The 55,374-nt window shown below is 61.9% G+C and carries 68 protein-coding genes and 1 tRNA gene (1 of these 69 only partly in view); 42 read left to right on the forward strand and 27 right to left on the reverse strand.

Annotation, left to right across the window (positions count from 1 at the left end):
• The 3 genes from WA070_RS06845 to mdoH all read left to right on the forward strand — a co-directional run.
• The coding region (locus WA070_RS06845; RefSeq protein ID WP_422633422.1) for a flagellin at positions 1-88 on the forward strand (88 nt) is incomplete at its 5' end.
• Positions 89-299: 211 nt separating this feature from the next.
• Complete coding sequence (locus WA070_RS06850; protein WP_422633350.1) at positions 300-1,787, forward strand: glucan biosynthesis protein; 1,488 nt, start codon at positions 300-302, stop codon at positions 1,785-1,787.
• Positions 1,788-1,875: 88 nt separating this feature from the next.
• Positions 1,876-3,738 carry a glucans biosynthesis glucosyltransferase MdoH gene (gene mdoH, locus WA070_RS06855; protein ID WP_422633351.1) on the forward strand — a complete coding sequence of 621 codons (1,863 nt, stop codon included), beginning with the start codon at positions 1,876-1,878 and terminating at the stop codon, positions 3,736-3,738.
• A gap of 12 nt (positions 3,739-3,750) precedes the next feature.
• On the opposite strand, the gene WA070_RS06860 is transcribed toward mdoH, so the two are convergent.
• The 8 genes from WA070_RS06860 to WA070_RS06895 all read right to left on the reverse strand — a co-directional run bounded on the left by WA070_RS06860 (position 3,751) and on the right by WA070_RS06895 (position 10,057).
• Positions 3,751-4,479, reverse strand: a complete 729-nt coding sequence (locus WA070_RS06860) for a FliA/WhiG family RNA polymerase sigma factor (protein WP_422633352.1) — start codon at positions 4,477-4,479, stop codon at positions 3,751-3,753.
• A gap of 15 nt (positions 4,480-4,494) precedes the next feature.
• Positions 4,495-6,621, reverse strand: a complete 2,127-nt coding sequence (gene flhA / locus WA070_RS06865; RefSeq protein WP_422633353.1) for a flagellar biosynthesis protein FlhA — start codon at positions 6,619-6,621, stop codon at positions 4,495-4,497.
• A gap of 9 nt (positions 6,622-6,630) precedes the next feature.
• A complete protein-coding gene (locus WA070_RS06870; protein ID WP_422633354.1) occupies positions 6,631-7,449 on the reverse strand; it encodes a lytic transglycosylase domain-containing protein in 819 nt (272 codons plus the stop codon).
• A 143-nt stretch (positions 7,450-7,592) separates the two neighbouring features.
• A complete protein-coding gene (locus WA070_RS06875; protein ID WP_422633355.1) occupies positions 7,593-7,901 on the reverse strand; it encodes a hypothetical protein in 309 nt (102 codons plus the stop codon).
• A 26-nt stretch (positions 7,902-7,927) separates the two neighbouring features.
• On the reverse strand, positions 7,928-8,203 hold the full coding sequence (gene flgM, locus WA070_RS06880) for a flagellar biosynthesis anti-sigma factor FlgM (RefSeq protein ID WP_422633356.1): 276 nt from the start codon (positions 8,201-8,203) through the stop codon (positions 7,928-7,930).
• Between the two features lie 45 nt (positions 8,204-8,248).
• Positions 8,249-8,815 carry a flagella basal body P-ring formation protein FlgA gene (locus WA070_RS06885; protein WP_422633423.1) on the reverse strand — a complete coding sequence of 189 codons (567 nt, stop codon included), beginning with the start codon at positions 8,813-8,815 and terminating at the stop codon, positions 8,249-8,251.
• A gap of 64 nt (positions 8,816-8,879) precedes the next feature.
• Positions 8,880-9,392: a flagellar motor protein MotB gene (locus WA070_RS06890; protein WP_422633357.1), complete on the reverse strand. Its 513-nt coding sequence runs from the start codon at positions 9,390-9,392 to the stop codon at positions 8,880-8,882.
• Complete coding sequence (locus WA070_RS06895) at positions 9,389-10,057, reverse strand: MotA/TolQ/ExbB proton channel family protein (protein ID WP_422633358.1); 669 nt, start codon at positions 10,055-10,057, stop codon at positions 9,389-9,391. The genes WA070_RS06890 and WA070_RS06895 overlap by 4 nt, the downstream gene beginning before the upstream one ends.
• Before the next feature lie 251 nt (positions 10,058-10,308).
• Between WA070_RS06895 and flgB the strand changes: the two genes are divergently transcribed.
• From flgB to WA070_RS06960, 13 genes are all read left to right on the forward strand, one after another.
• Positions 10,309-10,677 (forward strand): flagellar basal body rod protein FlgB, encoded by a 369-nt coding sequence (gene flgB, locus WA070_RS06900; protein ID WP_422633359.1) that lies wholly within the window; start codon positions 10,309-10,311, stop codon positions 10,675-10,677.
• 2 nt (positions 10,678-10,679) lie between these two features.
• Complete coding sequence (gene flgC / locus WA070_RS06905; RefSeq protein ID WP_422633360.1) at positions 10,680-11,090, forward strand: flagellar basal body rod protein FlgC; 411 nt, start codon at positions 10,680-10,682, stop codon at positions 11,088-11,090.
• Positions 11,087-11,746, forward strand: a complete 660-nt coding sequence (locus WA070_RS06910) for a flagellar hook assembly protein FlgD (RefSeq protein WP_422633361.1) — start codon at positions 11,087-11,089, stop codon at positions 11,744-11,746. The genes flgC and WA070_RS06910 overlap by 4 nt, the downstream gene beginning before the upstream one ends.
• Before the next feature lie 54 nt (positions 11,747-11,800).
• Entirely contained in the window at positions 11,801-12,646 is an 846-nt protein-coding gene (locus WA070_RS06915) for a flagellar hook-basal body complex protein (protein WP_422633362.1), read from the forward strand.
• 66 nt (positions 12,647-12,712) lie between these two features.
• Positions 12,713-13,456, forward strand: coding sequence for a flagellar basal body rod protein FlgF (locus tag WA070_RS06920; RefSeq protein ID WP_422633363.1), 744 nt, complete (start codon positions 12,713-12,715; stop codon positions 13,454-13,456).
• Between the two features lie 70 nt (positions 13,457-13,526).
• Positions 13,527-14,315 (forward strand): flagellar basal-body rod protein FlgG, encoded by a 789-nt coding sequence (gene flgG / locus WA070_RS06925; protein ID WP_422633364.1) that lies wholly within the window; start codon positions 13,527-13,529, stop codon positions 14,313-14,315.
• 10 nt (positions 14,316-14,325) lie between these two features.
• Positions 14,326-15,006, forward strand: a complete 681-nt coding sequence (locus tag WA070_RS06930; protein WP_422633365.1) for a flagellar basal body L-ring protein FlgH — start codon at positions 14,326-14,328, stop codon at positions 15,004-15,006.
• Between the two features lie 11 nt (positions 15,007-15,017).
• Positions 15,018-16,250, forward strand: a complete 1,233-nt coding sequence (locus tag WA070_RS06935) for a flagellar basal body P-ring protein FlgI (protein ID WP_422633366.1) — start codon at positions 15,018-15,020, stop codon at positions 16,248-16,250.
• On the forward strand, positions 16,250-16,594 hold the full coding sequence (locus WA070_RS06940) for a rod-binding protein (RefSeq protein ID WP_422633424.1): 345 nt from the start codon (positions 16,250-16,252) through the stop codon (positions 16,592-16,594). Before WA070_RS06935 ends, WA070_RS06940 begins: the two co-directional genes overlap by 1 nt.
• Positions 16,591-17,931, forward strand: coding sequence for a flagellar hook-associated protein FlgK (gene flgK / locus WA070_RS06945; RefSeq protein ID WP_422633367.1), 1,341 nt, complete (start codon positions 16,591-16,593; stop codon positions 17,929-17,931). Before WA070_RS06940 ends, flgK begins: the two co-directional genes overlap by 4 nt.
• A gap of 19 nt (positions 17,932-17,950) precedes the next feature.
• Positions 17,951-18,796 carry a flagellin gene (locus WA070_RS06950; RefSeq protein ID WP_422633368.1) on the forward strand — a complete coding sequence of 282 codons (846 nt, stop codon included), beginning with the start codon at positions 17,951-17,953 and terminating at the stop codon, positions 18,794-18,796.
• 140 nt (positions 18,797-18,936) lie between these two features.
• Positions 18,937-19,800, forward strand: coding sequence for a flagellar motor stator protein MotA (gene motA / locus WA070_RS06955; protein ID WP_422633369.1), 864 nt, complete (start codon positions 18,937-18,939; stop codon positions 19,798-19,800).
• A gap of 3 nt (positions 19,801-19,803) precedes the next feature.
• The gene (locus tag WA070_RS06960) at positions 19,804-20,859 is read left to right on the forward strand and encodes a flagellar motor protein MotB (RefSeq protein WP_422633370.1); all 1,056 of its coding nucleotides are present in this window, start codon (positions 19,804-19,806) and stop codon (positions 20,857-20,859) included.
• Between the two features lie 212 nt (positions 20,860-21,071).
• On the opposite strand, the gene WA070_RS06965 is transcribed toward WA070_RS06960, so the two are convergent.
• The 7 genes from WA070_RS06965 to WA070_RS06995 all read right to left on the reverse strand — a co-directional run bounded on the left by WA070_RS06965 (position 21,072) and on the right by WA070_RS06995 (position 27,535).
• A complete protein-coding gene (locus tag WA070_RS06965) occupies positions 21,072-22,463 on the reverse strand; it encodes an ATP-binding protein (protein ID WP_422633425.1) in 1,392 nt (463 codons plus the stop codon).
• An 11-nt stretch (positions 22,464-22,474) separates the two neighbouring features.
• Positions 22,475-23,194, reverse strand: a complete 720-nt coding sequence (locus WA070_RS06970) for a response regulator (protein ID WP_422633371.1) — start codon at positions 23,192-23,194, stop codon at positions 22,475-22,477.
• 75 nt (positions 23,195-23,269) lie between these two features.
• Positions 23,270-23,926 carry an EF-hand domain-containing protein gene (locus WA070_RS06975; RefSeq protein ID WP_422633372.1) on the reverse strand — a complete coding sequence of 219 codons (657 nt, stop codon included), beginning with the start codon at positions 23,924-23,926 and terminating at the stop codon, positions 23,270-23,272.
• A 140-nt stretch (positions 23,927-24,066) separates the two neighbouring features.
• Positions 24,067-24,720, reverse strand: coding sequence for a methyl-accepting chemotaxis protein (locus tag WA070_RS06980; protein WP_422633373.1), 654 nt, complete (start codon positions 24,718-24,720; stop codon positions 24,067-24,069).
• Positions 24,721-24,814: 94 nt separating this feature from the next.
• Complete coding sequence (locus WA070_RS06985; RefSeq protein ID WP_422633374.1) at positions 24,815-26,044, reverse strand: argininosuccinate synthase; 1,230 nt, start codon at positions 26,042-26,044, stop codon at positions 24,815-24,817.
• Positions 26,045-26,192: 148 nt separating this feature from the next.
• Positions 26,193-27,194, reverse strand: coding sequence for a hypothetical protein (locus WA070_RS06990; RefSeq protein WP_422633375.1), 1,002 nt, complete (start codon positions 27,192-27,194; stop codon positions 26,193-26,195).
• Positions 27,195-27,322: 128 nt separating this feature from the next.
• Entirely contained in the window at positions 27,323-27,535 is a 213-nt protein-coding gene (locus WA070_RS06995) for a DUF4169 family protein (RefSeq protein ID WP_422633376.1), read from the reverse strand.
• Between the two features lie 127 nt (positions 27,536-27,662).
• Between WA070_RS06995 and WA070_RS07000 the strand changes: the two genes are divergently transcribed.
• On the forward strand, positions 27,663-28,652 hold the full coding sequence (locus WA070_RS07000) for a LacI family DNA-binding transcriptional regulator (RefSeq protein WP_422633377.1): 990 nt from the start codon (positions 27,663-27,665) through the stop codon (positions 28,650-28,652).
• Between the two features lie 33 nt (positions 28,653-28,685).
• Here WA070_RS07000 and WA070_RS07005 read toward each other — a convergent pair.
• The 11 genes from WA070_RS07005 to WA070_RS07055 form a co-directional block, all read right to left on the reverse strand.
• Positions 28,686-28,759, reverse strand: a tRNA-Gly gene (locus WA070_RS07005).
• Between the two features lie 27 nt (positions 28,760-28,786).
• Positions 28,787-29,920 (reverse strand): tyrosine-type recombinase/integrase, encoded by a 1,134-nt coding sequence (locus tag WA070_RS07010; protein WP_422633378.1) that lies wholly within the window; start codon positions 29,918-29,920, stop codon positions 28,787-28,789.
• The gene (locus WA070_RS07015; RefSeq protein ID WP_422633379.1) at positions 29,893-30,111 is read right to left on the reverse strand and encodes a hypothetical protein; all 219 of its coding nucleotides are present in this window, start codon (positions 30,109-30,111) and stop codon (positions 29,893-29,895) included. The genes WA070_RS07010 and WA070_RS07015 overlap by 28 nt, the downstream gene beginning before the upstream one ends.
• A complete protein-coding gene (locus WA070_RS07020; RefSeq protein WP_422633380.1) occupies positions 30,108-30,632 on the reverse strand; it encodes a hypothetical protein in 525 nt (174 codons plus the stop codon). The genes WA070_RS07015 and WA070_RS07020 overlap by 4 nt, the downstream gene beginning before the upstream one ends.
• Positions 30,629-31,477, reverse strand: coding sequence for an HNH endonuclease (locus WA070_RS07025; protein WP_422633381.1), 849 nt, complete (start codon positions 31,475-31,477; stop codon positions 30,629-30,631). Before WA070_RS07025 ends, WA070_RS07020 begins: the two co-directional genes overlap by 4 nt.
• Complete coding sequence (locus WA070_RS07030; RefSeq protein WP_422633382.1) at positions 31,474-31,743, reverse strand: hypothetical protein; 270 nt, start codon at positions 31,741-31,743, stop codon at positions 31,474-31,476. Before WA070_RS07030 ends, WA070_RS07025 begins: the two co-directional genes overlap by 4 nt.
• On the reverse strand, positions 31,740-32,123 hold the full coding sequence (locus tag WA070_RS07035; protein ID WP_422633383.1) for a DUF4326 domain-containing protein: 384 nt from the start codon (positions 32,121-32,123) through the stop codon (positions 31,740-31,742). The genes WA070_RS07030 and WA070_RS07035 overlap by 4 nt, the downstream gene beginning before the upstream one ends.
• A 47-nt stretch (positions 32,124-32,170) precedes the next feature.
• Positions 32,171-32,887 carry a hypothetical protein gene (locus WA070_RS07040; RefSeq protein ID WP_422633384.1) on the reverse strand — a complete coding sequence of 239 codons (717 nt, stop codon included), beginning with the start codon at positions 32,885-32,887 and terminating at the stop codon, positions 32,171-32,173.
• Between the two features lie 188 nt (positions 32,888-33,075).
• The gene (locus WA070_RS07045) at positions 33,076-33,378 is read right to left on the reverse strand and encodes a hypothetical protein (RefSeq protein WP_422633385.1); all 303 of its coding nucleotides are present in this window, start codon (positions 33,376-33,378) and stop codon (positions 33,076-33,078) included.
• Between the two features lie 76 nt (positions 33,379-33,454).
• On the reverse strand, positions 33,455-33,832 hold the full coding sequence (locus WA070_RS07050) for an HIRAN domain-containing protein (RefSeq protein WP_422633386.1): 378 nt from the start codon (positions 33,830-33,832) through the stop codon (positions 33,455-33,457).
• 17 nt (positions 33,833-33,849) lie between these two features.
• Complete coding sequence (locus tag WA070_RS07055) at positions 33,850-34,599, reverse strand: LexA family transcriptional regulator (RefSeq protein WP_422633387.1); 750 nt, start codon at positions 34,597-34,599, stop codon at positions 33,850-33,852.
• 28 nt (positions 34,600-34,627) lie between these two features.
• Between WA070_RS07055 and WA070_RS07060 the strand changes: the two genes are divergently transcribed.
• Positions 34,628-34,933 (forward strand): transcriptional regulator, encoded by a 306-nt coding sequence (locus WA070_RS07060; protein WP_422633388.1) that lies wholly within the window; start codon positions 34,628-34,630, stop codon positions 34,931-34,933.
• Positions 34,934-35,116: 183 nt separating this feature from the next.
• Here WA070_RS07060 and WA070_RS07065 read toward each other — a convergent pair whose 3' ends face one another.
• Entirely contained in the window at positions 35,117-35,341 is a 225-nt protein-coding gene (locus WA070_RS07065) for a hypothetical protein (RefSeq protein ID WP_422633389.1), read from the reverse strand.
• Positions 35,342-35,450: 109 nt separating this feature from the next.
• Here WA070_RS07065 and WA070_RS07070 point away from each other — a divergent pair, with 109 nt between their 5' ends.
• The 24 genes from WA070_RS07070 to WA070_RS07185 form a co-directional block, all read left to right on the forward strand.
• On the forward strand, positions 35,451-35,951 hold the full coding sequence (locus tag WA070_RS07070; protein WP_422633390.1) for a hypothetical protein: 501 nt from the start codon (positions 35,451-35,453) through the stop codon (positions 35,949-35,951).
• Positions 35,948-36,631: a hypothetical protein gene (locus WA070_RS07075; RefSeq protein ID WP_422633391.1), complete on the forward strand. Its 684-nt coding sequence runs from the start codon at positions 35,948-35,950 to the stop codon at positions 36,629-36,631. Before WA070_RS07070 ends, WA070_RS07075 begins: the two co-directional genes overlap by 4 nt.
• A complete protein-coding gene (locus WA070_RS07080; protein WP_422633392.1) occupies positions 36,628-37,053 on the forward strand; it encodes a hypothetical protein in 426 nt (141 codons plus the stop codon). The genes WA070_RS07075 and WA070_RS07080 overlap by 4 nt, the downstream gene beginning before the upstream one ends.
• Positions 37,050-37,628, forward strand: a complete 579-nt coding sequence (locus tag WA070_RS07085) for a hypothetical protein (protein WP_422633393.1) — start codon at positions 37,050-37,052, stop codon at positions 37,626-37,628. Before WA070_RS07080 ends, WA070_RS07085 begins: the two co-directional genes overlap by 4 nt.
• The gene (locus WA070_RS07090) at positions 37,625-37,999 is read left to right on the forward strand and encodes a hypothetical protein (RefSeq protein ID WP_422633394.1); all 375 of its coding nucleotides are present in this window, start codon (positions 37,625-37,627) and stop codon (positions 37,997-37,999) included. The genes WA070_RS07085 and WA070_RS07090 overlap by 4 nt, the downstream gene beginning before the upstream one ends.
• Positions 37,996-38,736, forward strand: coding sequence for a hypothetical protein (locus tag WA070_RS07095; RefSeq protein ID WP_422633395.1), 741 nt, complete (start codon positions 37,996-37,998; stop codon positions 38,734-38,736). Before WA070_RS07090 ends, WA070_RS07095 begins: the two co-directional genes overlap by 4 nt.
• Positions 38,733-38,927, forward strand: a complete 195-nt coding sequence (locus WA070_RS07100) for a hypothetical protein (protein WP_422633396.1) — start codon at positions 38,733-38,735, stop codon at positions 38,925-38,927. The genes WA070_RS07095 and WA070_RS07100 overlap by 4 nt, the downstream gene beginning before the upstream one ends.
• On the forward strand, positions 38,924-39,355 hold the full coding sequence (locus tag WA070_RS07105) for a single-stranded DNA-binding protein (RefSeq protein WP_422633397.1): 432 nt from the start codon (positions 38,924-38,926) through the stop codon (positions 39,353-39,355). Before WA070_RS07100 ends, WA070_RS07105 begins: the two co-directional genes overlap by 4 nt.
• A 93-nt stretch (positions 39,356-39,448) precedes the next feature.
• Positions 39,449-42,427, forward strand: coding sequence for a phage/plasmid primase, P4 family (locus WA070_RS07110; RefSeq protein ID WP_422633398.1), 2,979 nt, complete (start codon positions 39,449-39,451; stop codon positions 42,425-42,427).
• A 199-nt stretch (positions 42,428-42,626) separates the two neighbouring features.
• A complete protein-coding gene (locus tag WA070_RS07115; protein ID WP_422633399.1) occupies positions 42,627-43,142 on the forward strand; it encodes a hypothetical protein in 516 nt (171 codons plus the stop codon).
• 166 nt (positions 43,143-43,308) lie between these two features.
• Positions 43,309-43,644, forward strand: coding sequence for a hypothetical protein (locus WA070_RS07120; RefSeq protein WP_422633400.1), 336 nt, complete (start codon positions 43,309-43,311; stop codon positions 43,642-43,644).
• A 74-nt stretch (positions 43,645-43,718) separates the two neighbouring features.
• Entirely contained in the window at positions 43,719-44,150 is a 432-nt protein-coding gene (locus tag WA070_RS07125) for a hypothetical protein (protein ID WP_422633401.1), read from the forward strand.
• The gene (locus tag WA070_RS07130; protein WP_422633402.1) at positions 44,126-45,895 is read left to right on the forward strand and encodes a terminase large subunit; all 1,770 of its coding nucleotides are present in this window, start codon (positions 44,126-44,128) and stop codon (positions 45,893-45,895) included. The genes WA070_RS07125 and WA070_RS07130 overlap by 25 nt, the downstream gene beginning before the upstream one ends.
• Positions 45,895-47,262 (forward strand): phage portal protein, encoded by a 1,368-nt coding sequence (locus WA070_RS07135; protein WP_422633403.1) that lies wholly within the window; start codon positions 45,895-45,897, stop codon positions 47,260-47,262. Before WA070_RS07130 ends, WA070_RS07135 begins: the two co-directional genes overlap by 1 nt.
• 1 nt (position 47,263) lies before the next feature.
• A complete protein-coding gene (locus WA070_RS07140; protein ID WP_422633404.1) occupies positions 47,264-47,968 on the forward strand; it encodes an HK97 family phage prohead protease in 705 nt (234 codons plus the stop codon).
• Between the two features lie 19 nt (positions 47,969-47,987).
• On the forward strand, positions 47,988-49,223 hold the full coding sequence (locus tag WA070_RS07145; protein ID WP_422633405.1) for a phage major capsid protein: 1,236 nt from the start codon (positions 47,988-47,990) through the stop codon (positions 49,221-49,223).
• 95 nt (positions 49,224-49,318) lie between these two features.
• Positions 49,319-49,834 carry a hypothetical protein gene (locus WA070_RS07150; protein ID WP_422633406.1) on the forward strand — a complete coding sequence of 172 codons (516 nt, stop codon included), beginning with the start codon at positions 49,319-49,321 and terminating at the stop codon, positions 49,832-49,834.
• A 6-nt stretch (positions 49,835-49,840) separates the two neighbouring features.
• A complete protein-coding gene (locus WA070_RS07155) occupies positions 49,841-50,443 on the forward strand; it encodes a head-tail connector protein (RefSeq protein WP_422633407.1) in 603 nt (200 codons plus the stop codon).
• Positions 50,443-50,778, forward strand: coding sequence for a head-tail adaptor protein (locus tag WA070_RS07160; RefSeq protein WP_422633408.1), 336 nt, complete (start codon positions 50,443-50,445; stop codon positions 50,776-50,778). Before WA070_RS07155 ends, WA070_RS07160 begins: the two co-directional genes overlap by 1 nt.
• Positions 50,775-51,173, forward strand: coding sequence for an HK97-gp10 family putative phage morphogenesis protein (locus WA070_RS07165; protein WP_422633409.1), 399 nt, complete (start codon positions 50,775-50,777; stop codon positions 51,171-51,173). The genes WA070_RS07160 and WA070_RS07165 overlap by 4 nt, the downstream gene beginning before the upstream one ends.
• Positions 51,174-51,569 (forward strand): tail completion protein gp17, encoded by a 396-nt coding sequence (gene gp17 / locus WA070_RS07170; protein ID WP_422633410.1) that lies wholly within the window; start codon positions 51,174-51,176, stop codon positions 51,567-51,569.
• A gap of 14 nt (positions 51,570-51,583) precedes the next feature.
• A complete protein-coding gene (locus WA070_RS07175) occupies positions 51,584-52,021 on the forward strand; it encodes a hypothetical protein (RefSeq protein ID WP_422633411.1) in 438 nt (145 codons plus the stop codon).
• Between the two features lies 1 nt (position 52,022).
• A complete protein-coding gene (locus WA070_RS07180) occupies positions 52,023-52,409 on the forward strand; it encodes a hypothetical protein (protein WP_422633412.1) in 387 nt (128 codons plus the stop codon).
• A 300-nt stretch (positions 52,410-52,709) separates the two neighbouring features.
• Positions 52,710-55,374, forward strand: partial view of a phage tail tape measure protein gene (locus WA070_RS07185; RefSeq protein ID WP_422633413.1) — the 5' portion only. The gene runs 557 nt beyond the window's last position; the window shows 2,665 of its 3,222 coding nt (coding positions 1-2,665); it begins with the start codon at positions 52,710-52,712; the stop codon falls past the right edge of the window.

Below are 55,374 nucleotides of genomic sequence, written 5' to 3' on the forward strand. Positions count from 1 at the left end.
CAAGCAGCAGATCCTGAGCCAGGCGTCCACCGCGATGCTGGCACAGGCCAACCAGAGCCAGCAGGGCGTGCTCAAGCTGATCGGCTAAATCTTATCCCCTTGATCGGCTGAGGTATTGGTCCACCGCTAGCCGATCGACGTGACCCCCGGCGCATTAACGGTCCCCACCGCACCGGGGGAAGCACCTTCGATCGAACGGCCAGCATAAAGAAGCCCTCGTCCCCCCGGACGGGGGCTTCGTCGCATGGGCGAAGGATCTGGACTTGGCTTTGCCGGTTATGCCCGTCATGAAACAGGACATGACACAGATTAATCGACGCGCGATGATCGCCGCGACCAGTGCCGCCATCCTCCTGCCCCGCCCTTTGCTGGCGCAGAACGCAGCCGAGCCATTTTCCTGGGACCGGCTGGTCGCCATGGCCCAGCGGTTAGGGCGGACGCCGTTCAAGGAAGCGCCGCTTTATCCAGCGGCGCAGGCGGTCGATTACACCGCGCTGCATCAGGCGCGCTTTCGCGACGACCGGACTTTGTGGGGCGACCTGCCCGGCGATACGGGCGTGCGTTTCTTTCCGCTCAGCCGCAATGCGGCCCAGCCGGTCGCCATTTCGATCGTGGACAAGGGGCGAGCGACGCCGCTGCGCTACGACCCCGCCATGTTCGACGCGCCTGCCGACAATCCGGTCAAGAAACTCAGCCCGGACGCGGGCTTCGCCGGTTTTCGCATCATGAACGCGGCGCGTGACGGCGACTGGCTGTCCTTTCTGGGAGCGAGCTATTTCCGGGCGCCCAGCCCGCAGGGGCAGTTCGGCCTGTCGGCGCGCGCGATCGCGATCAACACCGGTATTCAGGGGAAGGAGGAGTTTCCCCGCTTCACCCATTTCTGGCTGGAGCGCACCGGCGCCAGCAGTGTCACGATCCACGCCCTGCTGGACGGCGCGTCGATCACCGGCGCGTTCCGTTTCGTCAGCACATTGGGCAAGGATGGCGTGCGGCAGGATGTGACCGCCGCGCTCTTCCCCCGCCGCGCCATCCCCGAACTGGGGTTGATGCCTATGACCAGCATGTTCTGGTACGATCAGGCGAACAAGATGCAGGGCACCGACTGGCGGCCTGAAATCCACGACAGCGACATGCTGTCCATCGCCAGCGCGGACGGCGCGATACAGGCACGGCCTTTGTTCAATCCGGCTAATCCGCTGGTCAGCACCTTTGTCGAGCGCAGTCCCAAGGGCTTTGGCCTTGTCCAGCGGGACCGGAATTTCGACCATTATCAGGATGACGGCGTTTATTATGATCGCCGCCCGACGCTGTGGGCATCATCGGTAAAGCCGTTGGGCGCGGGACAGGTGCGGCTCTACACCTTTCCGACCGACAGCGAATTTACCGACAATGTCGCGGCCTACTGGACGCCGGACGTCGCGCCGCGCCCCGGCGCCCGCATCGACATCAACTATCGGCTGGACTGGTCAGGTTCGGGCACCCCGGCGGGTAAGGACATGGCGATCGTATCGAACATCTGGCGCGGTCATGGAGACAGCGCAGACATCGACCGGATGGTGGTAGACTTTTCCGGTCTGCCGGAGGGAACCAAGCCGGACATATGGGCCGACCTGACCGGCGGGACGATCGTCAAGAAAGGCGGCTATCCCGTCCTGGGTCAGGGCGGCCTGTTCCGCGTGGCGATCGACATCAAGCGCGAACCGAACAAAAATGCGGACGTCCGGGTGCAATTGCGGGCAGGCGATCGCTCGCTAAGCGAATATATCCATTATCCGATCGGCGCATGAAGGGAACCACAGGCGTAACGAGCGGTTCTAACCCTCGGGTCAATCATTATCGGGTCTGGAACAGAGCGTGACAGGAGGCGGGCAGTCGGTGGGGACCGGCGCCGACGGCAAGCCGTTGGTGCATGCGTTCGAACATGTGCCAGCCGAAACGCCTATCGCCATGCCGGTGCAGGATTTCGGCACCGCCCCGTCGCTGGCGGCGCCCCGCCGCTTCAACATCGACCTGTGGGCGCGGCGTTTGCTGGTAGTGCTGCTGGCACTGATACCCGCTGCAATGGCCACGCACGAAATGCGACGGTCGATCGGTCTGGACGGCATTTCCCTGTGGGAAGGCGTTTATCTCTCGCTGTTTATTCCGCTATTCGCCTGGATCGCCTTTGGCTGTGCCACTGCGCTCATCGGTTTCCTGCTGCTGACGGTCGGCAAGGGCGAAAGCGTGACGCCGCGTGCGCTGACCGCATCGTCTCCGCTGCAAGGTCGGACCGCCATATTGCTGCCGGTGTGCAATGAAGATTTCCTGGGTGTGCTGGGCCGCCTGTCGATCATGGAGCGATCACTGGCGCAGGTCATGGGTGGCGAGCGGTTCGAATTTTTCATCCTGTCGGATTCGAACGTCGAAAATGGCGAGACGGAGCGTCATGCCTATCAGGAAATGCGCACCTCCTTTTCGCGGCCCGTCCATTATCGCCGCCGCGCGCTGAATATCGGGCGGAAACCCGGCAACATCGCCGAATGGATCGAGCGGTTCGGGGGCGGTTACGACTATATGGTCGTGCTGGACGCCGACAGCGTGATGAGCGGGCAGACCATGGCGCGCCTCGCCGCCGACATGGAACGCCATCCCCATGTCGGGCTGATCCAGACGGTGCCGACGGTCATGGGCGCAGCCACGCTTTTTGCGCGCTGGCAGCAATTTGCCAGCCGGCTCTTCGGGCCGATTTCCGCCGCCGGCATGATCTGGTGGGCGGGGTCGGAGGGCATGTTCTGGGGCCATAACGCTATCGTGCGGGTGAAGGCGTTCGCGCAAAGCTGCGGCCTGCCCGAACTGCCCGGTCGCGCACCGTTCGGCGGCCATATCATGAGCCACGACATGCTGGAGGCGGCACTGCTGCGGCGGCGTGGCTGGGACGTACATATGGTCACGGCGGAGGATAGTTTCGAAGAATTTCCGCCCGCCATGCCGGACCTGTTCACCCGCGATCGCCGCTGGTGTCAGGGGAATATCCAGCATGTGCCGCTGATCTTCAGGATCGCGGGCCTGCATCCGGTCAGCCGGTTTCAGTTGCTGGTCGGTGCGTCGGCCTATTGCACGTCGCCGCTCTGGCTCGCGCTCATGCTGGTCGTGATGGGCGGGGCGCTGGCCGGGCTATGGCCACCCAGCGCGGTGCTGCCGTCGGGCGGGCTGCTGGCGGTGACGGCGATCCTGCTGTTCGGGCCGAAGCTGCTGGCGATCGGCTGGGCACTGAGCGATCCAGCGCGGCGCATCGGCTTTGGCGGCGGGGTGCGGATGACGCGGGGCGTGATGGTCGACATCATCCTGTCGATCCTGATGGCGCCCGTGGCAATGCTGACCCAGACGATCAATCTGTTCGGCATATTGATGGGGCGCAAAAGTTCGTGGAACGGCCAGACCCGCGACCGCGACGGCATGGGTGCGGGCGATGCCATCTGGTTGTTCAAATGGCATATATTGCTGGGCATCGGCCTGACGCTGATGGCCGTGAAGGCAGGCGGACTGGCGTGGATGATCCCCGTCGTGTCCGGTCTGCTGCTGGCCCCTGCCCTCGCCGCGCTGACGGCGCGCAAGGATCTGGGCCGCCGGGCCGAAGAGAGCGGGCTGTTTCAGGTCGCCGACCCGTGGTGGCGCACGCAAAGCTATCGCCCATTACGCTTCCGCTGGATCATCGACGCCGAACGGGATGCCGCGCGCGTGGCGGCGAATGATGGCTAGAAAAGAGCGGGGCTAGTCCCAGTCGCGCAGCATCATGCGCAATTTGTCGAGCGCAGCTTTCTTGATCTGGCATACCCGCGCCGCGCCGATGTCCAGCGTATGGCCGATTTCCTCCAGATTGAGTTCCTCGACAAAATAGAGTTGCAGCACCAGCCCCTCGCGCTCCGGCAGGTCGCCGATGCATTTGGCCAGCGCGGCTTTTAAGGATTCGCGTTCCATGATGTCGTCGGCGCGGTCCTCCACATCGGCGAACCACATGGACTGGTCGGAATAGACTTCCTCCATGCTGGTGTGCTGGACCATTTCGGCGCTGTCGGCCATTTCACGATAGGCGGACGGTTCCAGCCCCATCTCGACGGACATTTCCGATTCCGTCGGCAGCCGTCCCAATCGCTGTTCCAGCGTCGATCGCACGCCGCCCAATTGCTTGCGCCGTGCCATGGCCGATCGGCAGAGTGTCGCCTGCCGCCGCAGATGGTCGATCATCGCACCGCGCACGCGCAATTGTGCATAGGCGGCAAAGCCCAGCCCGCGATCCTCGAAACTATTGGCGGCCTCGACCAGCGCGACCATGCCAATCTGAAGCAGATCCTCCACCTCTATCGCGGACGACATGCGGCCATGGACGTGCCAAGCGATCCTGCGGACCAGTGGCATATATTGGCGGGCCAGCCGTTCCGGGCTGTTCTCGCCGGGCTTGGCATAGGTGTGCGTGCCGGCCGAAATCTTGTTCATATACATGGGTTCAGCCTTTCCTTACGCCACCCGCTCACGCTCGCGCTGCGGCGCGGGATCGTGACGCGGCGTGGGCCGCTGCTCTCCGCCCACGACGGCGGCAACCTCCACACCCTTGCCATCGGGTATTTCCAGAAATGACAGCACCGGCGTTTCGGGCAGGTGCGGTTTGAACAGACGGGCCAGCGCGCGGCGCGCGACCGGCGACGTGACGATGGCGAAATTGCGCGCCTGCCCCAGCAAGGGACGCGCGGCGGCAACCACCGCTTCGACGATTTTGTTGGCCAATGCGGGTTCGATCGGGTGCCGGGCGTCGCCCGCAACCCGCATCGCCTGCGCCAGCATCGCTTCCAGATCGCCGTCCAGCGTGATGACCGGCAGCGGCATCTTCACCGGGACAAGCCCCTGAATGATCAGCGCCCCGATCCGCTGGCGCACAGCCTCTACCAATTGCTCGTGGCTCATGTCGGGGCGTGCGGCATCGACCATCGCCTCGCAGATGCGGCGGAAGTCCTTGAGCGCGATGCCTTCGGACAGCAATGCGCGGCACAGCGCGGAAATCTGCGTCAGGCTCAGCGTGCCGGGCGTCAGGCCATCGACCAGCTGGGGGGCGGCTTCCTTCAGATTGTCGAGCAGCTTGCGCGCGTCGTCCAGACCGAACATTTCGGCCGCGTTCATCGCAATCAACTGGTTGAGATGGGTGGCAACGACCGTTGGCGGATCGACGACGGTGTAGCCAGCCACGACCGCTTCGGAACGGCGTGCCTGCGCGATCCACACTGCGTCCAGACCAAAGGTCGGATCCTTGGCCGCGCGGCCGATAACCGTCCCCTCCAGCGCGCCGCTGTCGAGCGCGAGCAGGTCTTCAGGCCAGATTTCATCCTCACCCACCACGACACCGGCAATGGTGATGCGATATTGATTGGGTTCCAGCGCCAGATTGTCCTTCACCCGCACCATTGGCACGACAAAGCCCAGTTCCTTGGACAATTGGCGGCGAATGCCGGTGATCCGCGCCATCAGCGGCGCGCCCTTGCGCTCGTCCACCATGCCAATCAGGCCGTAGCCGATTTCCAGGCCCAGAATGGCGCCGTCCGACACATCGTTCCATTCGATGACTGCCGGGTTGACGGGCGGCGGCGCGGGGGCCGGTTCGGCGGCTTTCTTCAGGCTGGCCTTGCGCAGGTTCCATGCGATGTAGCCTGCGATCGCTGCGGCGGGCAGGATGATGAAATGCGGCATGCCCGGCAGGATGCCCAGAAAGCCCATGATGACCGCCACTGGAACCCATGCCTTGCCCGATCCGAACTGGCTGGCGACCTGACCCGACAGATCCTGTTCGCTCTTCACGCGGGTCACGATGGACGCGGCGGCGATGGAGAGCAGCAGGGCGGGAACCTGCGCGACCAGACCGTCGCCGATCGCCAGCAGGATGTAGGTCTGCGCCGCTTCACCCATCGACAGGCCGTGGCTGACCACGCCCAATATGATGCCGCCGACGATGTTGATGACCAAAATCAGGATGCCCGCGACCGCGTCGCCCTTCACAAACTTGCTCGCGCCGTCCATCGAACCGTAGAAATCGGCTTCGGTCGATACTTCGACACGACGCAGCTTGGCTTCTTCGGGCGTCATCAGGCCAGCGTTCAGGTCGGCGTCGATCGCCATCTGCTTGCCCGGCAAGGCGTCCAGCGTGAAGCGCGCCGACACTTCGGATACGCGGCCCGCGCCCTTGGTGATGACGACCAGATTGATAATCATGATGATCGCAAAGACGAAGATGCCAACGACATAGTCGCCGCCGATCAGGAAGTGGCCGAACGCCTCGATCACCTGCCCTGCCGCGCCCGATCCTTCATGCCCCTGCACCAGCACGACGCGGGTCGACGCGACGTTGAGCGCAAGGCGCAGCAGCGTCGTAAACAACAGGACCGTGGGGAAACTGGAGAAATCGAGCGGCTTGGCGGCGTTGAGCGCCACCATCAGCACCGCCAGCGAGATCATGATGTTGGTGATGAACCCGATGTCCAGCATGATCGCAGGCACCGGCACCATCATGAACACGACCACCATCAGCGTCGCAAAGGGCAGCACAGCCCCCTTGGCGGCGCTCATCCATATCTTCGCTTTGATTTGGTTAGGAGACATGAGGAGCCGTTACCTTCCGAGGGTGGCAAGCATGAGATAGGCGAGACGCGCGGTTTGCGGCTGGGGCCGGATGCCGACGTCGGTCTGTTGCGCAAGGCGCTGTGTTTCGATCCGCACATAGTCGGCGGGCTGGACCGTGTTTGCGCCGCCGGGCAGATCAGCGGACGCATATTGAACATCGCCGCCCAGGCTATCGACGCCCTTTTGCAATTTGGCGGCAAAGCGATCGCGAATGTCGGAAAAGCTGCGGGCGTTGCCCGACCTGTCGTAGAAAATGGAATGATTGGCGCGCGCGGCCGCCGGAAACAGCGACGCGGCGCTGGCATCGGGTGCGCGATCATGCACGGACAGGAACTTACCCGCGCCGTTCACGCCCAGAAAATGCGCGAGGTAGAGATCGACCGGTTGCGCTTCGCGGCCCAGCCGCTGTTCCAGCGTCGCCTTGTTATCGGCGGCATGCTGCGCGGCCATGACCGATGCGGTTTCGGGATGCTTGCGCAGGTCGAGTATCTGTTGGCGCAGTTCGGGGTCGGCGACATAATAGCGGCCGTTGCTGCCCCGGCTGATCGCGTCGGATGCCCAGCCCAGGCCATATTCGCTGCCATGCTGGTCGATGACTGCCAGCCAGCTCTGATCGACAAACTGATAGAGTCCGGTGGCGGACGAGGTCGTCGCGCGCGCCGTTGGATTGAGGCTGCTCTCGATCTTGGCCTGTCCCAGCAGATAGGAAAAGTCCACGCCGGTACGGCGGCTCGCCATGGCGATCGCGTTGGTGACGCGATTGCCGGTCGATGCCCCGGTGGCGGTGATGTCTGCGAAGGCCGACATTTTAAACTCAATTCCTCACTTGCTAGCGAGGACATTAGAGCAAGCTGCGTGCCAAGATTTGGTTAACGCCGCGTAGGAAATTTGCGGGCACCACATAAAAACGGCGCCGATTGGCGCCGCTTAAATCAAAATGGAAAAAAATTTTATCGCCCGTAAGTCAACGGCGCGTGGGACGATCCATGGGCGGAAAGCATCGACAGACGCTGATTCGCGTGATCGGCAAGCAGGTTGACGCGTATCCGTGCGCTGTTCAGCATGGGCAGCATCGCGTTCAGTCGCGCAAGGACGGCGGCGTCAGATCGCCATGCGCCGATCGCGCGCACGGCCTGCGCGGCATGGGCGACACGATTGCTGGCGATGTCGATGGCGACGGCGTCCGTGCCGTCGAGCACATCGCGCAAATCCTCGAACGCTTCGAACAGGTCATCCAGCGCGGCGAGGCTTAGCGGCATGTCTTATATCCCGAAATAGCAGGGGTTCAGGCGGATGGCAGGTCCAGCGCAATCATGCGTTCGGCGATGGCCGCCGCATTGACCGGATAGTTGCCGGACGAAATCGCTGCCTTGATGGTCGCGATGCGATCCATGTCCACAGGTGCGCCCTCTGCGGCCATGCGCGCAGCGGGACTGGATGAAGAAGCCGAGGTCGAGACCGTGGTGGAGCCGGTCGCGGTGGACGCGCGCGTCTTGCCGCTTTCGCGCAAGCGGGTCGACTCTATCGCGGCGCTGATGCTCTGGCCGACTGACTTTATCATCTCATCTATCCTTCACTCGTCCCACATCTCGTATAACGGACAAGTTCAAAAATTGTTAAATGTCGGAACACGTACAAGCCCCATTTCCACGACTTGTGCAAGGATAGGTGCTGTTTTCTTGTCCTCACGCACCCGAATCGTCTCGCCCACTGCGCCGTCTTCGTCGGCGATCATGCCGCGCGAAACGTTGAACAGCGAATTGCCGGCCATCAATTGTACCGGATCGCCCTTCTTGACCACATTGTCCTTGGGCGCTGCGCGTGACGCTGGTGTGAAGCGGTTGGCGGACGCCTGACGCGGCACTGGCCCGGTTGTCGCAGCGGATGCGCCCGCGACCAGCGGCACGCGGATGCGCCAGCCCAGCGCATCGCATTTCACGACCGCTGCGCCAAATACCGGACCATCGACATTCGGAGTCGTTGGACAGGCGGCCAGTTTCAGGCGGCGATCGACCGGTGCAGCGGGACCGCCCGGTTCGCCCAGATTGGCGCCAACGGTCATCGCGACCAGACTGTCGATACGGTCCAGATTTTCGAACTTCTGTTGCGCCCATACGGGCTGGCTGGCCAGAATGGCGATGGCGGCGAACAGGAACGGCTTGGGTCGAAACACGAATATGTCTCCTGAAACGAGGGACAGCTTTTCCTTCGTTTCAGCAATTTCCGTGCCAGACGGGTCAATCCGCTCGAACGGAACCCGGCGCGATGCGGATGACCTGGCCATGCCCGCCCTTGCCATCGGCCTGATCCAGCCCGCGGATCAGCAGCTTGTCCTGCCCAATGCCATCGCTTCGCAACGCCCGCGCCACCGCACCCAGACGAGCCGCTGCCAGATCCCAGTCGTCGAAACGGCCCCGTGCGCGGTCCGATCCGTGGCTGACGATCTCCACCCCGCCCCGTTCGTGGACAAGGTCGCGCGCCACCACCGATAATTTCACCTGCCCCTGCGTGGTCAGCAACGCTTCGCCCGGCAGGAACAGGTCAGCCGCGTGGAGTTCCACCCCCTGCCGCATCGCGCGCCCGCCAAATTGATGAGCGACTTGCGCCAGCATGGCGTCGCGTCGCGATCCGCTGGCCTGCAACAGCACGAAGAAGGCGAGCAGCAACAGCAGCAGGTCGGCAAAGCTGATCGCCCAGCGATTGCGCCGCGCCGCATTGTGCTGCGATGGGGATGAGACCGCCGCGCTCATGCGACTTCGCGGATCGACGCGCGGCGGACCGGAGCATTTTCACGCCGCGCGATGGCCAGCATCCGGGCAATGACCTCCTGCTGCCACACCAGTTCCCGTTCGGACAGGTCGGTCAGGCGCGCGGCGATCGGCGCGGCGATCATGTTGGCGATGACGACGCCGTAAAATGTCGTGAGCAGGGCCAGCGCCATCGCCGGGCCAAGCGCTGCGGGATCGTCCATCGCCGCGAACATCCCCACCAGCCCGATAATCGTGCCCGCCATGCCCAGCGCGGGCGCGGCGTCGGCGATCGACAACCAGACCTTATGCACCGCGCCATGGCGTTGCGTCCGGTCGGCCAGCATCTGCGCGGCCCATAGTTCGAACTGTTCGCTGCGTTCGCTGTTGGCCAGCTTGCGCGCGGCATGGGTCAGGAATGCGTTGGCGGTCTTGACCCGATCGGTGCAGGCCAGACCGCGCAGTTGCGCGACCTGATCGATCTTCAGCATCGCGGCGCGTGCCGCATCGCGATCCCGCGCGGGGTCGGCGATCAGCATCGGCCCCAGCGCCGCCATCGCCCGGCCCAGCGCATGCGCGCCATTCTGGAACGAAGCGACGAGCGTGATGCCGCCCAGCATCGCCAGCAGGGTCAACGGATCGAACAGATGGCCGATAATCGCGATCATGAAATGCGTCCCCACTTATCCCGGTACGGCCCACGGCAAAGCCTTGCCGCAGACCGGCAGTTTTTTGCCGCCCTTGCCGCCTGCCATCGCAAAAGCCCCGTAATCCGGGGATTTCAGCCTTGCCGTTGCGTCACCCACGCAAATTGGCACGGCTCTTGCGGATATCAGGCTGGATCGCCCGCTTAGCTTGCCATCAGGCATCAGAACGGCGGGGGATCGAAAACTTTTAGGCCTGATGAAGGGCAAAGAGAATGTCGGTGGAAGATAGTCTGTTCGGGATCCATGGAAAGGCGCTGGCGCTTCGCTCGCAACGCCTGTCCCTGCTCGCGTCCAACATCGCCAACGCTTCTACCCCTGGCTACAAGGCGCGCGACATCGATTTCGACGCCGCGCTGAAGGAAGCCACCGCGCAAGCAGGCGGCAGCGCCACCGACGTGTCGAAGGCCGTCGAGGATTCGATGGGCTATCGCATCCCGCTTCAGCCCAGCCTGGATGGCAACACCGTCGAACTGAGCACCGAACAGACGCTGTTTGCCGAAAACGCGGTCAAATATCGCACGACGCTGTCCTTCCTCGAAGGGCGCATCAACACCATCAATCGCGCGCTTAAGGGAGAATGAGCATGAGTGGTTCTGGCCCCATGAACGTTTTCGACATCGCTGGCCGCGCCATGAGCGCGCAGCTGGTCCGTTTGAACGCCACGGCGTCCAACATGGCCAACGCCGGAAACGTTACCGGCAGCGCGGCGGAAGCCTATCGCGCGATCAAGCCGATGTTCCAGTCCGTGACCGACAGCCCCGGCGTATCGACGGTCAAGGTCGCCAACATCGTCACCACCGATGCGCAGCCGACCAAGCGGCACGACCCCAACCACCCGCTGGCCGACAAGAATGGCGATGTGTGGGAAGCGGCGGTCGATAGCAATGCCGAGATGATCGACATGATCGAAACCGCGCGGATGTACCAGAATAACGTGCAGGTGCTGAACACCGCCAAATCCCTGATGCTCGAAACCATAAGGATCGGCAAATGAGCGCAGTTTCTTCTACAACAGACAGCGCCGGGCTGGCGGTTTATAACGCCAACGCCAATGTCGGCACCGGCAAGGCGGAAATGGGCCAGGCCGATTTCCTGCGCCTGCTCACGACGCAGATGCAGACGCAGGATCCTTTCGCGCCAGTCGATAACGCGCAGATGGTCGCGCAGATGGCGACCATCACCAATTCGAGCGGCATCGCCGAAATGAACCAGACGCTCAAAGGTCTGGCATCCTCGTTGACGGGCACCCGTCTGGGCGATGCCGCAAGCTGGATCGGCAAGTCGATGCTGGTGCAAAGCAACATCGCATCGCCCGACGCCAGCGGAATGTACGCGGGCCAGATCACCCTGCCCGCCGCCGTCGATGGCGCCAGCGTCGATCTGATCGATGCCAGCGGCAATGTCGTGAAGACCATCGATATGGGATCGCGGCAGGCCGGAGACGCCACCTTCTACTGGGACGGCAAGAATGACGCCGGTGAAACCGTCTCCACCTCCGCCCTTCAGGTGAAGGTCAATGGCGCCACACCCAGCAAGGTCGCGACCTGGGCCACCATCGCCGCGGTCCAGTCGCCCGCGGATGGATCATCCTCCAAACTCATCACCGCGCTGGGCAGCTACAGCCCCAGCGATGCCATCAGCCTGATGTAAGTCTTTCGTCCACCCTTTTCTCTTCCATTTCCTTTTCACCCAAGGAGCAACGCCATGTCCTTCTACACCTCGCTTTCCGGCCTCAAGGCTTCGCAGGCCGATCTGTCGGCGATTTCCAACAATGTCGCCAACGTCAACTCGACCGCATTCAAGAAGAGCAAGGCGCAGTTTGGCGACATGTTCGCTGCCGCGCCGATGCAGACCACCAATCAGATTGCGGGTCAGGGCGTGCGCGTGCAGGGCATTACCCAGCAATTCACGCAGGGCACGGTCGAAACCACCGACAAAACGCTGGACCTGGCCATCACCGGCGAAGGCTATTTCACGGTCAAAGCGCCCGATGGCACGGTCAGCTATACCCGCAACGGCGCCTTCGCCGTCGATGACAATCGCTTTGCCGTCGATACCACCGGCGCGAAAATCCAGGTTTGGGCCGTCAATGTCGATACCGGCGCGCTGACTACTACGCCGACCGACGCGAGCACGCCGGCCAACCTGACCGATCTTCAGGTGCCTACCACCTATAAGGGCGTGACGGGCGGCGCACAGCTGACCAGCGTCGGCGTCAACAAGGCAGGTCTGGTATCGGCCATCTATGCCGATGGCAGCACCGCTTATCTGGGTCAGGTCGCCATGGCGTCCTTCAACAGCCAGGAAGGTCTGCGTCAGGAAGGCGATGCGCACTGGACCTCCACCGTCGCGAGCGGATCGCCGATCCTGGGCACGGCCAACACCGGCATGTTCGGCGCGGTCAATTCCGGTTCGCTGGAACGCTCGAACGTCGACATCACCGAAGAACTGGTCGCGCTCATTTCCGCACAGCGGAATTTTCAGGCGAACAGCAAGGCGATCGAAACGGCCAACACGCTGACCACCACGATCATCAACCTGCGTAGTTAAATGTAGGTCGAACCGCACCGGCCCGCATCAGGGCCGGTGCCGCCCTTCAACAACAAGGACCATGTCATGGACCGGCTCGTCAACACGGCACTAACGGCAATGCGCGGCGCGATGGCGCGGCAGGCGTCGATTGCGAACAATCTCGCCAACGCCAACACCGTCGGCTTTCGCGCCGAAGTCGCCAATGCCGAAACGCGCTGGATCAAGGGCGACACCTTCGACACAAGGGCGCAAGCCTCCGAACAGGTGATCGCCGCCGACATGGCGCAGGGGGCGGTCACGCAAACCGGCAACGGGCTGGACGTTGCCATGAATGGCGACGCCCTGCTTGCCGTGCAGGGCGCGGACGGCAGCGAAGCCTATACCCGGCGCGGCGACCTCAAAGTCTCCGACAGCGGGCTGCTCACCACCGGTGACGATCTGCCGGTACTGGGCGAAGGTGGCCCCATCACTCTGCCGCAACTCGACAGCGTGTCCATCGCGCAGGATGGCAGCATCTGGGGTGTGCCGCAGGGCGGCGATCCCGCCAATCCGCAGCGCGTCGATGCCCTTAAGCTGGTCAGTTCCGTAGGCTCGGGCATTGCCAAGGGCACCGATGGCCTGTTCCGGGAAGTCAATGGCGGCGCGTTGCCGCAGGATCCACTTGCCACCGTGACATCGGGATCGGTCGAAGGATCGAACGTCAACGCCACCAAGGCGCTGGTCCAGATGATCGAAGCCAGCCGCGCATTCGAAACACAGGTCAAGCTGATCGACACTGCCAAGCAGATGGACGACGGCGGCGCATCGCTGATGCGCCTCGACAGCTAAATTGGCACGCAACTTGCTTTGATTTAAGCATCAGGCGCTTGACCAAAGGGCGTCGCACGGAGAATAGACGATGAGCAACGCCGCCCTTCATGTCGCCCGCACCGGCCTCGACGCGCAGAACACGAAGATGCGCGTCATCGCCAACAACCTGGCGAACGTCAACACCACCGGCTTCAAGCGCGACCGCGCCGATTTCGCGACCCTCGCCTATCAGCAGATGGTCGCGGCTGGCGCCAATTCGGACAGCGAAAACAAATTCGCCACCGGTCTCAACCTCGGCTCGGGCGTCTCGCTCCAGGGTACGAGCAAGATCAATACGCAGGGCACGCTCAGCCAGACCGGCAACACGCTGGACATGGCGATCGAGGGCAATGGCTATTTCCAGGTGCAGAAGCCCGACGGCTCCATCGCCTACACCCGCGCCGGCAATTTCAGCGTCACGGCCGAAGGATCGGTCGTCACCAGCGACGGCCTGCCGCTCATCCCGCAAGTCACCGTGCCGCAGGGCGCGACATCGGTCACGATCGGCAACGACGGCACCATGTCGGCGACGTTGCAGGGCGAAAGCGAACCCACGCAACTGGGCCAGATCGAACTGGCCAGCTTCATGAACCCATCGGGCCTTCAGTCGCTTGGCGGCAACCTGCTGGTCGAAACCGCAGCCAGCGGCACGCCACAGGTTGGCATTGCGGGCCTGGAAGGACGCGGTGCGATCCGTTCGGGTTATCTGGAAACGTCGAACGTCAACATTGTCGAAGAACTGGTCGACATGATCGAAACGCAGCGCGCCTATGAGGTGAACAGCAAGATGATCAAGGCGACCGACGAAATGCTCCAGTACGTCAACCAGAATATGTGATCGGACTGTGATGCGCATTTCCCTTGTCACCCTGATCGGCCTGACCGCCGTTACCATCGCCGCAACGCCCGCCGACGCGGGCAAGAAGCGCGACGCGGAACGCGTGCTCTACGCGCCGACCTTCGTCGCGCCGCAGCCGGTCGCGCCCGCCGCCAACGGATCGATCTTTCAGGCGTCGATGGGCTATACGCCGCTGACCAGCGGCGCGCGCGCCACGTCGGTCGGCGACATCATCACCATCGTGCTGGTCGAACGGACGCAGGCGACCAAGAGCAACAGCGCCGACACCAACCGCAGCGGCAATCTGGGCCTGACCCCGCCGTCGAGTGGCATATTGTCCAAGCTGTTTTCCGCCAGCGACGTTTCGATGGGTGGCCAGAACGCCTTTACCGGCAAGGGTAATGCGACCCAGTCCAATGCGCTGTCCGGCGAAATCACCGTGACGATCGCGCAGGTCTATCCCAACGGCACGATGCTGGTGAAGGGTGAGAAGGCGCTGACGCTCAATCGCGGCGACGAATATATCCAGATCAGCGGTCTGGTACGGCAGGCCGACATCAGCCCCGACAACCGCATCGCGTCCACCCGCGTGGCCGATGCCAAGATCATCTACACTGGCAAGGGCGAAATCGCCCGCGCCAGCAAGCAGGGCTGGCTCCAGAGCTTCTTCTCGAAAATCAGCCCCTTCTGATGGAGCGCATCGTGCAGAAAATTCTCGATCGCCTCATAAAGATCCTCCCCTTGAAGGGGAGGTGGCAGGGCGAAGCCATGACGGAGGGGTGTCACCCTATCGAGAAGGCGACACCCCTCCACCATCTTCGGCGGTCCCCCTCCCCTTGCGGGGGAGGATTTATCGTCGCGCTCCTCGCACTCATCTCCCTCACCACTCCCGCCCATGCCGAACGCGTCAAGGATCTGGGTACGTTTCAGGGGGTCCGCCCCAACCAGCTGACCGGCTACGGCATCGTCGTGGGTCTTGCAGGCACGGGCGACGACAGTCTGGATTATGCGACGCAGGGCATGAAGGGCGTCGTCTCACGCTTTGGCCTGACTCTGCCGCAGGGCGTCAATCCTGCGCTGAAAAACGCCGCTGCCGTGCTGGTCACGGCCGATCTGCCCGCCTTCGCCAAGCCGGGCCAGCGCCTCGACATCACCGTGTCGGCGCTGGGCAAGGCCAAGTCGCTGCGCGGCGGTACGCTGATCCTCACCCCCCTGCGCGGCGCGGACAATGAAATCTACGCCATGTCACAGGGCAATCTGGCGGTCGGCGGCCTTGGCGTGTCCGGCGCGGATGGCAGCCAGGTGTCGGTCAACATCCCGTCCGCCGGGCGCATCCCCGGTGGTGCGACGGTGGAACGTGCGGTCGTGACCGGTTTCGACACCGCGCCCACGCTGACCTTCAATCTGGCCGAAGCTGACCTTACCACGGCGCTGCGCGTCGCCGACGGCATCAACCGCGCCTTTGGCGATCGCCGTGCGCACGCCATGGACGCCGTGTCCGTCGCCATCGACGCACGGCAGGGCGCCGAAGACCGCATCATGATGATGGGCATGATCGAGAATATCGAGATTTCGCCCGCCGAGGCCCCCGCCAAGGTCATCGTCAATGCGCGCACCGGAACGGTTGTCATCAACGGCGCGGTCCGCATCCATCCCGCCGCCGTCGCGCATGGCAAATTGACCGTCAGCGTCAATGAAGCACCCAGCATCGTGCAACCCGCCCCCTTCAGCCGTGGCGAGACCGCCGTGCAGCAATCCAGCACGATCTCGGTCAACGAGGAAAAGAAACCTATGGTTAATTTTAAAGGTGGGGCGTCGCTGGCCGATATAGTCAAGGCGGTCAATGCGATCGGGGCTTCCCCGGCGGATATGGTCGCGATCCTGGAAGCCTTGAAACAGGCTGGCGCGATGAAGGCTGAATTGGTGATATTATGATGCAAGTCGCGACGACATCCTCCGCAAACGCAACGGCTGCGGCCACCGGCACGTCCAGCGCCGGCACATCGAGCAAGGCGCAGCTTGAAAAAGCGGCCAAGCAGTTCGAGGCGATTTTCCTGCGGCAGATGATCGGCGCGATGCGATCGGCCAGCCTGGCGGAGGGGATCAGCGATTCCAGCGCCACCGAACAATTTCAGTCGATGTCCGATTCCCGCACGGCGGACGCATTGGCGAACAAGCAAAGCATGGGCATCGCCCAATTGCTGATGAAGCAATTTAGCGGGCGCGTGCAGGATGCACCCGCCGTCGCTACCCCTGACAGCAAGGCGACTGGCCAATGAGCGGCGACCTGTTCATCATCGGTGCGTCCGGCACCAAGGCCTATCGCACCGCCATGGCGGCGATCGGCGAGAATATCGCCAACGCCAGCACGGCCGGCTATGCGCGCCGATCCGTCACAACCGCGGAATCGGGCGCATCGACGGCGACCATGGCGATGTACACCACCCGCGCCAATTTCGGCGGCACGCAGGTGATGAGCGTCAATCGCGGCACCGACCCCTATCTGGACGCCAGCGTGCGGATGACCGGCATGACGCTGGGCAGTTCGACCGCGCGGCTGCGCTGGTTGAGCGATTCGGAAACCGCCCTCAACGATACCAGCATCGGCGTGGGACAGTTGATGAACGGCATGTACCAGAATATGGAAAAGCTGGCTGCCAATCCCAACGACACGTCGCTGCGCGTCACCACGCTGGACAGCATCGGGCGGATCGCCGACGCCTTCAAACAAACCGCCAGCGATCTGCAGACCGTATCATCGGGCATCAAGACCGAAGCCACAGCGTCGGTCGAGACGATCAACCGTTCGCTTTCCAACCTTGCCGAAATCAACAACAGCCTGCTGCGCGCCCAACCGGGCACGTCAGCCTATGCGCAATTGCTCGACAGTCGGGACACCGCGCTTCAGGACGTGACGAGCAACATGAACGTCGAGATCAGTTTCGGCGCGCATGACAGTGCGACGGTCAGCTTCAATGGCCAGACGCTGGTCAGCGGCGACAAGGCAAACAGCCTGAACGTCGCCAGCAACAGCAACGGCACATTGTCGCTTTCGATGTCGGACGGCACGGCGCTGGCCGCGCCGACCAACGGCAGTCTGGGTGGGCTATTCTCATCGGCATCCACCGTATCGGATCGGCGCGCCAGCGTGGACGCGATCGCACAGCAGTTTGTTACCGACATGAACGCATGGCATGCCCAGGGCGTAACCAATGGCGGCGCGAGCGGTGGCGCATTGCTATCCTATGGTGGCAGCGCCGCCAGCGTCAGTGCGCTCATCACCGATCCGGCCGCTCTGGCCCTCAAATCGTCCGACGGCACGCAAAACGGCAATCTGCTTACGGTCACATCGACCCTGCGCGGCAATGGCAGCGTGGAACAGAGCTGGACTTCGCTGATCGCGACGCACGGCAATCTGCTGTCATCGACCAAAGCGGAAAACACCACCGCGCAAAGCCGCAGCGACCAGGCGGTCGCCGCGCGCGAAGCGGTGAGCGGCGTCGACCTCGACATGGAAGCGGCGGATCTGCTGCGCCTTCAGCAGGCCTATTCGGCCAGCGCCAAGGTGCTCCAGATCGCCAAGGAAACCGTCGATTCCATCATGCAGATCATCTGAACGGAAAAGGGCTTGAGCCATGGTAGGCATTACAAACAAGATCATGCTCGCCGAAATCCGTCGGCAGCAGCAATTGTCACAGAGCATCGTGGATGGCCAGACCGCCATTTCGACCGGCATCACGCTCACCAAGCCGTCCGACGACGCGCTCGCCTGGGTTCAGGTGTCCGACGTCGGCCGTGCGCAGGCGCAACAGGCCGCATGGCAGACCAATGTCAGCTATGGCACGTCGCGGGCCAGCACGGCGGAAGCCAATCTGGAAGAGATGAATTTGCTGCTCACCCGCGCGCAGGAATTGACGACCGCCGCGCGAAACGGGTCGCTCAACTCCAATAGCCAGGCGGCCTATGTCGAAGAATTATCGACGATCCGCACGACCATCAATGAAATGCTGAACCAGAAGGATTTCCAGGGCACGCCGGTGTTCGATGATACGCAAAGCGTGCTGGTGCCGGTCGGACGCGGCCTCAATCTGGCCGTCGTGGGCACGCGGCAGGAAGTATCTGAAGGGATCGATGTCAATGGCAGCCCCATGTCGATCGACGACATATTGGCCCAGACGATCAGCGCGATCCAGAACGGCGACGACGCCAGCATCGCCAGTTCGTTGACGGCGGTGCAGGCAGCGCAAAGCCACATCACGATCCAGCAGACCCGGCAGGGCGTGCGCAGCGACCGGCTGGATGTCGTAGGCACGCGGCTGACCGACGTGGACCTTGACCTGACCGAACGACGCTCAGGCCTCGAATCATCGAACCTGACCGAAGTGATTTCCAACGTGAAAGCGCAACTGTTGCAACTCGAAGCCGCGCAGTCGGCCTTTGCAAGGATCAATCAGAAGACCCTGTTCGACCTGATCAGCTGATGCGGTGAAAAAGTGCGGCGGCGTAAAAAACCGCAACGTCCTAAACCGGACGCTAACCAATCCGTATTAACGATAAGGGCAGGCGTCGTTGATGATGCCGCAGGAGCCGACGGCTCCAGGACGTTTTTTCGGGGATTACCATGTTCGCAGCCATCGGCCTTGTCATTCTGATCGTCATGGTTTTCGGCGGCTTCGCCTTTACCGGCGGCGACCTCGGCCCGGTGCTCCATGCCCTGCCCCACGAAATGCTCATCATCGGCGGCGCTGCCGTCGGCGCGCTGGTCATCGGCAACAGCGGCGCGGATTTGAAAGCGCTGGGCGGCGGTCTTGGCAAAGTGTTCAAGGGCGCGAAATATAAGAAGCAGGATTTTCTCGACTGCATCTTCCTCGTCTCCAAATTGATGAAGACGTTGCGGGTCGAAGGTCCGGTGGCGCTGGAACCGCATATCGAAGATCCGGCCAGTTCGACCATCTTCACCGAATATCCCAAGCTGATGAAGGACAAGACGCTCGTCCACCTGATCAGCGATACGCTGCGCCTCGTCGTGGTGTCGTCGGGCACGCTCGATCCCCACGCGGTCGAGGAAGTGATGGATAACAGCCTCAAGACCCATCATCATGAAGCGATCAAGCCAGCCGACAATCTTCAGGGGCTGGCCGACGCGCTGCCCGCACTGGGCATCGTCGCGGCGGTGCTGGGCGTGGTCAAGACCATGGGGTCGATCGACCAGCCGCCCGCCATCCTGGGCGCGATGATCGGTTCGGCGCTGGTCGGCACCTTCCTGGGCATTTTGCTCGCCTATGGCATGGTCAATCCCTTCGCCAGCCGATGCCGCAGCGTGATCGAGGCGGACGGCGCCATCTATCATGTCGTCAAACAGATCATCGTCGCATCGCTGCACGGCCATCCACAGCCGCTCGTCATCGAAGCGGCGCGTTCGGGCCTGACCCACGCCAACCAGCCCGGCTTTGCCGAAGTGTTCGACGGCATGCGGGGCAAATAAGCCATGGCGGAAAAAAAACGCGGCGCGAACGAGCCGGAACCCCGGCCGATCATCGTCAAGAAAATCATCGTCGAAGGGCATGGCGGCCATCATGGCGGCGCATGGAAAGTCGCCTATGCCGATTTCGTGACGGCGATGATGGCCTTCTTCCTGCTGATGTGGCTGCTGGGCGCGACGACCGAGAAACAGCGCAAGGGGCTGGCGGATTATTTCACGCCCACGCTGGTGCAGATGAAGGAAAATTCCGCTGGATCGAACGGCATGTTCGGCGGCGACAGCATGATGGCGAAGGATAATTTCCCGACCACCGGCGGTCAGGGCAATCTGGCCATCACCATACCGCGCGACGCCACCGGCACCAAGGAACAGGGCGGCAAAGCCACCCGCGCCGCCGACCGGCAGAAATTCGAATCGATCAAACGCGATCTGGAAGCCCGCATGGCGCGGCAGCCGGGCATGGCGAAGCTGCGCAAGAATGTGCGCTTCACCGAAACCCGCGAAGGGTTGCGCATCGACCTGATCGACGAGGCCGATTTCGCCATGTTCGCCATGGGCACCGACCGCCTGATCCCGCAGGCCCGCGCGCTGATTTCGGAAGTCGCCACGGCGCTGCGCACCATGCCCAACCCGCTGATCGTGCGCGGCCATACCGATGGCCTGCCCTATACGTCGGGGCAGACGATGAATAACTGGACCCTTTCGTCCAGCCGTGCAGAATCGACGCGCCGGGCACTGGCGGACAGCGGCATCGGCAACGATCGCTTCGCCAGGATCGAGGGCGTCGCTGACCGCGAACCCTTCATCAAGGGCAACGCCTACGACCCGCGCAACCGACGCATGTCGATCATCCTTGGCTGGACCCGTGGCGGCAACGACACGTCCGGTGGCGACGATCTGGACGCCGATACCAAGGCCGCCGTCAAGGCACGCGACAACCCGATCACGGTCGCGAAGGAACAGGCACGGCAACTCGACATGGGCGGCACCGCCCTGCCCAGCGGCGTCACGCTGATGAACCCGACCCCGGCCGGCACGTCGAGCAAACCGGGCAAGCATTGAGGGGTATAATTGGGGTGGGCGCGCCTCCCACAATCGTCATTCCCGCGAAGGCGGGAACCCATCTTGCGACCTCGCCCACGGGTCGGCGGGTGAAAACATAAGCACCCCGCCTTCTCAACGGCTACGCGCGAAAATATGAATCGCGCAGAGCCGCAGAGAAAGGCGAGAAGAACAGGAACGCATCAAACATCCTCCCCTGCAAGGGGAGGACTTCAAACCGGCAACACCAGACTCGCTTCCAGCCCGCCCCCGCTCCGGTTGACCAGCCGCAATTCGCCCTGATGCTCCGCCATGATGGCGCGCACCAGCGCCAGACCCAGCCCCGCGCCGCCGGTTTCGCGATTGCGCGATCCTTCCAGGCGGGTGAAGGGTTCGAGCATTTCGTCCATCCGATCCTCCGCGATGCCCGGCCCGTCATCGGCGACGACCAGACGAATAGCATGCGCCTCCCGCACCACCGACACATGAGCGCGCTCGCCATAGACGATGGCGTTTTCGATCAGGTTGCGCAGCGCACGGCGGATCTGTTGCGGGCGTACGAAGGCGACGGCGCGGTCGCTGTCGGCCATGTCCACCGGCGCATCCAGTTCGATGAAATCCTCCACCACCGCGTCGGCCAGCGAGGCCAGATCGACCTTCTGCGCCGCCTGCGTGCTGCGGCCTGCGCGCGCGAGCGAAAGAATATCCTCCAGCATCCGGTTCATTTCAGTGATGGTTTCGGTCATGCGCGCGCGTTCTCCTTCATCCTCCACCGATTCCGCCCGCACCCGCAGCGATGCCAGCGGCGTGCGCAGATCATGGCCGATCGCGCCCAGCATCCGGTCCTTTTCATTCAGCATGGCAATGATGCGCGATCGCATCGCGTTGAACGCCATCGTCAGTTCACGCACATCGCCCGGCCCGCGTTCGTCCACCGCGTCGGCCGCACCGGTGCGCGCGAATTGCTGCGCCGACGCGGTCAACTGGCGTAGCGGTCGCGCCAGTCGCCGTCCGATCCACAGCAAGGGCGCCAGCACGATGATATAGAGGATCAGCGTCTGACCCGTCAGCCATCCGCCATAGCGTTGCGGCCCGCCGCCAGCGCGCGCCTGCGCCGTCACCCATTTGCCCGGTTCATATTCGACCGCCATCAGCAGCCGGGGACCACGGCGATCAGTCGGGGCAGCCCCTTCCGCGCGCATGCGAATGCGTTCCCACCGGCGCATGGGCAGGGGATGATCATCCTCCACTGCCACGATCGTGCGGACAGACAGGCCGATATCCTCGAACATCGCGCGCGCACGCTTTTCGACATCGGGACGCGACTTGCCGGTCAAGGCGGGGCGCTCGGTGGAAAATTGCAGGAAGCGGCGATCGGGACCATCGGCGTCGCGCCGGTTGGGGCGATCCGGCCGGGCGCGCTGGCCCGGCCAGCGATCTGCCCGAACATCGAGCGCGTTAATGATCCGATAGACCGCCGGCGCAGTCTGCCCAGTCAGTTCAAGCCGGTTGCGTTCGCGCAGCAGCAGCCCAAAATTGATCGCCTGCGCCACGAACAGCGCCAGCGCGACGAGCAGGATGATCTGGCCGACCAGACTTTGCGGCCACACACGCAGCCGCTTCACGAGGCCAGCGATCATAATTTGCGCACGTCCGCCGAAAGGGTGTAGCCGCCGCCCCACACGGTCTTGATGAGCGTCGGGTTCTTGGGGTCCGGCTCGATCTTCTTGCGCAGACGGCTGATCTGATTGTCGATCGCCCGGTCGAACGCGTTCGCCTCCCGCCCCTGCGTGATGTCGAGCAACTGGTCGCGGCTCAGCACCGAATTGGGCCGGGTGGCAAAGGCCAGCATCAGATTATATTCGGCGGTCGACAGCGGCAGTGAAACGCCCTCGGCATCGACCAGCGTGCGCTCCTGCGTCTTGAGCAGCCACCCGGCAAAGGCATAGTTGGCGCCATCGGGCGCAGTGACGCGCTGTCCCCCGGTCGCGACGCGGCGAAAAATCACCTTGATCCGCGCGACCAGTTCGCGGGGCGAAAAGGGTTTGAGGACATAATCGTCCGCGCCCATTTCCAAGCCGACGATACGGTCGGTCTCCTCCGTCCGCGCGGTCAGCAGGATGACGGGTATCTCGCTGGTCTCGCGAATATGGCGGCACAGCGACAGCCCGTCTTCGCCCGGCATCATGATGTCCAATATCACCATGTCGATCGCATTGGCGTTCAGCCGCACGCGCGCTTCCGCCGCGCTATCGACGGCAGTCACGCGAAACCCGTTACGGCCCAGATATTGGGCCAGCGGTTCGCGGATCGATCGCTCGTCATCGACAAGCAGGAGGTGGGGACGGTCGTTCATATTATCTGTCTGTCATGGGTTGCAACAGGTTGGAAGGGGGCGAAGACAACTACCCTTCGCCCCCCTCGCCATATATCAGTTGGCGGGCGGCGGCGGTGGACCCTTGCGGTCTTTCCACTGGCCACGCATCGCCTGACGCGCTGCCTTCATTTCCTCGGCGGTGACCTTGCCATCCTTGTTGGCATCGGCCTTGTCGAACATGGCGAGTGGTCCCGCCATGAATTCCACCCTGGTCACGACGCCGTTCTTGTCGCCGTCACGGCCCGGACCGCCCATCATGCCATGTCCGCCACGACCATGGCCACGTCCGCCCCACTTACGACCTTCGGGACCACCAGCCTTGCCCATTTCGGCGCGCTTATCGGCGCGCTTTTCCACACGGGCCTGCTGCGCGGCGGCAAATTCAGCCTTGCTGATCTGGCCGTTGCGATCGGTGTCCATCGCAGCGAAGCGCTTGTCCATGCGCTGCTGGCGCATCGCATCACGGTCTTTCTGGGTGATTTGGCCATCCTTATCGACGTCCATACTGGCAAAGCGCGCTTCCAGACCGGCGGTCAGTTCCGCCTTGGTGATCGTGCCGTCCTTGTTGGTGTCGAGCATCGCCATCATGCCCCCGCCGCGCGGGCCGCCGGGTCCACCGGGTCCGGGCTGCGCAAAGGCCATGTGCGAAGCGGCCAGCCCGCCGACGAACAGCGAACCCAGCGCCACGGTGCCAAAAAATCTGCGAATCATGTCCAGTTTCCTTCCAAAGCATCTGTCGCGAACGGCTCTTCGCCGTCCTTGACGATGCTTATCGACCGGACTTGTCCCGCAACTATGTCATGGCACGGACGATTTTGTCGCATTTTGTAATAGCAGGGCGCGGCCCAGGATCAGCCTGAAATCACCAGGCGCGCGTTTCGCGTCGCATTTTGGGTGTCGAGCGCCAGCTTCTTGACCTCTGCCGCGACGACGGAAAAGCCGCGCCCCGCCTCCCCCGCGCGCGCCGCTTCGATCGATGCGTTGAGCGCGAGCAGGTTCGTCTGATGCGCGATGTTGTCGATCGCATCGACGATGCCACCGACTTCGCTCAGAACATGTTCGATACTGGTCCGGCGATCGCGCTCCTGCCGCGCCAGCCGTTGCTCGGCATCTTCGCGCGCGGCGATTGCCTCTTGCTCGGCACTGATGTCGGTGGCGAATTTGATGATGCCGGTCTGGACACCCGCCGCGTCGAACATCGGATTATAGCTGCCCCGGATCCACACGGTGCGACCGTCTCGATCCTGCCGCCGATAGACGCCCGTGTCGAACTGACCCGACCGCAGCCGATCCCAAAAACGTGCATAGTCGACCGTAGCGGCATAGCCCGACTCACAAAAGATGCTGTGGGGTCGCCCGCCGACGTCGGCAAAGTCATAGCCGAACAGGGTCAGGAAATTGTCGTTCGCGCCGATGACGCGACACTTCATGTCAAAGCTGACGATGGCCGTCGATCGCTCTATCGCGCGATAAACGGACGATGTTTCCAATTCTATGCCGTACACGCCCAAGCCTCCACAATGGAGGCTTAGGGCATGACTGGTTAACGATTGGCTAAGCACTCGCCGCGGATCCTTGGAGAATGCGGCGGAAGTGCGATCAGCCGTCGCGCCGTCCCAACAGGCGAAGCCGCAGCGCATTCAGCTTGATAAAGCCCGCCGCATCACGCTGGTCATAAGCACCCGCATCATCCTCGAACGTCACGACCTTCTCGCTGTAGAGCGAATAGGGCGACTTGCGACCGACGATATACACGCCGCCCTTATAGAGTTTCAGGCGGACGGTGCCGGTCACCTTGTCCTGACTGTAATCGATCGCCGCCTGCAACATCTCGCGCTCTGGCGAGAACCAGAAGCCGTTATAGATGAGTTCGGCATAGCGCGGGGCCAGTTCATCCTTCAGATGCGCCGCACCCCGATCCAGCGTTACCTGTTCGATACCGCGATGGGCCAGATGATAGATGGTGCCGCCGGGCGTTTCATACATGCCGCGCGACTTCATCCCCACAAACCGGTTTTCGACCAGATCGAGGCGACCAATGCCATGTTTGCGGCCATAGTCATTCAGCGTTTCGAGCAGGGTTGCAGGCGACATGCCCACCCCATTGATGGCCACGCCATCGCCCCGTTCGAAATCAATGGTGATATATTCGGGCGCGTCGGGCGCATCTTCCGGGTTGACGGTGCGCGAATAGACATAGTCTGGCACTTCGTCCCACGGATCTTCCAGCACCTTGCCCTCGGACGAAGTGTGCAGCATGTTCGCGTCGGTCGAAAAGGGGCTTTCGCCGCGCTTGTCCTTGGCGATCGGGATTTGATTCTGTTCGGCAAATTCGATCAGCTTGGTACGGCTGGTCAAATCCCATTCGCGCCAGGGGGCGATGACCTTGATTTCGGGCGACAGGGCATAATAGCCCAGTTCGAACCGCACCTGATCATTGCCCTTGCCGGTCGCGCCATGGGACACGGCGTCCGCGCCAACCATCTTGGCGATCTCGATCTGGCGCTTGGCGATCAGCGGGCGGGCGATCGACGTGCCGAGCAGATACAGCCCTTCATACAGGGCGTTGGACCGCATCATCGGAAAGACATAGTCCTTCACAAACTCCTCGCGCAGGTCGTCGATGAAGATATGCTCTTCCTTGACGCCCATCAGCCGCGCCTTGGCGCGCGCGGGTTCCAGTTCCTCGCCCTGCCCCAGATCGGCGGTGAAGGTCACGACTTCGCACTGATAGGTTTGCTGCAACCATTTCAGGATCACGCTGGTGTCGAGACCGCCCGAAAAGGCAAGGACGATACGGTTGATCTTGTCGGGCGTGGATGCGGGCATGAGGCTGACGACTCTTTTTGTGAAAAACGGCGCGGAATGACCGGCGCGCCGGTAACAGGCGAGCGGCCAAAGCGCAACCGAGCGGCACATGAAAAAGGGGGCGAGAGCATTGGCCCTCGCCCCCTTCAGAGCCATCAAGACACCGCGATTAGCGGGTGCGCGGCTTCAGGAAGCCCGATGGCGCGCGATCGTTGCCGAAGCGGTAGACCGTCTGGCTGCGGTCGATCTGCTGCGGTGCAGCCGCCTCCACCGATGCCGACTGAGCCGTAGCGGGCGCATCCTGCACGGTTCGTTCGGCCAGCAAGACCCTTGCCCGACGCAAACGCTTGGCATGGGTGAGGAACGGATTCTCCTCGCTCGGCTTTTCAGCGACCATGGCTGCGATCGTGCGATCATAGTCACTGGCCGGGACCGGCGCAGCGTGCGTGCGAGCGGCGATTGGCGCTGCCGGGGCAGGTGCCATCACAGGCTTGGCCACAATCGGTTCAACCGGCGGAACGGCGCGGGCCGGGGCGGGCGTGACCGCCAGAGCATCCTCATCCTCGATCGGACGACGACGGCGCATCATCGCCGCTCCGCCAATCCCGGCGAGCAACAGTGCGCCCCCACCCAGCGCCCACAACAGCGCATTGTCGGCAGGCGGACCATTATCCACCACAGGCGCGACGGACGGCTCCGATACGGCCGCAGCGACAGGCGCAGATTCGGGCGCAGGTTCGGGAGCAGTCACGGGAGCCGGGGTCGCAGCCACAGGTGCCGGTTGCGAAGGTGCAGCCGGGGGCACGGTGCGCGTCTGGGCTACCGGAGCCTGAACCGCAGCGACACGGCGCGGTTGTGCAACAGGCCTGGCGGCGGCTTCCGCTTCCGAAGCGGCGACCGCTGCGGCCAGGCGCTCCTCGACTGACTGCGTCTGCTGCACCACCGGCTGGCTGGCCGCAAAAGTCGGCGCCGTCGTTGCGGGCGCTGCCGTCGCAGCAGGCGCAGCGGGTGCCGTTTCAGGCACCATTGGCGCAGCAGGCGCTGCCGGAGCGGCCGTCGGCGCCTCAACAGGCGGCGCGACAGTCTGCGCAAGCAAAGGTGTTGCACTCAGAGCCAGAACAGCGGCGATCGCGGCCCTGGCGGGGCGGATTGTTAGGATGTTTCCAGTCATAGCAAAGGACCAACCTGCCAACCGGAATATTGATCGCATCCATTTCGCAAAAGCGGGATGAAATGTTTCCACGCTACGATCAATAGAGCCATATGAACGACCATTCATCTTAGGCAGTGAGTTTTTGACTATTCCCCGTCTTGATCGACCGCCCCTTCATCCTGCCGACGTTCGCGGAATGCCCCGGTCAACAGAGCGCTCCGCTTCTCCACGTCCTGCTCGTCCGCCAGCCTCTGCGCCTTGGTCCGTCCGAATTTCGCCCGGTTGGCATCGGCCAGCCGCGCCTTGTCCAACCGCGCCTTCGCCTTGCGCGCCTTATTCAGGCTCACGATCTCGCTCATATCCGCTCGCCTTTCTGTCCAAAACCGCACGCCGCACCGCGACTTATGCCATAGTGACTTGCCAACAGCGCGCCTCCCCCCGCATGGTCTGCTGACCATCTCCATTTCAAGAGCATTCCCGCATTTCATGACCAGCATCAACGACGTTGCCGCCCTCGCCAAGGTTTCGATCAAGACCGTGTCGCGCGTCGTCAACAATGCGACGAACGTCAGTCCCGAACTGCGCACGCGGGTGCAAAGCGCCATCGACCAGTTAAATTATCGCCCCAACCAGTCGGCCCGACGTCTGGCAGGCGGCCGGTCCTTCATGATCGCCTATCTCTATAATAATCCGGCTCAGGGCTATACCAGCGGTATTCAGTCAGGCGCGGCGGAACGCTGCCGGGATCTGGGCTATCATCTGGTGGTCGAACCGATCTCTGCCGGTGCGGAGGAACGGTTCGAAGTGCTGGACAGGCTGGTCGCTGCCCTGCGCCCCGACGGCATATTGCTGGTGCCGCCGCTGGCCGACGACGAATCCTTGCTGGCACGCATCGCGGAGATCGGCCTGCCCTGCGCGCGGATCGCCGGATCGGTGGTCGCGGCTGGCTTCACCATCCACACGCCTGAGCGCGCGGCGGGACGCATGGTCGCCGATCATCTGCTGCACCTTGGCCATCGCCGCATCGCCGTCATCACGCCACCCCCCTCCCATCGCGCGGCGCTGCGCCGGGTGGAGGGATTCCGCGACGGACTGGCCGCCGCTGGCCAGCCGATCGACCCCAGTCTGTTCATCAGCGGCAAGTTCGATTTCGAATCCGGCATCGCCGTGGCCGAAACCTTGCTGTCCCTGCCTCAGCCACCCAGCGCCATCTTCGCCACCAATGACGACATGGCGCTGGGCGTCCTGACGCTGGCCCATCGCAAAGGCATAAGAGTGCCGGAGGATCTGTCCGTAGTCGGCTTCGACGATACTCCCGCCAGCCTGACATCCTGGCCACCGCTCACGACGGTGCGGCAACCACTCGAAGATATGGGCCGATCGGTCATCGACGCGCTGGCCAATGGCCCGATCGAAGCGCCGGAATTTCTATTCACGCTGGTCGAACGCGGCAGCAGCGGTGCCGCCCCGGATTGAGGCTAATCGTCCGATACTGATATGAGGTAACGCTGGAGCGGGTAGCGGGGATCGAACCCGCATCACAAGCTTGGAAGGCTAGTGCTCTACCATTGAGCTATACCCGCATTTCAATGACTTACAGCCATTTGCCTCTAGCGTTTTACAGTGCGTTTTACAGCGGCCTGTGCAAGACGTTCGCCCAGTGCCACGACAATGGCCGTGTCGTCAACATAGTGCGTGCGGATTTCTGACACCTGTTCGGGCGTCCAGCCCATCAGATTAGCGATTTCCTTGTCGGTAAGATTGAGGCCCGGCGCGGTCATCAGCTTCGTGGCAAAGGTGCCGCGAATGTCGTGCAAGTGCTTCCACCGCTTCTCCCCGTCGCCGTCGATATGATGCAGATCCGTCTCGCGAATCGCCTTGCCGAACGAACCGGACAGGCCGTTGCCCGACCAAGCCGTCCCATGGCTGGTGACCAAGACTGTATCGACGCCGTCTTTCCGTTTGCGCGTCCGAAGATCGGCTAGCAGCAGCTGGAGTGTGGGCAGGATCGGCATGACGACGCGGCGGCGCTTGCCCCTGCTCTTCTTGCGCGCAATGCGGGTGATGGCGACGTCGCCGATTTCCGACCATGTCAGGCCGATCAGATCCGCGCGTCTCAATCCGGTGTGAGCCGCCAGCGCGGCGACATCGCGTAGCGCCTGGTTGACCTTGTCATGGCTGTTCCAGATCGCGAAGTCGCCTTCGGTCCAGATGATCTCGGCGCGCTGCGCGTTGCGGTAGAGCGTCGGAATGCCGGATGCGATGTTGACCGTCACCTGCCCGCGCAGGCGGCCGAATTCGAGCAGGCGGGTGAGCTGGCCTACGGCGATGTCTGCTGCGCGCGGCGTGTGGGCCATGTCGTCGCGCCATTTGACGACCTGCGTCACCATGCGGGGATCACACCACAGGCGCAGCGGCACCTGCGCCCACTTCGCCTCGATCTTGTCGAGCGCCCTGCCCGATGTGTCGCGCGTCGACGGCTCCAGCGCCTGCCACTCCGGGCTGCGCCGGTAGGCATTAGCCAAACCAGAGATTGTATCCTTGGGCACGGGTTTCGCCGCTTCCAACGCGGCGGCAATCGCCTTGACGTCGTCCTGTGTGATGGAGGGTTTCTCGCCGCCTTCGACTGTGCGGATGCGCGGGCCGCCGCGCCATGCGTAGATGTAGTGGCGCACGGGCTTCCCCGGCTTGCGCGCGGTGACGATGTGTACGCCGTCTACCCCAGTCGTCCGCTTTGCAGCCATTCTTCAAACTCATCCTTTGGCGCGGCGGTGGGAATCGACGCGCGATCGAAAATCCGGATCGTTCCGTCCGGGCATATCTCAAGGCCAGCGGGCTTGATACCCATCGCCTCGGCGGCTTCCTGGGCATGGCGTATCGCCACCTTGCCGGGATAGACGGCCTTCTCGCGCCGCCGTGCTGAGTGCGCATTCATGCGGCCAACCTCGCGGCTTTGTGCGGAGGATTTTTCATCGCCTGTGTATGGAGGTCCACGAACCAGGCTATGGGCTTGCGACTGCTATCGGGCAGTTCGCGGCGATACCATTTGAGCAGGTCCGCAAAGCGGTGATAGCGGTGCCATGCGTCAATGAACGGCATGGCGGCATCGCCGAACCGATGCTCCATTTCCAGAAAAGACATATCGACGGCAAATGCTTGTCTCACCGAACTATCCGACCGATGGAACGCGCGCACAAGTGCGGTGTCGGCTCGGCTTACGCTATCCTGCACTGCCGCGATCTTTTCCTGCAGGGTCGCGGCTGGCGCATCTGGCCGCTGCATAGTAACAACCCAATGCCAGTCAGCAGCGATAGCGCTCCAAACCCTGATTTCCTGTTCCGCTTGCTCACTGGAAATCTTACCTAACGCGATCAGCGCGGGATATTGCGCCTCTCGCCGCTCGATGGCTGCGACTGCCTCAGCCGCCAACGGTGCATAGGTGGACAGGCCATTCATGACCGCTGCCGCTTTTGCTGAGTTTCACGAACGCTATGCTTGAGCTTCGCAACCGTCATGACCAGCGGCTTGAGATCAGGTGATGCGTCATCATATGGCAAGGTCTGACGGAACCGTCCGCCATTAAGCCTAGCCAGAACGCCGCGGTGAACAGGCTCCCAATTGCTGGGGTCCGTATTGAGCTTGTTACTGTCGAGGCATTTCAACACATGGCCCTGCGGCACGGGACCGTTCGCCTGCTCCCATAGCCATCGATGCTTATGGACGTAGCGGTGCGCATATCCAGTGTGCGGGTTGCGCTCTTCGACGTTGATCTCGATGTAGCCATCTTTGGAAACGCGCTCATGGCCAATGCATTTGGTATTATGAGGCTCATTGCCCTTTTTGAATTGTGTGCGTTGTGCGCCAGGATGGCGTCCGCCTTTGCCTGGCTCACATTTCCGGCCTTTGTTCAACGGCGGAGCGCCTTTAGTGAAATGCCCAGTGCGACCAGTTTTCCAACCCTGCCGCTTGCGCAACGCATGGAGCTTCTGCGCGGTGACCTCGGGCCGCGCGAATTGTTCCTGAAAGGCCCAATGATAGTCAGCGATCGGCATGGTGTGGTTGCCACGCAGCCAGTCCATTTCGATCTTGCTGAAGGCGCGAACACGGCCGATATATCGGCTACCGTCGCGCCCGACCTTCCATCCTTTTCGCTTACGAAGCTGGTTGAGGTGGATGGCAGTGACGTCTGATCGGCCAAAAGCTATAACAAACGCGCAATGGTAGTCGCTGATCACAAGGCGATAGTTTGCCTCTAGCCAGCCCATCTCCTCTGCACTGTAAGGGATGGGTCCGCGCCTCATTTTCCGTCGCCCTGCGCCAATGCCTTCCGTTCGGCAGAGGGCGCGATGTTCGACAGGTGCGGAGCAAAATGATAGCCGTGACCAGCCAGCAGCGTCGCGGCCTTTAACTGAAGGTCGGCATTCTTGATGATCTGTTCGGCCACCGACACGATGGCATCGGCACGTTTAGCTTCCTTGTCGATCTCGTCATCGCTTAGCGCCTCGTCGCCTAGCCGCTCCATCTGGGCGAACAGATGGTCATTAAGATCGGAGAGCTTGTTCTTCATGCGATTTCCTCCGGTGAAAAAACGGGATTGGCGCGGCGGAGCAGGATGTCCGCGTGGCACCATCGGCTGGTGATCGGACACCAGCACTGAAGATTAAGGCCAGACAGTTCCGGCAGGCGGCGGTGGAGACGGGCGAGCAAGCGACGTAGCGCATCGATTTCGGCAGGGTGGAAGCCCAGCATTTCCAGCGACAGATCGCCCAGATTGCCGTCGATCCAGCGCCCATAGAGGCGCACCGCGCGCGCATGTCCGAAGCCGCGCCCATCGAACGGGTTTGCGAACTCGGTAGGGCGACCGACATATTTCGTATCGGCAGGCAATGGGACGCCCCGCTTGCGGGAACGCTGGACCCTGCGAGGGAAATATTCGTCTGTCACCATGATCGAGGGCGTTAGCCCTCGATCCAACATGCGCTGCGCGGCGTGCATCAGGCCGCTTCCGGAGTAGCAACGGCCTTGAGGCATTCGACCATCCCGAACGCCAGTCGCTTCATGCGCTCCTGACGAACAGCGTAGGCGTCGGCGTAGGCGTAGGCGTCGGCGTAGGCGTAGGCGTAGGCGTCGGCGTAGGCGTCGGCGTAGGCGTCGGCGTAGGCGTAGGCGTCGGCGTAGGCGTAGGCGTCGGCGTAGGCGTCGGCGTAGGCGTCGGCGTAGGCGTCGGCGTAGGCGTAGGCGTAGGCGTCTCTTAAGATGGAACGCCATTCCTCGACGGGCGCGCGGTCGCCGGTGGCGGCGCGCTGATGCAGAGCTTGCAGCTTGCGGTGGGCCTCGACGTCACGCCCGCGCTTTTCGCTGACCACGATCGCCAGCACCGTGACATGTTCGGCATGCCAGCGGTACACCACCTCAAACGGCACCTGCCCGTTCAGGCGCTTGAGTTGGGCATAGAAGTCCAGCCCCCATTGTTTGGCCTCGTTGAACTCCAAGCGATCGAAAAACCAAGGCACCATCTTCGCGAGCCAGCGCGGCATGATCTGCGCTGGGCAGTCCTTCGGCCCATTGACGGTATCGCCCAGGACACCGAGCGCGCAGGCGAGCTGGCGGCCATCCTGTTCCTGATGCCATTCGCTCTGGATCAGGCGGTCTTCATTAAACGCGGTCTCATAGCGCGCGAAAGCTTCCTCGGCCGATGTGGCGAGTGTCATGGTCGTACTCCTTTGGTTGGCAGGGGTGGAAAGCATCATAAAATCCGGTCGCGTAGCGCATCAAACGTGAGGCAGAGCCAGCGGAGCGCGGGTAAGGCGCACAGCCAGAGAGCAGCGCCGATCACGCCAATGGTCCAAAGAATGGCGGGGTGGATGCCGCATCCCTGCGGGCCGGGCGCGGGCATGGATCAGGCCGCCAGCGCGTCGGCGGCGACGCGGCGATAGACAGGGCTGCGCGTCGCGCCATCGCCGGCATAGCCATGCTTGCGCCAGCCAAGACGGTTCATGATGCGGACGAGGTGGCTGTTGTCGCTGAAGCGGGGCACACGGCCCTTGTCGGCGGCAGCGATCAGATGTTCGCCCAACTCATGGAGCGCGATTTCATCGACCCGCCGGAGCAGAGCGGCAGTGAACAGTGCGATGCGGGCCGTCGTCCGCGCGTCGGCGCTGGCGAAGGAGATGCAGGGCAGTGAAAATTGATGGACGTACATGGATGCCTCCCGTTGGTGACGGGATGGCTTCTACAAATGTTTTGTAGATAAATCAACAAGAGTTTTGTAGATCGTGTTATACGTCGTCTGGCGGCATCTCATCAGGCCAGAAATCCGGCTCTGGTTCCCGTGACGGAGGGGGTGGTAAATTGGAAATATCGGGACGTTCGCCGTCGATACCAACGCGGATCACAGCACCGTAAGGGGCATCGTGCTGAAAGATTGCGAAGACTTCTCGTCCCGATCGGATAATACCACCAATCCAAGGAGCTCGTTCGGCTGTCAGGTAGCCGATCTGAACCTCACGCGCGCTGTAGACCGCAACAGCATGCGAATCATGTTTGTTTTTAGGTTCAGGACGAAGCTCGATCACTTCACCTGGCACGCATAGCATGGTCTCGAATCGGCGATTACCCCCGCCTTTGTTGGGATGATGCACGCCAACGACCTTCATGCTGAGCGATCTCGGCATTACATCTGCCTTCCGATCCAGACCACCTTGCCTACTAAGTGGACATCATCTGGTTCCGCTTCTTCCGGGGGAACCCGATCATTGTCAGATAAGATCAATATCTTCACTGAGCCATTGCGCTTCACGCGACGCAGCCGCTTGATGTAGCCGCTCCCAGCATATTCCAGCGCCCATATCTGATCTCCGGTCTCCATCTGCCTATCAGTCGTATCGATCAAGATAAGATCATTTTTCAGGAGTGTCGGCTCCATGCTGTCGCCGTGTCCCGTCACCAAGAATAGACTTTCCAGCGGTCCCCTCGACATCATCCGCAGAAAACCGAGGTTAAATGGCACAAGAGTAGCGTCTGGATACTCGTCTAATGCACTACCATCGCCCATCGCATAGCGGATATCGATTTGGCGCACGTAAGCCAGATCATCGCGGCGCGCGACTTCCTGTTGGGCCGAACCATCCCCTTCTTCGAAAGCCATTTTTACATAGGTCAGCCATTGTGGCAGGCGCTTCCGCTCCCCCTGTTCAAAGTCCGAAACGGACTGCTGGGTGAGTCCAATCGAACTACCTTCACGTCGAGCGATCTGGCGCGCGATCTCGGCCAGTTTGGTGGTAGACCACCCGCGCTTCTTGCGCTCGGCTTGCATCCAAGCGCTGGCGGTTTCTGCGTCGACGGGTAATTGAGAAGCGGTCATACCGCCACTCTCTACAAAATTGTTTGTAGTTTGTTTGTTACAAAACTCTTGTTGCATCATCTACAAAAGTTCTGTAGCTGCCGTGGTCATGGCTCAGGAACCTCTTCACAGTCGGCTTCGTCTCGCAGTTGAAAATGCGGGCAATCAAAGCCGTTTCGCTAAAGCTGTTGGAACGTCTCAGCAGTTGGTCTCCTACTGGCTCAAGAAGGAGCGTCCCCTGCCGGGGGAGTTTGTTCTTGCCGCAGAGAGTGCCGGCCTCGGTTCTCGCCATTATTTGCGCCCAGATCTGTATCCCGCTGTTGAACATGACACGGGGTCTACATCACCGGGAAATAGCAAGTCGTCCGGTAACGCCGACAAACTTACCGCACCGCAGCAAAGCGAGGCGGCGTGATGGTTTCCGATAACCAATCCAATGCCGAAGCGACGTTCGACTTAGTCCGTGCCGAGCTTAAGCGCCTCGATCCTGCGAACCCCATGCTCGGCATTGCGAAAGCCGTACTTGAAGGCTCCCCTGTGCGATTGCCCAGCCTGCTGGCACGCAGGCGCATGATGATAGAGCGGCTGGGCAATAGCGCTATGCGTCTTCCGTGGAGTGCGTCGGAAAATACCGATCAAGCGGCTGACAATATTTGCGGCGAACGTCCGCTGGCAGCTCGCCAAACGCGTGATCCAGTAGCTCAAAACCTTCGTCCTGGCTCAGCACGAACGGATCTTCGTCCACCCGAAAGTTTGCAAGTATTTCGGCAAGCAGCCTTGCCTGTGCCTTCACGACAGCCTGCAATTCTTCAATTTCTGTCATCTGTTCGGTTCTTTCGTGGTCGATTCGCACCTGCCACGATAGCCGAAGGGGGCACGGTCGCAACAACAGGACTGAACAACCGTGACCGTGCCCCACAAGGCGGTGTGCAATGACCCGCTCGGCATCCCTCACCCCCGACCAGCAGTCAGGCAAGGCTGCCTTCAAGGCACTGGCCAAGGCTTATGGCGGGCAGCAGGCCGTCGAGGCCGAAACCGGCATCCGTCAGCAGGAAATCAGCGATTGCGGCCTGCCCAACGTCGCCAGGTTCGCGTCGATCGATCTGGTCGACACGCTGGAAGACCGGACCCACGGCACGGCGGGATGGCCGCATGTCACCAGCTGGCTGTGTCGCCGGCGCGGCGGCGTATTCGTGCCGTTGCCGCAGGGCGAGGATACGCCGGACGGCATGATGCTGACCGTCGCGGAATTGGCGGCCGAGCTGGGCGATGTGTCGCGCGCCGTGTCGGAAGGCGTGTGCGCCTCCGGCGATGGCGGCCAGATCCTGACCGATCGCGAGCGCGACCATGTGCTGACCGAACTGGATGGCCTCGATCGCGCATCTGCGCGGCTGCGGCTGAAACTCAACAAGATGACGGGAGACGCCGTATGATCGACCTGACCGGATTTCGCCCCTTTGCGCTGGACGATTTCGACCGGACGCTGACGCCGGGCATGTATAAGTCCGACCAGCTGATCCGCGCCTGCCAGATCAAGCATCTGGGCTTTGTCGATGGTCGGCCCAACAGCGCAGGCGTGAAGGCTTTGGCTCATTGGCTGATCGAACATCGCGCCTTCATCGCTACACCTAAGCCCAGCAGCCACCCGCTTAATTGCGGCACGACAATCGAACGTGTGTTGGCGGGCGACCTGTTGCCCGAGGAAGATTTCGCCATCGACCTGGCCGAAATGACCGAAGGCGCGGTGTTGCCGCAGATGTTCGGCCTGCCGACCGCTGCCGAACCCGAAATTTCGCCATCGTCCGCGTCGGGGGCTTCCCCCCTGTACCCCGATGCGGACGCGGCGTCGGAGCCTGCCCGATTGACCCCAAGGGGTTCGGCTCCGGCGCCATCCACCGACCTGCCTGCGCTGGGCGCTCTGGGCGGCGCACTGCCACCCGGTCGGCTGTTTCAACCGATCGCCGACAGCCGGTTCCCGCAGGGCTTCGTCCTGACCGGATGCGGCCTGTCGCTGTGCCTGGACGAAAGCACGGCGAACGCGATGCGCGCTGCGATCGAAGCGGGGCTGGAACATTTACAGGGGCAGCGTGCGCCCCGGCAGGTGGCCGCATGATCATCGCGGAATCTATGTTGAAGCGATGGCTTGGTGAAGCAAAAGACGGCGATTCGTTGGTCTATGCGCGCGCCACCTATCTGATCCCCAATGTCGTCACCCGGCGGCTGTTCGACCTGTCGCAGAGCGGGCATGTCAGCCTGACGCGGACGCGACGGCAGCATGGGCCGGGTGAAGAAAATTTCCTGTATCAGGCACGCCGCACGGCCCTGCCTATTGGCGGTTTCGTCACGCCAATGCGCAAGAGCAAGCCACAGGATAGGCGCTTTTCCTCGCACGATGCCGTGGTGCGCGAAATCGCACCGCAGGTGCGTGCGATGCTCGCCGAGGGCGCGCCGCGCAATGCCTGCGCAATTGCACGGGCGCTGGGGATCTACAGCCGCAACCCGGTACAGGCCGTGCTGGAGAGGATGGCGGCGTGACGGACTTCACCTCAACATCCGAGCAAATCAGCCTCCATGGCCTAGGCTTCATTCAAGTGAAGCTGCCTGCTGGTCGTCGCCTCCATGTCTGGCATCCGGACCTGCCACGACGGTCCTGCTATGCGCGCTCCGCGATCCACAATCATCGGTTCAGCTTCCGATCGACTGTCCTCATAGGCGAGCAGGTCAACCAACGCTGCATCGTCGTCACGAGGTCAGATGGATCCCATGATCGCATTTCGCATGATGGTCCGCGCAGCGAGAAAGGCGGCCGCCTCTCATGCGTCGCGGATCGTGTTCATGTGTGGCGTGGGCAGCCCGAACATTATGGCGCTGGAGACAGCTATGTCATGCAGGCGCTGGAATATCACGAAACGCCCAACAGCGGCGTCGTCGTCACGATCATGGAGAAGCTCAACGAGGGCGTCATTCATGCGTCGTCGCTGATCGAAAATGGGCATGACTTCGACCAGAGCTTCGATCGGTTCCAGCTATCCGCAGATGCTCTTTGGGCTGTTGTCGTTGAAGCCCTTCAGCATGGCGATGCCGCCGACGCCGTGAAGGTGATGCAGTGACAGACGGCTGGCAACCTGGCGTGATCATGGTCTCCGCGCCCGACGGAAAAACACCGCTGCCGGGCTGGGTGAGTCATCCTTTCGGCCTCGATTGGGCCATCGATTATTCGACCGGCAAAGCCGTGTGGATTGTGCATCATTTGCCGACCGGATTTAATCTCATGGCCGTCGACCATGAAATTGGCGACGTCGTTCAGCTGGTTGATCTGCTGCGATCTTTGGGCGACTGGTCATTTTCCGATGTCGCCCGCGTTCATGAATTCGCGGACACGCTGGCGATCGTCCGTGCCTCGGGCTTCACGGTATTCAGCCCTACGCTGCGGTGCGGCCGTCCGACTATGCCAAATCAGCTGGGGGAGTTGGCGGCGTGACCGGCCAGAATCGCAGTTCCGCCGTCATGCAGCGCCGCCGGGTCGCGCCCGACAGCCTCGACTATTTTCCAACTCCGCCTTTTGCGACCCGCGCGCTATGCGAATTTCTGAGCCGGGGCGCGCCATCGTTGCCGCTAGACGATATGCGCGTGTGGGAACCGGCTTGCGGCGAGCTGCATATGGCCCGACCTTTGGCCGAATATTTCCGCGAAGTGCGGGCAAGCGATGTCCATCGCTATGGCGATCATGAATTGACCGACTTCCTGTTCTTCGGCGGCGGTGACGTCCGGACAGACTGGATCATTACCAATCCGCCATTCAAGTTGGCCGACGCCTTCATAAAAACGGCGTTGGAGATTGCGACCGGTGGCATCGCCATGTTGCTGCGTGGCGCTTTTCTCGAAGGTCAGGACCGCCATGCGACGTTGTTCGATAGAACGCCGCCGGATTACGTCCTGCAGTTCGTCGAGCGCGTGGCGATGCTGGAAGGCCGCTTGGTTCGTGTCGGGCAACTCGATCCGTTCGCCGAAAAGCCCGGAACGAAAGTTTCGACGGCAACGAGCTATTGTTGGTTCGTCTGGCTAGGTGGCGGATTGCATTGGCGGGACACCCGCCTGCGCTGGATAGCGCCCTGCCGGCATAAGCTCGAACGGCCCGGCGACTATCCAGACTATGCCAGCCCGGTGACCGATGAATGCCAGAGCGACCTGATCGACGCCATAGGAGCGACGGCATGAGCGTGTCCGCACATCGCTGTCGCTGCGGGCGCGTTCCCGGAACGCGCAGCCGTCAGGCAGCCCACAACCAGCATGAGACATGGGTGCAATGCCCCGGCTGCGGCCGCGCTGGCGAGTCCGTGGTCGAGACGGCTCGCGATGATGCCAGCGCCGTGGCGCTATGGAACGACGGCAAGGAGAGAGAGTGGTGACCGCCTGCATCAACAAGACATCGCTGCTCGGCTTCCTGGGTGATGACCCGGTCCGGCGGGAGACCCAGGGCGGCGGGGTCATCGTGTCGCTGCGCGTCGCCACCACCGAACATTGGAAGGGGGCGGGCGGCGAGCGCAAGTCGGCGACCGAATGGCATAGCGTCGTCATCTTCAACGAGACACAGGGCAAGACAGCCATGTCGTTCCTGCGCAAGGGCAGCGCCGTCTATGTCGAGGGCCAGTTGCGCTATCGCAAATATGCCGGTCGCGACCATATCGAGCGGACGGTCGCGGAGATCGTGCTGCCCAAGTTCGGTGGCGACCTGAAGCTGATGGATCGCCGCCAGGACGAAGCCGCGCGCAACGAGCCGTCTGGCCGCGATCTGGCCGCCGGCGACGATCTGGACGGGGACCAGGTGCCTTTCTGACGCCGACGCGGGCAGCCGCCCGGCGCGACGCCAAGATGATCGATTGATTGATGGCCGGGGGCGGTAGCGCCTTTCCGGGGGGAATTTGTGACCGTGAGCCAATCTGCACCCCTTTTGTCGCCGCTCGGCCAAGCTGCGCTTAGCTATGCCCGGCGCGGCTGGCCGGTGTTTCCATGCCGCGAACGCGATTTCGAAATGATCACCGGCAGCGGCAAGGCCATGACGCTGAAGGCCAAGGCACCCTATGGCGGTTCAGGCGTCAAGGATGCCACCCGTGACGAGGACGTCATCAATGGCTGGTGGAAGCGCTGGCCGCAGGCGATGATTGGTCTGGCGATGGGCCATAATGGCCTGTTCGCGCTAGATTTCGATCCGCGTATTGATGATGCCAGTGGCGAAGTTTTCACCCTCGACAGCCTGAAGGCCGCGCTGGTCGAGCAGATGGGCTGTGACCTGCCGCGCAGCCTGTCCGCCATGACGCAGAGCGATGGCGTCCATGTCTATCTGTTGCAGCCGCAGGATGGCGGCGAGCCGATCCGCAACCGGGGCAACCTGCCCCGCCATGTCGATGTGCGCGGACTTGGTGGCTATGTCATCGCGCCGCCCTCGATCCTCTATCGCGCCGATGGCAGCGAGGGTCGTTATAGCTGGCTGACGAACCGCCATGACGAGCCCGTCGAAGCGCCCCCGGCGCTGGTCGAGATCCTGCGATCGAAGGGGAAGAAAGCGCGCACCGACGATCGCCCGCGCGGGACTTCGCAGAGTGGAGTCGACCCAGCTGCGCCAGCAGCGCGGCCCGCCGGGACGAGCGACGCCGAGTATGAGGCCATACGGAAATACGGGCTGTCGGCGCTGGACAAGGAATGTCAGCTGATCCGGTCGGCCAAGACAGGCGTTCGCCAGAATCAGTTGAACGAAAGCGCGTTCAATATCGCGACGCTTGTCGGCAGCACGCCTTTCCCCGCGCTGGACGCGCGTTTTGCCCGTTCGGCGATCGAGGCGGCGGCGCGTGACAATCCCGGCGACGACGACGATCGGCAACTCGACGCCACGATTTCCAGCGGCTGGACCGCCGGGGAGGCAACTCCCCGCAACCTGACCGACGTCGCGACGCGCGCGCGCCAGCGCGCGGAGCGTCCGCATCGTTCTGCATCCTCCGGGTCCGCCCCCCGTTCCCCCCTTCCTTCCGACAATAAAGGCGAACCAAGCTCCCTAGCGGGAGGGAATGGGCATAAGTCCTCCGGAAAGGGGGCAGGGGGCGGCCCGGACCCGGATACAGTGCGGCGGTGCGCGATCATGGCGATGACCGACCTTGGCAATCTCGAACGCTTCCTTGAGCGCTACGGGGCAGATTTCCTGTATGTCGAAGCGTGGGGCTGGCTGGCCTGGGATGGCAAGCGGTGGAACCGGGACATGGCGATGGCGTTACTCGGCCGTCGCATCCAACAAACGATGCGGTCCATACAGGATGAGTCCGGCCTGATCCGCGATAGCGGCGTGCCGTTTCCGCCCGAACAGGGCGATATCGTCGATGAGGAAGAGGCGGCGGAACTCGCTGCGGAGCGCGACGAAGAAAAGGAAGATTACACCCGCCAGTTATTTGACGAAGGCGAGAAAAAGCGGCTGAGCAAACGCACTGTGCTTTGGTATCGGCAACGTCAACTTGCGCGGCAGACCAAGCATGACTTCCTACGTCATGACTATATCGCCCAACTCAAAAGTAATGGCGACATCGTGTTGTTTTCCGACAAGCTGGCCGCATGGGGCCGGACGTCGGAAGGTGCGGGTCATATCAGCTGCATTTCCAGCATGGCGGAATCACGTCTTGCCGCCAAGGTGGAGGACTTCGATAGCGACGAATTGGCGCTGAACGTCCAGAACGGCACGATCGTCTTTGCGCGGCCCGAGGACGGCAAGCCTGCCTCCTTCATCATTCGCGAGCATCAACGCGGAGACCGGATCACGAAGCTGGCGCGCGCGACCTACAATGCCGCTGCGGCCTCGCCGCTCTTTGACGCCTTCCTTCTGCGCGTGCAGCCTGCGGCCGATATGCGCGAATTCCTCGATCGCTGGGCGGGCTATAGCGGCCTTGGCCTGGCCGATGCGCAAAAGATGGCGCTGTTCTACGGCGAAGGCCAGAACGGCAAGGGCGTCTGGGTGCAGACCCATGCCTATCTGCTGGGGGACTATGCTTGGTCGACCGGGATAGAGACGTTCATGGACGCCGATCAGAGGCGCAACGGTGGTGGCCCTTCGCCGCACCTGGCTGCGCTAGCCGGACGGCGCATGGTCTATGCCAATGAACCAGAGGATGGCAGCAAGTTTTCCGACGGTCTCGTCAAGGCGCTTACGAGCGATGAGCCGATCGGCGGCGTGCGTGAGCTGCTCAAGCCGCCTTTCGAAATGACGCCGACGTTCAACAATACGATCATGGCGAACAACCTGCCGCGCATCGGCACCGATCACGGTATCCGTCGGCGTATGCAGGTCATCCCGTGGGGGATCATCATCCCGCCTGAAGAGCGCGACGACCAGCTTAAGAACAAGCTGAAGGCGGAGGCCGATGGCATCCTCAATCGATTGATACGCGGCGCGCTGGCTTATCTGACCGAGGGCCTGAACATGCCGGAGGCGTCTGCCGAAGCGACCCGTGAATATCATGAGGAAAACGACATGCTCGCCATGTTCCTCGACCTGTGTGTCGCGCGCTCTCCGGGGGACAAGTTGCAGTCAGGATCGTTGCACGCGCTATTCGTTGCATGGCAGACATGGGCGCAGCAGTTGCCCGCCAGCGGCAAGCCGTGGTCCGCCAAGTATCTAAACGCGCAGATGCAGCGCAAGGGCTTCAAAATCAACAAGGCGAGCAACATGCAGTGGCATGATATCGTCCCGCGCTTCGACACGATCGACTTCCTCGATGCTGACGGCAAGCCCACTACGCGCTCTCTTCCTGCACCCCGGCACAATGACAAGCCGTCCGCTGGCAAGCCGCCGAGAGGCGAGGCTGCGCAATCACCGCCCCCGTCACCCCCGCCGATTGCGGACTTTGGCGATGATGATTTGCCGCCATGATCCTCCCTTCCTCCCGCCCATGGCTAGGCGCGGGAGGATAGAACGCCTCCGGGAAGCACGGAAATCCGCCATTTAGGGAAGGTGGGAGCGTGCGGGAGGCATTTAGCCAGTGGTTCCGTTGTGCGCGCGCATACACAGGCGCGGGCGCGCGCACAAAGATACCCGCAGTTTCCCTCCCATGTTCCCGCAGGACAGCTAAATGACTGATAATACTATCTTCTATCCTCCCATTGATCCCTCCCTTGAAAGGGAGGAAGGGAGGTTACTTAGTTTTGGTGATGTTGAAGAGCGCTTGGTCGAAGCGATGCTGGTGATGCGGCGCATGTCTGATCGGGAAGCGGGCTGGTTGCGGGTCAAGGCGTGCTGGCCGGACATCGTGCGCGAAGATGATCGTGGCGATTATGATGCGCGCGGTGTGGACATGACCGCGCCCGCGCCCAGGCCGTTGCCCGCAACCCGTCGCGACATTGCCGAGATGGAGGAAGCGTTCGCCTGGGTGCTGGCCGCGCCCGATCGTGACCGGCGGCTGATCGCGCTGGCCATCACCTGCCTTGCCAATGGCGCAAAGGCTGTGCCGTGGATGCAGTTGCGCAAGCCTATGGGCGTGAAGCTGGGCGCGCATGGCCTTCGCAAGCGCTATGGTCGGGCCATGCATTGCGTAGTGATTGCAGCAAACGCTAGGATTTGCGTGGGTGCTGCATGTCAAACGGTATAAGTTGCCACCTTAAAATATTGTTTGTCCACATTGAGGGCCATTTGGGCCTATAGGTATCTACGCTTGGGAACGGCCTATGGCTGAACGCGGCGTCCTCTCCTAACCTGACAGCGCCCCGCTTGGCCCTTGCCCAGCGGGGCGCTGTCGTTTTCACGGATCGCCTGACATGGGAAAGCTGAAAGCTCTCGGCTCTCGCGTCGGGTCGATGCCTGCGAAGGTGAAGGCCGCGCCTAAGGTTGCCGAAGGGTTCTACTCATCGCCTGCATGGCGCGCGCTGGTTGCTGATCGCAAGCGCGACCCCGATTATCATCTGGCGCTCCAGCGGGCGAAGCCGGGTGAACGGATGATCCTCGATCACAAGGTCGAGCGCAAAGATGGTGGCGCGGACCTCGATCCGGCCAACACGGAATGGCTCACCTTCTCGGAGCATCAGTCGAAGACCGCGAAGGCGCGGGCCGCGCGGGCGCAGGGTCGGACATGGGGGGGTGGGTCAAAAGTCTAGGAGGTCGGTGGTTCTATCACCGCTGTTCCTCTCACGTAGGGATTTTTTTCATGTCGGACTGGGATTTTGACCTGTTGGGCGATCCGATCCCCGAGGGTCATGGTCGCAAAGGTCGTCCACCCCACATCGCGACTTTGGAAAATAGGCGTAAAGTCATAGTGTTGGCTGCCTTCGACAAGAACGAAGAGCAAATTGCTGCCGCGCTTTCGATCACGCCGCCGACTTTGCGGAAGCATTATTTTCGTGAGCTGCGTGGTAAGCTGGAGGCGCGTCATCGTGTCGAGGGCAAGCTGCTGGTCGCGCTGATGAACGAAGTCGACAAGGGCAACGTCTCCGCGATCGACAAAGTGTTCAAACGCTTCGACCGACATGATCTGGCTCTTGGCAATGTGGTCCGTCCCGTCAAACAGGGTAAGTCTCCTAAGAAAGGGAAGAAGGAAACCGCCGTCGAACAGGCCCATAGCGCTCATGAGGGAACGCCATGGGGCGGCCTGCTGAAGCACTGAGTTGGAATTTCGCCTGCCCAGATTGGGTAGAGCGATTGAGGCAGAGCAAATCGCTGCTGCCGTCCCTCCCGCTCAATGACAATGAAGCCGAACGGGCGGTATCCATATTCAATAATCTGAGGCTGCCCGACGTGCCTGGGCAGCCAATGATGTCGGAGGCTGCCGGTGAGTGGGGCCGCGACATCGTGCGAGCCATCTTCGGCTCGTTGGTGGATGGCGAGCGCAAGGTGCGCGAAGTCTTGGCGCTGGTGCCCAAGAAAAACGCCAAGACGACAAACGGTGCGGCGATCGGCGTCACGGCGCTGCTCATGAACGAGCGCCCTCGTGCTGACTTTGTGCTGGTAGGGCCGACGCAGGAAATTGCCGATACCGCATTTCAGCAGGCGTCGGGCATGATCGACGCAGATCCGTATCTGAAGCAGCGCTTCCATGTTGCCGATCATCGCAAAGCGATCTTCGACCGGGTGCTTAAATCGACGCTGAAGATCAAGACGTTCGATATGAAGGTCGCCACCGGCTCCAAGCCGGTGATGGTGCTGATCGACGAACTGCATCTGATGGGGTCCATCAGCTATGCGTCACGCGTGATCGGCCAGTTGCGCGGCGGCATGATCGCGAACCCTGAAGCGTTTCTGGTGATCATCACGACGCAGAGCGACCAGGCACCTGCCGGGGCGTTCAAAACTGAACTGGATTACGCACGCGGCGTTCGCGATGGTCGCATCGTCAATTCGCGAATGTTGCCGCTCCTGTATGAATTCCCGGAGGAAATGCAGACCGACCAGGCCAAGCCGTGGCAGGATCCACGCAATTGGCACATGGTGCTGCCGAACCTAGGCCGCTCGATCACTCTTGAGCGCTTGGTCGAAGAATATCAGGCCGCCGTCGACAAAGGCGCGGAAGAAGAAAGGCGCTGGGCATCTCAGCATCTGAATGTACAGATCGGGCTGGCACTCCATACCGATCGCTGGCGCGGCGCTGATTATTGGGAGGCGGCGATTGACCGCACCCTGACGCTCGCAACGCTGCTCGCCCGATGCGAGGTGGTTGTGGTTGGCGTCGATGGCGGCGGCCTTGACGATCTTTATGGGCTTTGCGTCGCAGGCCGTGAAAAAGAGACCAAGCGCTGGCTCTACTGGTTTCGGGGCTGGGTTTATCGCGAAGTGCTGGAAATGCGGCATGAGATTGCGCCGCGCCTTATGGATTTCGAGCGTGACGGCGATCTGGTGATTATCGGCCACAACGGCGGCCCTCCGCTGGACGATGATGCGGACGACGACACGCCGCCGACCGAATTGATGGGCGATGAGCAAGACGTTCGCGAGATCGTCGCCATCATTGAGCAGGTCAAGGATAGCGGGTTGCTGCCGGATAAAGGTGCAATCGGCCTTGATCCCGAAGGCGTCGGCGCATTGGTCGATGCGCTCGCGGACATTGGCCTTGTCCATCCCCAAGTCGTGGGTGTGACGCAAGGTTACAGATTGGCATCGGCCGTCTGGTCGCTCGAACGAAAACTGAAACATCGCATGGCGGTCCATTCGGGCGCGCCACTCATCAACTGGTGCGTCGGAAACGCCAAAGCAGAGCAAAGGGGCAATGCCGTGATCATCACGAAACAGGCCGCAGGCAAGGCGAAGATCGATCCGTTCATGGCCGGGCTGAATGCTACAAAGCTGCTGGAGGCTAATCCTGCGGCGCAAGGTGGCAGTCTGGACGACTTCATCGCCGCTATGAAGGCCGCCTGATGGGCATCGGCACATGGGTCGGTTCAGTCACGCGCTGGTTCGGCACCGGGGAGTCCGGCAAGCTGAGCGGCGCGCCTGAAGATGAACCGACGCGGCAGTCCATTCGATATGCCAGCGGCATTGATAGCGCGGGTCAGACGGTCAACCAGAAAACCACGCTGGGCCTGCCAACCGCCTGGGCCTGCGTTGCCCTGAAGTCCGAAGTGGTCGGATCTATGGGCATGGGCGTGCATGAGAAGGCCAACGATGGCGGTCGCATCGATCGCAACGATCATTGGCTTTACGATCTGGTGCATGAAGAGCCAAACCGGGATCAGACGCCCTCGGAATTCTGGGGCGGCATGGTCGCCAGTATGGATTTGTGGGGCAATGGCTATGCCGAGAAGGAAATGCTTGGCCAGCGCACCACGGCGCTGACGCCATTGGCTCCGCACCTGGTTACCGTAGCACGGAACCGGAATAATGAGCGGGTCTATCGTTACATGGACCGGGGCCAACAGGAAGAACTGCCCGCCGACAAGGTATTGCATCTGCGCGGCCTGACCATGGGTGGCGACGTTGGCCTGTCCGTGATGGAATATGGCCGTCGCACGTTGGGTGGCGCCATCGCGGCGAACAAGACGGCGGCTGAGACGTTCAATGGTGGTCTGCAGCTTTCGGGCTTCATGGAGACTGGCACGACTAAGCTGACGCCCGACCAGCGGGCCGATCTGGTCGAGATTTTCGATAGTTTCCGTGGGCAGGCGATGCGCGGTAGCATCGTGCCGCTGGAGAAGGATTTCAAGTTCGCGCCATTGCGCATGAACCCCGTTGACGTCCAGCTGCTGGAGTCTCGCGGGTGGGACGTGGAAGAGCTTTGCCGGCTGTTCGGTGTTTTCCCTATCCTGATCGGCCATGCGGCAAAAGGTCAGACAATGTGGGGGTCAGGCGTCGAGCAGATTTTGCTGGGCTGGCAGACGCTGCGATTGAACCCGCTGCTGCGGAAGATCGAGCAATCGGTCAAAAAGCAGCTGCTGCCCATGGCCGACCGCAAGCGGATCTATCCTGAGATCAACCGTGAAGCGTTGATGGCGGCAGACAGCGCGGCGCGCGCCGCTCTCTACTCCGCTTTTGGCCAGAACGGCGTCATGACGCGCGGCGAAATGCGAACGCGGGAAAACCTGCCGTCGCTCGACGGCGACGACTTCCTGACGGTGCAATCGAACCTGGTGAAGCTGGCCGATCTGGGGAAGGTCGCTGGCGCGGAGCAGGGCGCACGATCCGCGCTGATGAACCTGCTGTTCGGCGGCGATGTGGAAGCGATTATCGATGCGCGCGTGAAAGCGGCGATGGTTGGCCACAACGGCGGGCTACGACTGGAGGACTGACATGAACGTAATGAGCCGCTTTGGCCGCAAGCACAGCGGTGCCCTGAAGGTCCGCGACTTTGATTTCGACATCAAGGCTGTCGGCGAAGACGGCACATTCAATGGCTACGGCTCTGTCTTCGATGTTGTCGATAGCTATCAGGAGATCGTCGCAGCGGGCGCTTTCACCGACAGCCTCGCCGAGATCGCGGCCAAGGGTCGGCCCGTGCCAATACTGTGGCAACATCGCAGCGGCGAGCCGATCGGCCTGTGGACCAATTTGAAGCAGGACGAACGCGGCCTGTGGGGCGACGGCGAATTGCTGATCGCGGAAGTTGCCCAGGCGCGCGAAGCCCACGCACTGGCGAAGCGCCGCGTCGTGACCGGCCTCTCAATCGGCTATTGGGTGCGTGAATCGTCCTATGACGAAAAGACCGGCATCCGCACGCTGACCAAGCTGGACCTAGTCGAGATCAGCTTGGTCACGTTCCCCGCCAATGATGATGCGCGGGTAGAATCGGTGAAATTCAAGCTCGCACACGGCGAACTGCCGACCGAGCGGGAGATGGAAAAAGCCCTGAGGGAGTTAGGGTTTTCCAAAACGCGGGCCGCTGGCGTCGTCGCCCATGGCCTGACGGAAATGCGTCGGAGGGAGTCCGATAGCGAAATGACGGTCAAACCGAGCCTGAAGGCTCTTTCGGACACCCTGGCCAGCTTCAAGCTGTAGCCTTTGGAGTAAAACCACCATGAATATGATGACCTCCGCTGCGGCTATGGCCGCCGGCGCGACCATGCGCGAGTTCGGCCGCAAGGAAGACAATCCCGATCAGGCGACGCTGGAGCAGCGCCTGTCGCATGCCCTTCAGGAAGTGAAGGGCTTCGCCACCGAGTTCAAATCGAAGAGCGAAAAGGGCGAACAGGTCGCCACCGAAACCAAGGACAAGTGCGACAAGGCGCTGGTCGATCTGGAAGCCATTCGTGGCGAGGTGACCGAATTGTCGCAGAAGCTGGCGCAATCGCGTCGCGGCGGCGGTGATGAGCCACAGGAACTGAAGTCGCTGGGCCATGAAGTAGCCAACCACGGCGAAGTGAAGTCCTATGTCGAGGGTGGCTGCAAGGGCACGATCGGCTTTTCCGTCAAGGCCGTCACCAGCGCGACCGGTTCCGCTGGCGGACTAATCCGTCCCGATCGCCAGACTGATATCGTCGGTATCCAGCGCATGGGCCTGCGCGTGCGCGATCTGGTCACGCCGGGCCAGACCGAGGGCAACTCGATCGAATATGCATATCAGACGGTGCGCACCAACAACGCGGCAGCGGTTGCTGAAGGCGCGCAGAAGCCGGAATCCAACTATGCATGGGACGTCGCCAACGCTCCTGTGCGCACGATCGCGCACTGGGTGCCAGCGTCGCGGCAGGCTATGGACGACGTACCGCAGGTCGAAAGCCTCATCGATGGCGAACTGCGCTTCGGCCTGGACGATGTAGAGGACGCCGAATTGCTGATGGGCGATGGAACTGGCCAGCACATTCTGGGCCTGTATCCGCAGGCGACTGCCTATTCCGCACCGATCGCGATCGCAAACGCCACCCGGATCGACCAGCTTCGCCTTGCCATCCTGCAAGTCGAGCTGGCCGACTATGCGCCGGACGGCATCGTGCTGCACCCGACTGCATGGACCGGGATCGAGCTGACGAAGGATGCAGCCGGCGGCTATATTTTCGCCAATCCGCAGGGCATTGCCGGGCCAGTGCTTTGGGGGCGTCCTGTCGTTTCGACCAAGCGCATCGGCGTCGGCAACTTCCTGACCGGCGCGTTCAAGCTGGCCGCCCAGATCTTCGACCGCATGGATACCGAAGTGCGGATATCCGATCAGGATCGCGACAACTTCATCAAGAATATGCTGACGATCCGGGCCGAAAAGCGATTGGCGCTGGTCGTTCGCCGTCCCGGCGCGATGGTTCGCGGCACCCTCCTCTAAGTATCGGCGCACGGCCTTTTAGGCACTCACACTCAATCGAAAACCCTGAACAGGCGGTCCTAGCGGGCCGCCTGTTCGCATTCGGGAGACCGGAAATGAAAGATGCAATCGTGCTGGTCCAGCACCTGGGCGATGACGGTCAGGTCAGTGAAGGCCAGATCCTCACGGATATGAGCAACAAGCGTTTTGAAGCGCTGGAAAAGAACGGCTTGGTCCGCGAGGCGACCAGGGACGAAATCGAAAAGGGCTATACCCCTGAATTGACCGTGCCCGGTGTAGATCAGGCCAGCGAAACATCGTTCGGCGGCGACCAGTCCGAATTGCTCGATCTGCGCGATAAGGTCGATCGCCAGAATGAAACGATCGAGCAGATGAACCGCGATGCTAAACAGGCTCGCGACGATATCATAACGCTGACCGATCAGAACGCCGCGCTGAGCAAAGCCCGCGATGGCGAAGCCGTTCGCGCCGACGATCTGGACAAGGCACTGACCGACGCGACCAAACGCGCCGAGGCGGCGGAGGGCAAGATTGCCGAGCTGGAAAGCAAGGCGGCCGAGGCTCCGGACAATAAAAAGGCCGCAGATCCGGCCAACAAGGCTGCGAAGTAAGTCGCGATGAGGACGGTCGTCATCACTCCTCCCGCGCCCGTGGTGACGTGGGAGGAGGCGGACGCGCATTTGCGCCTGGACGGCGATGACGATCAGCGTGAACTGGTCGAGCGGCTGATTGCCGCAGCGACCGCTCATATTGACGGCCCGGCGGGATGGTTGGGCCGTGCGATCGGCCTTCAGACGTTGGAAATGCGCATGTGCGGCTTTGGTGGTGGTTTGATCCGCCTGCCCTATCCGCCGATCGTTGATATCGTCACTGTTCATTATCTCGACGGAATGGGGCAACCCCAGCTTGTCGATGCAGATACCTATGAAGTGTTCGGGGCTGAACTGGGCAATGGGTGGGGCAAATCCTGGCCGACGCCCGGTGCCTACCGTGGCAATGCGGAGACGGTGCGTATTCGATATCGCGCGGGCTATGCCGTTGATCCCGGTGCGGCCACTGTCGTGCCGAACGTGCCTGAGCCGATCAAGGCCGCGATCCTGCTGATGGTGGGCGATCTGTGGCACAGTCGGGCGACCGTTTCGACCGTCGCGGCGATGCAGGACGTGCCGATGTCTACCACGGTCGATGAGTTGCTTTCGCCTTATCGGGTGTATCGCTGATGTCGATCGAGAGCGGCAGGCGAAACAAGAAAATTGTGATCGAACGAGCAGGCGCACCGGTGGACGATGGGTACACGAAAGTGCCTGGCCCATGGACAGCCTTGTGCGCGCCCCACGCTGATGTTTTCTATGGCTCTGGCACGGAACAGCGACAGGCCGCACAGGAAGGGGCGAGCCAAACGGCCAGTTTTGACGTGCTCGCCAACAGCAACACGCGCTCGGTAAGCGTGGCGGATCGTATCAGCTTCGATGGCGGCTATTGGGACATCACGTCCAATGTCGAGATCGAGCGCGGCGCAGGCCGACGCATCACCGGGGTTCGGCGAGCGGCATGAAGCTTCATGGCGTGGATGCCATCGATAGGAAGTTGGTGGCAATCCGTGATGCAGTTTCGCCCGCTGCGCGCGAGCGGTCGCTGTTGGCTGGAGCGGAAATCGTTTTGGACGAAGCCAAACGATTAGTCCCTGTCCTGAGCGGCAACCTTCGCGACAGCCTTATTATTTCCTTCGATGGCGGTTTGAACAGCGCAGCCGTCTCGGAACGGCGCTTCTTCAGCATGGTCTATATCGGCCCGGAACGTCGCCAAGGCTTCTATGGTCACATGGTCGAATTCGGCACGTTCCATTCGATCGCGCATCCTTTCATGCGTCCGGCGCTCGACAACACTCGCGAAGAAGTCCGGCGCGCGATCGGACATTCGCTCTGGGCGGACATCAAAAAGGCAGCCTAAATGGATATGCAGAAAGCGCTTCGCGCCCGCCTATTGGGTGCGCAATCCGTGAGCGCGATAGTCGGTACGAAGGTCGACTGGTTGGAGCGACCGGAAGGTGATGCGTTGCCCGCCATTACGCTTCAGGTGATTTCCGGCACGCTCGACCAGCATATGCAGGGTTTGCAAGGGCTGCAATTTGCCCGCGTCCAACTCGACTGCTGGGGCGACAGCTATGCGCAAACCAAGTCGTTAGTCGACGCGGCGCTGGAGGTCGTTCTTCCGCGCGGCACTATCGCCGGCGTCTACTTCCGTACGGCCAGCGCCACCATGCCGCGTGATCTGGGCGAGCGCACCGACACGCAATTCATCCATCGCAAGCAAACGGACCTGACCGTCCGCTATTCAGCAGCCTAAAGGAGGCACATGTCATGAGCGACGTTGAAACCGGCCATCTGACGGAGTTCCATCTGTGGGACTTCACCATCACCACCCCCGGCCTGGTCGAGTTGGACGAACTGCTGGAGGTTCCGCTTCCGTCCGGCGCGGCCGATCTGGTCGAAACCAGCCACATGAAAACGGTCGGCTACAAAAGCTATATCAATGCGCCGCTGAAAGAGGGCGAGGAAGCCGATCTGGTTATGAACTATGTGCCCGGTTCACCGAGCGACATATTGCTGCGCAAAGCGAAGGCGGATGGCCGCGCCCACGCCTATAAGATTGTGCTTCAGGCTGGCACCGGCACCTGGGAAATTGCCGGGTCCGTCGTGGTGCGCGATTATGTGCGCAGCAACCCAATGGCTGACCGCCGTACCGCGACCGCGCGCGTTAAATGGGTGAGCAACGAAACCGAAGCTGAGGGGGCGTAACATGGCCAATCCGCTTCGGGGAGAGGCGTCGTTCAAGGCCGGCGAAGCAAACTTTACGCTGGTGTTCGACATCAACACATTCTGCGCGCTGGAAGACGAGACGGGTCTTGGCGTTTCCGATCTGATCGACCAGGTGCAGGCCAAGCCCAGCTTCAAACTGCTGCGCTCGATCTTTTGCGCAGGCCTTCAGACGCATCATCCCCGTACAACCATAGGCGAAGCGGGGGAAATTATGTCGGACGCTGGGCTGGAAACGCTTCAAAAAGCCCTGTCGTCGGCGCTGCAGGCGGCAATGCCTGCACCTGACGCCGTCGCGGGCAAGAGTGCGGAGGGAAAGGCACGCAAGGTGCGGAAGCAGCCCGAGGCTGGGACTGGATCATCCTCCTGAAACTTTGGGCGCAGGCCGGGCATGACCCGGATGCGTTCTGGCGTCAGACTCCTCGAACACTCAAAGCTGCGCTGGATGGGTATAGTGCTGCCCGCAAAGCTGACATCGAAGCGCTAACCTATCAGGCGCGGTTGGTCGTCAATCTGGGGCGATGGCCCAAATCGAAATATCTGCCATCGCTGGAGGATCTGCTCAGGCCTGCGAAGCCCGACCAACCGCAATCACCCGACGATATGTTGGCCGCCTTTCAGGAAATGAAAGACGCGGGCGCACCGATCGAAATCAAAAAGGTAGCATAGAATGAGCGACGACGTCCGGATCGGAGGGTTGCACGGCGATCTGTCGATCGACGTCAAAGGTTGGGCCATGGGTCTGGAAGATGCCCGCGAAGGTCTGGCCGACTTCGCCAAGGAGGTCGCGTCCCAGTTCAAAGAGTTGGAAACCAAGATCCGGAATATCGCGCTGGGCCTGACAGCTGCGATCAGCGTGCCTTTTGCCGGCATGGCCTTGGTATCGAAGCGCGGCGCGGGCTCGTTCGAAAAGTCCATGAACAATGTCAATGCGGCGTTGCGCGGGATTTCCGGTGAGCAGCTTACCGCCCTGTCTGAGGCGGCCCGAAAGTTAGGGCCGGAAGTCGGCCGTAGTGCCAAGGAAGCAGCTGACGGCATCGAAACTCTGGGGCTGGCGGGCATGGACGCCAGCGCCATACTTAACGGTGGCCTTGCCCAGACGTTGCGCCTCGCCGCCGCCAATGCCGCAGGGTTGGGAGAATCGGCCGCAGTCGTGACCGATGTGATGGCGCAGTTCCGCAAAGGCACGGGCGATCTGGAAGGCGTCGTCAACAACATCACTGGCGCGCTGGACGCATCAAAGCTCGGGTTCAATGATTTCAAAGATGCCATCGCTCAAGGCGGCGGCGTTGCCGGGTCGGCGGGCGTCAGCTTCGAGGATTTCAACACGGCGCTGGCCGGTACCGCCGCGCTCTTCGGTTCGGGTTCGGACGCCGGCACAAGTTTCAAGACGTTCATCACCTCTCTGACGCCCAAGTCCAAAGAGGCAAAAGAGATGATGAAAGATCTGGGCATCGAATTTTACGATGCGACCGGCAAGATGAAGGATCTGTCCGACATCGCCGAGCTGCTGCGCGAGAAGCTGGGCAATCTGTCGGATCGGTCGCGCACGAAGGCATTGACCGAAATATTCGGTGCGGATGCGATGCGTACGGCGATTGGTCTGATGCGTCTTGGCGGGCAAGAATTCGATGCATTGCAAAAGACGATCGCCCAAACCGATGCGGGCGAAAAGCTCGCCATCCAGATGCAGGGTGCTGAAGAGGCCAGCAATCATCTGGCCAATGCCTTCGATGGACTGAAAATCGCACTTGGGGCGACTGGCATCCTTGCCGTGTTCACATCGGTTACCAACGCGCTGACCGCCGTGACGAACGGCATCGCTAACCTCAATCCAGTCGTCCTGCAGATCGGCGTCGCGATTTGGGGTGTAACAGCGGCAATAGGGCCAATGATGCTTGCCCTGATGGGTATCGTAAAAGTTCTCGGCCCGATGATCCTGTTGCGAGGCAGTTTCGGTGCGGTTTCATTGGCCATGTCGGCTTTGATCAATCCTCTGGGGACCGTCATAGCGTTGCTCGGTCGCTTCATTCTTGCTTTGTCTGGCACCAGTATTGCCCTGCGCGCGGTGGGTATGGCGCTTGGAGCGGCGGCCGGTTGGATCGGGCTGGCGGTTACTGCACTCACACTGTTCGCGCTATGGATGGGCCGGACTAGCACTGCCAGTTCGGCGGCGACGATGGCCGTCGACGCGGCAACGGAGGCTTATAACAAACAGCAGACGGCGGCGCTGGGACTGGTCGCTGCAACCGGCGAAGCCCGCAAGGCGATTATCGAAAAGATGAAAGCCGATAGGGCGGCTGAGCTTCAGGCAATGGCGACGGCGCGCGCGGAAGTCGTTGCCGCAAAGGCCGAACTGGCCCGCGCGCAACAGCAAACCTCGCGTGAATCCAGTTCGTCGGTTGCACGATTTGGATATTTGCCCGGCGCAAATAAGGGGCCGACGCGACAGGAAAAGGAGGCCGCCGCTACATTAGCAGCGCGCGCTACAGCGCTCGACACCCTTGCCAAGACAGTCGAGGGCTATACCCGATCGATCAACACCCCGGAATTTGCGACCATCGACATGAATTTCGATGCTGCCGATGCTGGTAAAAAAGGTGGCAAAGGTTCAGGCCCATCGGCCAAGGAGCTTGCCGATCGCCGCGAGCAGATGAAGCTGGATCAGCAGATTGCGGTCGCCCGTGCGCGCGACGACAAGGATGAGGTCCGCCGCCTGGAAGATAAGCAGGACGTTCTACAACGTCAGCGCGGCTATGAGGATGCTGGGCTGGATGTGGCTGCGGCGAAGCTGGCGGCCGAACGGGACATTCAGGAAGTGAAGGCAGCGGCGGCAGAGTTCGACGCGCGGGAGGTCGCCAAAAGCGAGGACGCGTTCGACCTGCAACTGGCAGAGATTCGCGGCGATCAGGAAATGATGCGGGTAAAATCCGATCAGGCCTATCTGGATGAGAGAACCGTCCATTGGCAGAATGAAAAACTGACGTTGATGGAGGCGCAAGCGCGTGCGGCCGAAGATCTGGTTCAACTGGAGGCGGCGCGCGCCGATCAGGCAGCAAAGGCGGCGAAGCAGGCCGCCCTAGACCGCGACGTGGAACTCTCCCGCCTGCGCAGTGATACGGGCGGTCAGCAGCGCGCCAAGGATCGCGCTGCTGAATTGAATGCGCGCACTGCCAAATATTATGAACAGGGTCGCGGAAAGGTGTCGGAAGACGATGCCCGTGATCGCGCCGATAGGGAAATGACGGAAGAGGACCGGTCACGGATGCAGGGTGACTTCCGTTCGACGTTCCGGGATGGCGTGCGCGCCGCGATGGACGGCGATCTGAAGAGCT

It is taken from the genome of Sphingobium sp., assembly GCF_049304695.1.
GTDB lineage: Bacteria > Pseudomonadota > Alphaproteobacteria > Sphingomonadales > Sphingomonadaceae > Sphingobium.

Bases quoted from the DNA above. Each gene is read 5' to 3' on its own strand.
- WA070_RS06970 (WP_422633371.1), bottom strand. From the start codon at position 23,194: ATGAACGACCGTCCCCACCTCCTGCTTGTCGATGACGAGCGATCGATC.
- WA070_RS06950 (WP_422633368.1), top strand. From the start codon at position 17,951: ATGGTAGGCATTACAAACAAGATCATGCTCGCCGAAATCCGTCGGCAG.
- WA070_RS07135 (WP_422633403.1), top strand. From the start codon at position 45,895: ATGGGCATCGGCACATGGGTCGGTTCAGTCACGCGCTGGTTCGGCACC.
- WA070_RS07155 (WP_422633407.1), top strand. From the start codon at position 49,841: ATGAGGACGGTCGTCATCACTCCTCCCGCGCCCGTGGTGACGTGGGAG.
- flgM (WP_422633356.1), bottom strand. From the start codon at position 8,203: ATGATAAAGTCAGTCGGCCAGAGCATCAGCGCCGCGATAGAGTCGACC.
- WA070_RS07145 (WP_422633405.1), top strand. From the start codon at position 47,988: ATGAATATGATGACCTCCGCTGCGGCTATGGCCGCCGGCGCGACCATG.
- WA070_RS06870 (WP_422633354.1), bottom strand. From the start codon at position 7,449: ATGTCGGCCTTCGCAGACATCACCGCCACCGGGGCATCGACCGGCAAT.
- WA070_RS07180 (WP_422633412.1), top strand. From the start codon at position 52,023: ATGGCCAATCCGCTTCGGGGAGAGGCGTCGTTCAAGGCCGGCGAAGCA.
- WA070_RS06930 (WP_422633365.1), top strand. From the start codon at position 14,326: ATGCGCATTTCCCTTGTCACCCTGATCGGCCTGACCGCCGTTACCATC.
- WA070_RS07000 (WP_422633377.1), top strand. From the start codon at position 27,663: ATGACCAGCATCAACGACGTTGCCGCCCTCGCCAAGGTTTCGATCAAG.
- WA070_RS07075 (WP_422633391.1), top strand. From the start codon at position 35,948: ATGATCGACCTGACCGGATTTCGCCCCTTTGCGCTGGACGATTTCGAC.
- WA070_RS07150 (WP_422633406.1), top strand. From the start codon at position 49,319: ATGAAAGATGCAATCGTGCTGGTCCAGCACCTGGGCGATGACGGTCAG.
- flhA (WP_422633353.1), bottom strand. From the start codon at position 6,621: ATGTCTCCTAACCAAATCAAAGCGAAGATATGGATGAGCGCCGCCAAG.
- flgC (WP_422633360.1), top strand. From the start codon at position 10,680: ATGAGTGGTTCTGGCCCCATGAACGTTTTCGACATCGCTGGCCGCGCC.
- WA070_RS06985 (WP_422633374.1), bottom strand. From the start codon at position 26,044: ATGCCCGCATCCACGCCCGACAAGATCAACCGTATCGTCCTTGCCTTT.
- WA070_RS07140 (WP_422633404.1), top strand. From the start codon at position 47,264: ATGAACGTAATGAGCCGCTTTGGCCGCAAGCACAGCGGTGCCCTGAAG.
- WA070_RS07035 (WP_422633383.1), bottom strand. From the start codon at position 32,123: ATGGTGACAGACGAATATTTCCCTCGCAGGGTCCAGCGTTCCCGCAAG.
- WA070_RS06875 (WP_422633355.1), bottom strand. From the start codon at position 7,901: ATGCCGCTAAGCCTCGCCGCGCTGGATGACCTGTTCGAAGCGTTCGAG.
- motA (WP_422633369.1), top strand. From the start codon at position 18,937: ATGTTCGCAGCCATCGGCCTTGTCATTCTGATCGTCATGGTTTTCGGC.
- WA070_RS07040 (WP_422633384.1), bottom strand. From the start codon at position 32,887: ATGACACTCGCCACATCGGCCGAGGAAGCTTTCGCGCGCTATGAGACC.
- WA070_RS07050 (WP_422633386.1), bottom strand. From the start codon at position 33,832: ATGAAGGTCGTTGGCGTGCATCATCCCAACAAAGGCGGGGGTAATCGC.
- flgG (WP_422633364.1), top strand. From the start codon at position 13,527: ATGAGCAACGCCGCCCTTCATGTCGCCCGCACCGGCCTCGACGCGCAG.
- WA070_RS07130 (WP_422633402.1), top strand. From the start codon at position 44,126: ATGGGGCGGCCTGCTGAAGCACTGAGTTGGAATTTCGCCTGCCCAGAT.
- WA070_RS06910 (WP_422633361.1), top strand. From the start codon at position 11,087: ATGAGCGCAGTTTCTTCTACAACAGACAGCGCCGGGCTGGCGGTTTAT.
- WA070_RS06860 (WP_422633352.1), bottom strand. From the start codon at position 4,479: ATGTATATGAACAAGATTTCGGCCGGCACGCACACCTATGCCAAGCCC.
- WA070_RS07115 (WP_422633399.1), top strand. From the start codon at position 42,627: ATGACTGATAATACTATCTTCTATCCTCCCATTGATCCCTCCCTTGAA.
- WA070_RS06960 (WP_422633370.1), top strand. From the start codon at position 19,804: ATGGCGGAAAAAAAACGCGGCGCGAACGAGCCGGAACCCCGGCCGATC.
- WA070_RS06890 (WP_422633357.1), bottom strand. From the start codon at position 9,392: ATGAGCGCGGCGGTCTCATCCCCATCGCAGCACAATGCGGCGCGGCGC.
- WA070_RS06920 (WP_422633363.1), top strand. From the start codon at position 12,713: ATGGACCGGCTCGTCAACACGGCACTAACGGCAATGCGCGGCGCGATG.
- WA070_RS06940 (WP_422633424.1), top strand. From the start codon at position 16,250: ATGCAAGTCGCGACGACATCCTCCGCAAACGCAACGGCTGCGGCCACC.
- gp17 (WP_422633410.1), top strand. From the start codon at position 51,174: ATGGATATGCAGAAAGCGCTTCGCGCCCGCCTATTGGGTGCGCAATCC.
- WA070_RS06915 (WP_422633362.1), top strand. From the start codon at position 11,801: ATGTCCTTCTACACCTCGCTTTCCGGCCTCAAGGCTTCGCAGGCCGAT.
- WA070_RS06975 (WP_422633372.1), bottom strand. From the start codon at position 23,926: ATGATTCGCAGATTTTTTGGCACCGTGGCGCTGGGTTCGCTGTTCGTC.
- flgB (WP_422633359.1), top strand. From the start codon at position 10,309: ATGTCGGTGGAAGATAGTCTGTTCGGGATCCATGGAAAGGCGCTGGCG.
- WA070_RS07030 (WP_422633382.1), bottom strand. From the start codon at position 31,743: ATGAAGAACAAGCTCTCCGATCTTAATGACCATCTGTTCGCCCAGATG.
- WA070_RS06990 (WP_422633375.1), bottom strand. From the start codon at position 27,194: ATGACTGGAAACATCCTAACAATCCGCCCCGCCAGGGCCGCGATCGCC.
- WA070_RS07060 (WP_422633388.1), top strand. From the start codon at position 34,628: ATGGCTCAGGAACCTCTTCACAGTCGGCTTCGTCTCGCAGTTGAAAAT.
- WA070_RS07010 (WP_422633378.1), bottom strand. From the start codon at position 29,920: ATGGCTGCAAAGCGGACGACTGGGGTAGACGGCGTACACATCGTCACC.
- WA070_RS06850 (WP_422633350.1), top strand. From the start codon at position 300: ATGACACAGATTAATCGACGCGCGATGATCGCCGCGACCAGTGCCGCC.
- WA070_RS07020 (WP_422633380.1), bottom strand. From the start codon at position 30,632: ATGAATGGCCTGTCCACCTATGCACCGTTGGCGGCTGAGGCAGTCGCA.
- WA070_RS07025 (WP_422633381.1), bottom strand. From the start codon at position 31,477: ATGAGGCGCGGACCCATCCCTTACAGTGCAGAGGAGATGGGCTGGCTA.
- WA070_RS07160 (WP_422633408.1), top strand. From the start codon at position 50,443: ATGTCGATCGAGAGCGGCAGGCGAAACAAGAAAATTGTGATCGAACGA.
- WA070_RS07120 (WP_422633400.1), top strand. From the start codon at position 43,309: ATGGGAAAGCTGAAAGCTCTCGGCTCTCGCGTCGGGTCGATGCCTGCG.
- WA070_RS07065 (WP_422633389.1), bottom strand. From the start codon at position 35,341: ATGACAGAAATTGAAGAATTGCAGGCTGTCGTGAAGGCACAGGCAAGG.
- WA070_RS07070 (WP_422633390.1), top strand. From the start codon at position 35,451: ATGACCCGCTCGGCATCCCTCACCCCCGACCAGCAGTCAGGCAAGGCT.
- WA070_RS06895 (WP_422633358.1), bottom strand. From the start codon at position 10,057: ATGATCGCGATTATCGGCCATCTGTTCGATCCGTTGACCCTGCTGGCG.
- WA070_RS07055 (WP_422633387.1), bottom strand. From the start codon at position 34,599: ATGATGCAACAAGAGTTTTGTAACAAACAAACTACAAACAATTTTGTA.
- flgK (WP_422633367.1), top strand. From the start codon at position 16,591: ATGAGCGGCGACCTGTTCATCATCGGTGCGTCCGGCACCAAGGCCTAT.
- WA070_RS07080 (WP_422633392.1), top strand. From the start codon at position 36,628: ATGATCATCGCGGAATCTATGTTGAAGCGATGGCTTGGTGAAGCAAAA.
- WA070_RS07045 (WP_422633385.1), bottom strand. From the start codon at position 33,378: ATGTACGTCCATCAATTTTCACTGCCCTGCATCTCCTTCGCCAGCGCC.
- WA070_RS07165 (WP_422633409.1), top strand. From the start codon at position 50,775: ATGAAGCTTCATGGCGTGGATGCCATCGATAGGAAGTTGGTGGCAATC.
- WA070_RS07015 (WP_422633379.1), bottom strand. From the start codon at position 30,111: ATGAATGCGCACTCAGCACGGCGGCGCGAGAAGGCCGTCTATCCCGGC.
- WA070_RS07100 (WP_422633396.1), top strand. From the start codon at position 38,733: ATGAGCGTGTCCGCACATCGCTGTCGCTGCGGGCGCGTTCCCGGAACG.
- WA070_RS06995 (WP_422633376.1), bottom strand. From the start codon at position 27,535: ATGAGCGAGATCGTGAGCCTGAATAAGGCGCGCAAGGCGAAGGCGCGG.
- WA070_RS07175 (WP_422633411.1), top strand. From the start codon at position 51,584: ATGAGCGACGTTGAAACCGGCCATCTGACGGAGTTCCATCTGTGGGAC.